Source organism: [Pseudopropionibacterium] massiliense (assembly GCF_900607225.1).
In the GTDB taxonomy this organism is placed as follows: Bacteria; Actinomycetota; Actinomycetes; order Propionibacteriales; family Propionibacteriaceae; genus Arachnia; species Arachnia massiliensis.
The window spans coordinates 3,324,087-3,376,529 of sequence record NZ_LR027842.1 but is presented as its reverse complement, the minus strand read 5'-3'; the positions used below and the strand labels follow the sequence as shown (position 1 = coordinate 3,376,529).

The following is a 52,443-nucleotide window of genomic DNA, read 5'->3' as shown; positions in this document are numbered from 1 at the left end:
TGATTGGCTTCCGAATTTTGAGAACTCAACAGCGTGCTTTAAGTCAATGCCATTTTTTGGGGATGGACCATTTTTTGGTTTGTTTCTTGTTTTTTCCTTTGATTGATGGCCCCTGCAGTGTGTGCGTTTTGTGTGTGTTGTGGGGGTTTGTCGGTGATTGGGTTCTGTGTTGAAATTTTTTTTGGTGTGCCTGTGTCTGCTTGTAGTGGTGGGTGTGGGTGTGTCTGAATTTTTTCGATGGAGAGTTTGATCCTGGCTCAGGACGAACGCTGGCGGCGTGCTTAACACATGCAAGTCGAACGGTAAGGCTCCTTTTTTGGGGTACACGAGTGGCGAACGGGTGAGTAACACGTGAGTAACCTGCCCTCATCTCTGGGATAACAGTCGGAAACGGTTGCTAATACTGGATATGAGCTTTCAAGGCATCTTGTTGGCTGGAAAGATTATTTTTTGGTTGGGGATGGACTCGCGGCCTATCAGCTTGTTGGTGAGGTAGTGGCTCACCAAGGCTTCGACGGGTAGCCGGCCTGAGAGGGCGACCGGCCACATTGGGACTGAGATACGGCCCAAACTCCTACGGGAGGCAGCAGTGGGGAATATTGCACAATGGACGGAAGTCTGATGCAGCAACGCCGCGTGCGGGATGACGGCCTTCGGGTTGTAAACCGCTTTCAATTGTGACGAAGCTTTTTGTGACGGTAGCAGTAGAAGAAGCACCGGCTAACTACGTGCCAGCAGCCGCGGTGATACGTAGGGTGCGAGCGTTGTCCGGATTTATTGGGCGTAAAGAGCTTGTAGGTGGTTTGTCGCGTCGGGAGTGAAAACTCAGGGCTTAACTCTGAGCTTGCTTTCGATACGGGCTGACTTGAGGGAGGTAGGGGAGAATGGAATTCCTGGTGGAGCGGTGGAATGCGCAGATATCAGGAGGAACACCGGTGGCGAAGGCGGTTCTCTGGACCTTTCCTGACGCTGAGAAGCGAAAGCGTGGGGAGCAAACAGGCTTAGATACCCTGGTAGTCCACGCTGTAAACGGTGGGTACTAGGTGTGGGGGACATTCCACGTTCTCCGTGCCGTAGCTAACGCATTAAGTACCCCGCCTGGGGAGTACGGCCGCAAGGCTAAAACTCAAAGGAATTGACGGGGCCCCGCACAAGCGGCGGAGCATGCGGATTAATTCGATGCAACGCGAAGAACCTTACCTGGGTTTGACATATGCCGGGAGCGTTCAGAGATGGGCGTGCCTTTTTGGTCGGTTTACAGGTGGTGCATGGCTGTCGTCAGCTCGTGTCGTGAGATGTTGGGTTAAGTCCCGCAACGAGCGCAACCCTCGTCCAATGTTGCCAGCGGGTTATGCCGGGGACTCATTGGAGACCGCCGGGGTCAACTCGGAGGAAGGTGGGGATGACGTCAAGTCATCATGCCCCTTATGTCCAGGGCTTCACGCATGCTACAATGGCCGGTACAGTGAGCTGCGAGCCTGTGAGGGTGAGCGAATCTCTAAAAGCCGGTCTCAGTTCGGATTGGGGTCTGCAACTCGACCCCATGAAGTCGGAGTCGCTAGTAATCGCAGATCAGCAACGCTGCGGTGAATACGTTCCCGGGGCTTGTACACACCGCCCGTCAAGTCATGAAAGTCGGTAACACCCGAAGCCGGTGGCCTAACCCGTTTGGGAGGGAGCTGTCGAAGGTGGGACTGGTGATTAGGACTAAGTCGTAACAAGGTAGCCGTACCGGAAGGTGCGGCTGGATCACCTCCTTTCTAAGGAGCCGAATGGTATTTGTGGCTGGTTTTTTCAGGGATGTTGTGTTTCTGGGCTGGTCATGTTTTTGGTTTCTGGGTGGAACGTTGGCTTGTACCATGTTTTTGTGGTGGCGCGCTGTTGGGTTTTGAGGGGTCGGTGGTCTTGTGTGGCTGCGGTTTCTCTGTGGTGCCTTTGATTTTCTGGCTGCGTTGTGTGGTTGGGTGTCGGGGGTGTGTGTTTTGAGAACTTTATAGTGGACGCGAGCATCTTTGTAGATTTTGTTGTTGTTTTTTGGCAAGCTACTAAGTGCGATCGGTGGATGCCTTGGCACCAAGAGCCGATGAAGGACGTTGTAACCTGCGATAAGCCCAGGGGAGTTGGTAAACGAGCTTTGATCCTGGGATTTCCGAATGGGGAAACCTTGAATTTCCGGAGTTGTGTCCGGTGACCTCTGCCTGAATGTATAGGGTGGTTGGAGGGAACGCGGGGAAGTGAAACATCTCAGTACCCGTAGGAAGAGAAAACAATAGTGATTCCGTGAGTAGTGGCGAGCGAAAGCGGAGGAGGCCAAACCCGTGCCGTGTGATAGCTGACAGGTGTTGCGGTATGGGGGTTGTGGGATGCGATGTGGTCTGGCTGTTGACGGGCCGGCGAGTTATAAATGATGGATGAAGTTGAACTGGTTGGAAAGCTGGAGCGTAGAGGGTGATACTCCCGTAGGTGTATGTCTGTCACTCGTTTGTTGTTGTTCCCAAGTAGCACGGGACTCGTGGAATTTCGTGTGAATCTGGCAGGACCATCTGCTAAGCCTAAATACTCCTTGGTGACCGATAGTGTAGTAGTACCGTGAGGGAATGGTGAAAAGTACCCCGGGAGGGGAGTGAAATAGTACCTGAAACCGGTCGCATACAATCCGTCGGAGCTTGAAACTTTTTGTTTTGGGTGACGGCGTGCCTTTTGAAGAATGAGCCTGCGAGTTAGTGGTGCGTGGCGAGGTTAACCTGTGTGGGGTAGCCGTAGTGAAAGCGAGTCCTAATAGGGCGGTTTAGTCGCGTGCTCTAGACCCGAAGCGGGGTGATCTATCCATGGCCAGGGTGAAGCGAAGGTAAGACTTCGTGGAGGCCCGAACTCACTTGGGTTGAAAACCGAGGAGATGAGCTGTGGATAGGGGTGAAAGGCCAATCAAACTCCGTGATAGCTGGTTCTCCCCGAAATGCATTTAGGTGCAGCGTTGCGTGTTTCTTGCCGGAGGTAGAGCACTGGATGGTCTAGGGGGCCCACAAGCTTACCGAAATCAGCCAAACTCCGAATGCCGGTAAGTGAGAGCGTGGCAGTGAGACTGTGGGGGATAAGCTTCATAGTCGAGAGGGAAACAGCCCAGATCATCAGCTAAGGCCCCTAAGCGGTAACTAAGTGGAAAAGGATGTGGAGTTGCGTTGACAACCAGGAGGTTGGCTTGGAAGCAGCCATCCTTGAAAGAGTGCGTAATAGCTCACTGGTCAAGTGATTCTGCGCCGACAATGTAGCGGGGCTCAAGTTATCCGCCGAAGCTGTGGCATCCATGCGTGTGGCCGGAAGGTTGTGTGGATGGGTAGGGGAGCGTCGTGTGCGTGTTGAAGTGGTGGGGTGACCTGTCGTGGAGTGCATACGAGTGAGAATGCAGGCATGAGTAGCGAATGACGGGTGAGAAACCCGTCCGCCGATTATCCAAGGGTTCCAGGGTCAAGTTAATCTGCCCTGGGTTAGTCGGGACCTAAGGCGAGGCCGACAGGCGTAGTCGATGGACAACGGGTTGATATTCCCGTACCGGCGGAGCAACGCCCGTGCTGAGGCGCGTGATGCTAAGCATGCGAGACTGTCTGCTGCCTTTCGGGGTGGTGGGTGGTTGAGTCTGTGATCCGAGTGTGTAGTAGGCAAGCTGCGGAGGGACGCAGGAAGGTAGCTCATCCTCAGTGTTGGTTGTCTGAGGCTAAGTGTGTAGGGTGGGGTGTAGGTAAATCCGCATTCCGTGTGCCTGAGACATGATGGGCCTGCACTTTTTGTGGTGTGGGTTGAGTGATCCTATGCTGCCTAGAAAAGCTTCGTGAGCGAGTTGTGAGCCGCCCGTACCCTAAACCGACACAGGTGGATAGGTAGAGTATACCGAGGCGATCGGGATAATCGTGGTGAAGGAACTCGGCAAAATACCCCCGTAACTTCGGGATAAGGGGGACCTGATACGTGTTAAACCTTTGCGTTGAGAGCGTTGAGGGTCGCAGAGACCAGGCCCAAGCGACTGTTTACTAAAAACACAGGTCCGTGCCAACTTGTAAGAGGATGTATACGGACTGACTCCTGCCCGGTGCTGGAAGGTTAAGGGGAACTGTCAGCCATTTTGTGTGGTGAAGCGGTGAACTTAAGCCCCAGTAAACGGCGGTGGTAACTATAACCATCCTAAGGTAGCGAAATTCCTTGTCGGGTAAGTTCCGACCTGCACGAATGGAGTAACGATTTGGGCGCTGTCTCCACCACGAACCCGGTGAAATTGCATTACGAGTAAAGATGCTCGTTACGCGCAGCAGGACGGAAAGACCCCGGGACCTTTACTATAGTTTGGTATTGGTGATCGGTGTGACTTGTGTAGGATAGGTGGGAGACTGTGAAGCCGGGACGCTAGTTTCGGTGGAGTCATCGTTGAAATACCACTCTGGTCACTCTGGTTATCTAACCTAGGACCGTTATCCGGTTCAGGGACAGTGCCTGATGGGTAGTTTGACTGGGGCGGTCGCCTCCTAAAAGGTAACGGAGGCGCCCAAAGGTTCCCTCAGCCTGGTTGGCAATCAGGTTGTGAGTGTAAGTGCACAAGGGAGCTTGACTGCGAGACTGACGGGTCGAGCAGGGACGAAAGTCGGGACTAGTGATCTTCTGGTAGCGGATGGAAGCGCCAGGACTCAACGGATAAAAGGTACCCCGGGGATAACAGGCTGATCTTGCCCGAGCGTCCATAGCGACGGCATGGTTTGGCACCTCGATGTCGGCTCGTCGCATCCTGGGGCTGGAGTCGGTCCCAAGGGTTGGGCTGTTCGCCCATTAAAGCGGCACGCGAGCTGGGTTTAGAACGTCGTGAGACAGTTCGGTCCCTATCCGCTGCGCGCGTAGGAGTCTTGAGAAGGGCTGTCCTTAGTACGAGAGGACCGGGACGGACCAACCTCTGGTGTGCCAGTTGTTCCGCCAGGAGCACGGCTGGTTGGCTACGTTGGGAAGTGATAACCGCTGAAAGCATCTAAGCGGGAAGCACGCTTCAAGATGAGGACTCCCACACCGTCAAGGTGGTAAGGCCCCCTGCAGACCACAGGGTTGATAGGTCGGACGTGGAAGCACAGTAATGTGTGAAGCTGACCGATACTAATAGGCCGAGGGCTTGCCACAACACCAACAACAACAACTACTACTGCTAATCGCGTCCACTATAAGGTATCCCAGAACACACAAACACCACACACAAAATGTTTTATACACAACTCAACAACAGCAACAGTGACTATTGCTGGTTGTGTCACGGACTTGTTCCGGTGGCCATAGCGAGAGGGAAACACCCGGTCCCATCCCGAACCCGGAAGTTAAGCCTCCCAGCGCTGATGGTACTGCACACGCGAGTGTGTGGGAGAGTAAGACGCCGCCGGAACACCACCATCACAGCCCCCCGGGGAAACACACCACCCCCCCGGGGGCACACCCATACCCACACCCGCCAGAGTTCATCCGCTCGCAGGGGCTGGTTTCCTGAAGAATTCCCTGTAAGCTTGAGGTCCGGGTGACCATCCCGGGCGGCACGTAGGCAAGGGAGCCTTGAGTATGGAACGGATGTCTGGCCCTGACGGAGGTGGCGCATCGAATGCGTCAGCTCTTTCGCGAGTGCTCAGTGGGGAGGGACGATGAGTTTCCACAAGAGCGGCAGCCCTGCGGCCATCGCAACGGAGGTCACGAGTCTCTTCTGGCTGGCCGGTGTGCCGGGCGGTGCTGCTGTGGCTGAAGTGGTGAATCGCGGGCAGTCGTGGCTGGAGACCCGGCGTCTCGCCCACGGAACCCCAAGCCCTGAGGATGCCGCTCGATTCGGGAGACGTCTCGCGCGAACCCATGCGGCTGGCGCATCCCACTGGGGTGCACCCCCACCAGGATTGCGCGACACCGATGCGCGGCTGGCGGAGTTGCCGGCTCCCGTCAGTCACACCTCCCGATGGAACAGCTGGGGCGAGTTCTACGCCGAGGCCAGGTTGCGTCCCTACCTGAGATTGGCGGAGGTGCCCAGGGAGGCCAGGCTGGTGCTGCACCGGGCCATCGACCTGGTGGCGGAGGGACGTTTCGATGCCCCGCAGCCCGCGCTGGTCGGGGAGGTCGCGAGAATCCACGGTGATCTCTGGGCCGGGAACGTGATGTGGGCCATCACATCCGGTGGTAAGGGCACGACCGGAACGTTGCTCGATCCGTCGGCTCATGGCGGTCACGCCGAGACGGATCTGGCGGAGCTGGCGCTTTTCAGGGCTCCACATCTGGATTCCATCATCGCCGGTTATCAAGAGGTCAGCCCGCTGGCCGACGGCTGGCGGCATCGGGTGTCCGTGCACCAGTTCCACATGGTGCTGGTGCACGCTGCCCTCTACTCCGGGAACTACATTCCCCAGGCCCTCACCCTGGCTCGGCGTCTCAGGGGGGATGCGGAGCGGAGCAGGCGGCAGCCCGTCAGGATCGGAACGGCCGACCTCGCCAGCTGATCACCGGGCCCGGGGATAGTCCTCGGGCGGGATGCCGACCCCGACGGGGAATTCCTCCTCGGGGGCGTCCATGACCTCGATCGCCTCGTCGACCGGATCTGCGAGGGTGTAGTCCTCCTCAAGGCTGATCGAGAGCTGCTGCCCCTTCGGTTCGAGGGGACTGCGCAGGACACCGTTGTGTTCCTTCGTCATGCTGAACTGTGGGGTGATGATGTGCCCCGCGTTGACGTGCGGCTCCGCAGCCGGTTCCGGATCGGAGAGCCCGGCGGTGACGGGAACCTCGTCGACCTCGGTTTCGTCGATCAGCAGGTCGTTCGTGGCGGGGGCGGGGGCCTCGAAGGGCTGGGTGATCGGCGCGGTGATCCTCGGGATGTCGGGGATGGTCGCGTCGTCGTGGTGCGTCGTGACGGGATAGGCCGGTGTGGTGGGGGCCAGGTATTCCGTTTCGGGAATGTCCAGCGGGGCGGCGAAGGAGGGAACCTCCGGTGCCGGACCGGTGGCGATGAGCCGGGCGAAACTTCCGGTGTCGGTGAGGGCCGACAGATCATCGGATCCGCCGCTGGGCCGGGGTGTCGGTTCCTCGTCCTTGATGACGGGGATCAGCCGGGTCGCCGTGGCCGCTTCCGCGTCATCGGGTTCGGGCCAGGCGGTGGTGCTCTCCGGTTTCTTCTCGGGTTTGGGCACTTCCCGGGCCTTCCAGGCGGCGGTGAACTCCTCGAAGTCGGTGAAGGTGGGTTCCGGGATCAGCGGCATCAGCCGGGTCTCGGTGTTCTCCTCGTCCTCCGCGGGCTCCTCGTCCTCGTTGTCGGGTTCCCCCGGTTTCTCGTCCTCGCTGGGTTCCTCGGCCTTCTCGTCCTGTTCCTCGTGCTTCTCGTGGTCCGGGACCTCCACCTCGTGCTCGACGACAGCGGTGGGGGCGAGCTGTTCGTGGGGGTGAACCTCCTGCTCCTCGGCGGGTTCCTCTGCTGGCGGCTGTTCCTCGATGGCCTCGGTCTCGTCGGTTCCCTCGTCCGCAGGCTCGACATCCGTCGCCTCCGCGGTTGCGTCCTCCTCGGTCACGCCGGCCGGTTCGGGCTCCTCGGTCACGCCGTCACTGGTTTCTGTCGTGTCCTCGACGGGCTCGGGTTCGGTTTCCCCGGCGGTCTCGGCCTGGGGGGTGTCGTCCTCCTGCTCGGGTTCGGTTTCCGCCTCCTCCGTGGTGGGCTGCATGTCGGGGAGGGTGCTGGATGCGAACGCGATCGGGGTTTCCTGCGCCGCCCCGGCGCCGGGGCCGATCGTCTGCCAGGGTTCTTCCTTGATGACCCCGGTCTCCCCGGTTTCCTCGATCTGCGCCTGCGGGGCCGGCTCGGGTTCGGTGTCGTTGTCCTCGGGAGCCGGAGTGGGTGCGATCTGCTCGCGTTCGGCGGTGAGCATGGCCTGGAGTTCCGCGGCCTCACGGCGGGCCTGGGAGAGATCGTCCTCCAAGGACTCGATTCGTTCGATCAGGGTCGGCATCGTCTTGTCCCACGCGGCAGTGGCGCGGTTCTCCAGCCGGGCCATGTCGATTTCCTGCTTGTTGATCCGCTCCTCCAGCTCGACCACCTGGCGACGGGCCTGTTCGGCGGCGCTGATGTGCTGGTCGGCCTCCTGGGCGCGGGTCTCCGCCTCGGCTGCGCGGGCCTCCGCCTCGGAGACTCGCTGGTCGGCCTGCGTGACCTGTTGACCGGCCTCCTCGACCTTTGTCTCCGCTTCCTGGGCCTTGGCCTCGGCGTCACGGGCACGCTGGTTGGCCTCCTCGACCTTTGCCTCCGCCTCCTCGATTCTGGCCTCCGCTTCCTGGGCCTTGGCCTCGGCCTCGGTGGCGCGGGTCTCCGCCTCCAGCAGCCGCGGATCCGGCGCCTCGGATTCGGGTGCGGAGGGGGTGGCCTGGTCGGCGATCCTGGGGATCATGTGGGTGTCGACGGTGGAATCGTCGGAGACGGTGCGGTCGTTGAGGAGATCGGGCTGGGGAGTGCCCGTCTCGGCGGATGCGGTGGCCCCCGCGGCCGACGGGTTCGGGGCGAAGGGCGACGGGTTCGACACCGGCTGTTGCGAATCGGGGGTGGAGGCCATCACGATCGGGGAGGAGGACTGCGCGGCGACGGGGGCTGCCTGTGTGGTCACGGGAACCGTGTGGAGGCTGAGAGGCGTGGGTTCTTTCTTCTCGTCGGTCCCGGAGGCTGTCGTCGTCCTCACCTCGGGGGCCTGCCGCGTCGACTCCGATTCCTGCGCGGCGAGCAGTTTCGCGCGGGCGGAACGCTTTCCGAGAACCCACCCCAGGAACAACGCCAAACCGACGCACACGACAAGAATTGCCGCCAGTTCAATGGCCAGCAGAAGATATCCGTTCATGATCTACCTTTCCCCTCGTTGCACGAACGTCACTCGCCGGTTCGCTTCCTGGCCTTCCGGGGTCGAATTCGATTCCGCGGGTTCCGTGTCGGCTTTTCCGACCGCCACCAGTTGATCGCGATTCGCCCCCGCCTCGACGAGGGCATCGACGACGCGCTGGGCGCGTTTCTCCGACAGTTCCTTCCGGAAAGCCGGGGAGCGGCCGTTGTCCGTGTGCCCGTCGACCTCGACGGTGACATCCGGATTGGCCTGGAGCCAGACCGCCAGTTCGATGATCTTGGTCCGTTCGCCGGACGGGACATCGGCCTCCCCACCCTCGAACTTCACCACCGACCTCGGCATCTCCTTGGGGGTCGGGCTGGGTGAGGGGGGGGTGGGGGAAGCAGGCGGCGTGGAGGCGCTGGGTGTGGAGTGGGGCTCGGGGCGGGTGTCGCTGGTTGTGAGGTCGATGCGGCGGGCAACGAGGAGCGATCGGCCTCGGCGCGGATCACGCCCGGGATGTCCAGCACGAGCTTCATCGCCGTCGGCAGCTGCTCCGGGTCGGTGGCGGAGACGGTGGCGGTCAGCCCGGAGAAGGTGACGCGGGCGTCAACGCCCTGGGCGGCGAGTGAACGGCTGGCCTCCTCGGTGAGTGTCCGTTCCACGAGCAACGCACCACCCGCTGCCCCGACGGCCACGAGTGCGACCAACCCGGCGACCCCGGCCACCACGGTTCCCTTCATGGCACCTCCATACTCTTGTGAACCGACCTTATATCCCGACTTGCCGCATCCGGGTATCCGAGCCAGTTTCGCTGAACGGTTTTTGCGTTCACATCCTAACTTTCGTCTGGAATCATCTAGTATTCCACCTCGGGGGAGGACCTACAAAAAGGGATAACATGTCCGCGAGTGTCCTCGGGAGGTGTCCCGGCTCCGAGGCGCTGTGGCGTGACATATCCAACGAGGGCGGAAGGAAGCGCAATGGACGGACAATTCGGCAGCAGCAAGCACAACGATCTCAAGTTGGTGCTCAGCGCCATCAGGCGGGCCATACCGGAGCTTCACGGCGTCATGATCGCCTCCCAGGACGGCCTGGCCATCGCCCACGACTTCCCGGAGGCGGACGCGGAACGCATCGCCGCGATGGCCGCCACCGCCCTGGGGATCGGGAAACGCATCTCCGAGCGCACCAACATGGGGGACCTGTCGGAGTCCGTCATCCACGGCAGGAACGGCTACCTGGTCGTCTACGGAGCAGGTGAGGACACGGTGCTGGTGATGCAGGGACCGATCGAGTCCAACCTCGGCCTGATGCGGATCGAGGCCCGTGTCGCGGCCGTCGAGATCAAACAGCTGCTCACGAGGGCCTGATCATGGAAACGCTGCACACGATCGCGTGCGAAGCGGCCGATCAGATCCCTCCGCAGCGGGTTCTGCGCGACCAGGACCGCGACGTCATCCGGCGTCACCGGGACTGGCTGCTGACCCTCGGGCCGGACGTGGCGGAGGCTTTCGGGGACGTGCTGTACTCCCGGCTGCCGGAGGGCGCCGGGGCGTCACGGGAGAGCCTGGAGAACTGGTGGGGCAGGACGGTCAACGGGCCATGGGACGACGACTACCTGGCCTGGATGGCCCTCGTCGGGCTGGTGCACGTCACCAGACGGATCACGAATCCGATGATGCTGGCGGCCTCGGACCACGTGGTGCAGCTGGTCGCCGACGCGGCAGTCCTCTCCGGAATCCCCGACGACGATCGCCGCGCGTTGCTGGACGCCGTCGGGAGGGTCGCGGGCATCGTGCGGGTGGTCATCGCGTGGAGCCACGAGCGCGCCGTCAGCGCCGCCCTGTACGAGGCAGCTGGGATGCCGGAGGGGCTGCTCGCCAGGTTGCGCGACCAGGAGGTCGGCGCGTTTCTCGAACGGGCGCGCGCAGAGCTGAACCTGTAGCGTGATGTCATGATGCGACTGCGAAGCGACGTGCGTGCCTGGCTGACCGACATGGACGGGGTCCTGGTGCACGAGGAACAGGCGCTGCCCGGGGCCCAGGAGCTGATCACCCAGTGGACCCGCACGGAAACGCCGTTCCTGGTGCTGACGAACAACTCGATCTTCACCCCCCGCGACCTCTCGGCGCGGCTGCGGGACTCCGGGCTGGAGGTTCCCGAGGACCACATCTGGACCTCGGCCCTGGCCACCGCCACCTTCCTGGAACAGCAGCAGCCGGGGGCGTCGGTGTACGTGATCGGCGAGGCGGGCACCATCACCGCCCTCCACGAGGCCGGTTTCGTGCTCACCGACCGCAATCCGGATTTCGTGGTCATAGGGGAAACCCGGACCTATTCATTCGAATCCATCACTCGCGCGATCCGGTTGATTGACGCGGGGTCGCGTTTCATCGTCACCAATCCGGATGCCACCGGCCCCAGCGCCGACGGGGTATTGCCCGCGACCGGTGCGATTGCCGCTCTCGTGAGCGAGGCGACGCAGGAGAAACCCTACGTGGTGGGGAAACCGAATCCGATGATGTTCCGCTCCGCCCTGAACCGGATAGGCGTGCACAGCGAACACACGGGAATGATCGGCGACCGGATGGACACCGACATCGTCGCCGGAATGGAGGCCGGCCTCCACACCGTCCTCGTGCTGACCGGGATCACCACCCGCGAATCGGTGAGGACGTTCCCCTTCCGTCCGAGCGAGATAGTGGAGGGAGTTCACGAACTCGTCGAACAGGGGTCATCCGGAGACAGCTAAGGGTTTTCAAATCATTGAGGCTTATTCATAGGGTGTAGGCGAAGACGAGCCCGGTGACGGCTTGTATTGTGGTTTCGAAAGTGTTGTAAGGGCGGCGGTAATCGGTGTGCAGAACACGCCAAGTTTTGACGTTCGCGATGACACGCTCAATGAGATAGCGGACGCGGTTGATGGTCGTATTGTTTCTTTTATCGGTGTCTGCGAGTTCACCATGGGCGGGTTTCTTAGTGGGGGTGATCATTCCCAATCCGATGTAGCCTTTGTCTCCAATATGCATCGTGGCATCAAGGGCCTCGAGGAAGCCGGATTCCTTGATTGCCTTCGCATCATGCACATTACCCGGCAGGGGTGGGGAGACCCAGGCGAGGTGCCCGGCCAGGGTGCAGGCCACCTGCAGGTTCACCCCTGTGGTGTGGTGTTTGCCTGAGTACAGCTCGGGACGGTCGTGCCATGACCAGCAGGGCGCCAGAGTACCGTCGATGATGTACTGACGGTCCCGGTCGAGGTCCCCCACACCGGGCACCCAGGCTTGGAGGGCCTCGGCGATCAAGGGGGTGTAGACCGCCACCACTCGTGAGATGGTGGCCTGGGAGACCATGAGGATGTCGGCCAGCAACTCTTGGGTGAGATTGTGTCTGAGCGTCAACAAAGTGACCTGGATACAGCGGAACAACCCCAAGGTGCGGGACCCTGCTGCGGGAAGGTTTCCGGAACGGGAGGTGTGGATCAGTTCGCACAGGTCAAGGATCTGGTCGCGGTCAAGGCTTGTGGTAGTATTCATGGCAGCGGCTTGTCTTTCATCTGAGGTTTTTGTTTCTACACTTTGAATTATCCCAGATCGGGCAAGCCGCCCTCACATCCCCCTCGGGATAAAGCGTTAGCTGAGGGAAACCAAAACACCCCTATGAATAAGCCTCATTGTTCCTGCCCTCGCATCGCTCTGGTTGCCCACTCTCTGTACTCGCGCCCGATGTTGCGCCAGTTTCCAGCCCATGTTTTCTCGTCATGTGCGGGTGAGGTTGGTTCATCTGCGAGGATTTGGATTGTGATCCAGCCGAATCTAGTTTCTGCGTGTTCATGGGCGAGCTGATCCAGCATCTCCCACGCATCTGACTCACCCAGAAGGGTGCCGGACATCAATGTGACATTCCAGCAAGCACGAAGCTCATCAGAGGCGACGGATGAATCCACCGAATCCAATGAACCACCGCGTGTCAGGTCGGCCGGGATCGGGCCGCGGACCTTGGTCATGTGGCAGTCTCGGCACAGGCCCCGCAGGTTGGATGGATCCTCTGATCCTCCTGAAATGTGGTCGATCTCCGTTGCCTCCGCCTCGTTGCAGACCACACAGAGCCCATCGTTGCGTTCAAGGACTGTTTGCCGCAGGCCGCCCCTGATGTGTGGGCGCAGGTAGGCAAGGTCCAAGGAGAGAAAGGGGATGTGGTTGCTCAAGATCGTGAACAGAACATCAGGTCTCAAGCAGCGCCCATCGCGTATGACACTTCTCAGGTATCTGACGAGCATGGCCTGTTGACGGCAGTGGTCGGAACAGAAGGCCAAATGCTTGCGACCGATTTCAGTCGGGTCCAGAGGGATCAAGCAGTGGGAGCAGAGTCCCATTTGCCACTTCCGTTCGAGTGTCATGAGGATGTTTCCTCCTGCCGGAAGCCGTGACGTATTGTTGATCTTGTCGCGAATGATATCGCATGTGTGAAGGCGCAGCTGATCTCGAGTGCCGCCAAGGCTTGTAAGCCAGCTCGATCGACGGCGGGCAGGGGCTAATAACCCGGATTCAACACCGTCACAGCGCGTCGATGAGTTCGCGCATCAGCTGTGATGGTGTCATGTTACGTTCGCGCGCCACCTCGCCCAGCTTTGCCCGGCGTGCAGCGTCGAGACGGAGTGTGAAAGGCCGTGCTTGAGCGCCTACGCTGATGGGACGTCCAGGTATCGATGGACCGAGATGCTTCCCGGTGTAGCCCTGTTCGGATTCGGCCTCGGCGGCCCATCTCTCAATGTCCTGCTCCGTGAACGAAGTGCCGTTCACGTCGGTGTGCGTGCTCATGTGCCTACCTCCTGAGCCCAATCTCGATGAGAACCTTCCTCGTTGCCGGCATTGCGTGGAAAATCAACCAGCCATCAGGCTCATCCTCCACCGCGATGTATTCCAACAGCCGTCCGCCGGCGTCCATTCCCACTCCGACCCACTGCACGGGGTGAGTGTCACGTGCTCGGGATCGCAGGGTGCTTTCGAACGCTTCGATCACATCCGCAGTCGTGACCTCAGGGTGTCGGTCTGCGACCCTTGGATGTACGCGTACTCGCACCGGTGTTCCCATGCCCGTTCTTTTCGTATTGCAACCAGTGTAGTACGAAAATTGTTAGGTGATGGTCAGGAGCAGTAGGGCTGCGGAGGCCAAGGTCAGGAGGGTGTCGCGCCAGGTCCAGCGGAGGTCGTGCAGGCGGGTCGGGTGGCGGGTGATGCCGTAGCCGCGGGAGATCATCGCCGCCGCCAGGTCCTCCGACATGCGGATCCCGCTGGTCAGCAGCGGCACCATGATGGTGGCGTGGGCCAGGACGCGGCGCACCGGGCCGCGCGAGTCGATGGGCGCTCCCCGGACCCGCTGGGCCTCGGTGATCTGGCGGGACCGGCGCCGCAGGGTGGGGATGAAACGCAGCGCCGTCGTGCACACGAACACCAGCGGGTTCGGCAGCCGGAGGGTGCGCATCAGGGTGGTGAAGCGTTCGGCGGGGGTGGTGGCCAGCAGCGCCGCCGTCGAGCACAGCATCGTCACCAGCCGCAGCACCAGGGTGGATGCGTACCCGACCCCGCCCGGAGTGAGGACGGCGAAACCGAAGACCAGGACCAGCACCGGAAGCATCGGGGCCAGGAGACCCCGGAGTCCACGCATCCCGCGCACCCGCGCCAGGACCCCGGCGGTGAGCGCGGCCAGCCCGAGGTGGGCCAGGGGGTTGGAGGTCAGGAAGGTCGCGGCGACGGCGGCGGTCAGCGCCACCAGCTTCGAGCGCACGTCGAAGCCGTCCCCGCGCTTGGTCGCATCCCCGGGACGGTCCGGCCCGGCGGGTTCCGGGGCGGGGGCGGTCAGGATCACGGCGCGGGAGGCGTGGCAGGCCGCCAGGGGAAGGTCGTGGGTGATCATGACGATCGTGGTGCCGTCGCGGTTCAGGTCCGCAAGCAGCCCCATCAGCGCCTCGGTGCCCCGCCAGTCCAGGCCGGTGGTGGGTTCGTCGAGGATCAGGACGTCGGGGCTCAACGCCAGGGCGGAGGCCACCGCCAGTCGTTGGCGGTCCCCGCGTCCGAGCCGCAGCGGATGCGACCCCGCGGAATCCCCCAGCCCCACCCGCTCCAGGGCCCGGCCGGCCCGCGCCGCCACCTCCGGCGCCGGCAGTCCGGCATTACGCGGCCCGAAGGCGACCTCGTCGAGGACGGTGTTCGCGAAGATCTGGTGGTCGGGGTTCTGGAAGACGAACCCCACCTGCTCGGCGTGGATGCGGACCGCCCCGGAGGTCGGCTCCAGCAGACCGGCGAAATGTTTGGCCAGGGTGGTCTTGCCCGCGCCGTTGCCGCCCAGCAGCGCGACGAACTCGCCGCGGCGGATGGTGACGTCGACCCCGTCGAGGGCCAGCACCCCCGACGGGTAGCGGTGGGTCAGGCCGACGGCCTCCAGGACGGGGGGCGTGTCCGGTTCGGGTCGTTCCGGCACCCCGCCGCGGCACAGACCGCGGGGACGGATCCCGGCCGTCGCGACCCGCCGTTCGTCGTCGAGGAACGGGCCGGGCGCGCCGAAATACGCGAGTTTCCCCTCCTCCAGCACCAGGAGCAGGTCCGCCCAGGCGGCCACGGCATCCGGGTCGTGATCCACCACGACCACGGTGCGTCCCTCGCCGCTGAGGTCCGCCACGACGCGCCGCACCGCCGCCGCCCCCTCCGGGTCGAGGGCCGAGACGGGCTCGTCGAGGACCAGGACCCGTGGTTCCATCGCGAGCGCCCCGGCGATCGCGAGCCGCTGGAGCTGCCCGCCGGACAGGGTTGCGGTCTCGCGACCCGCCAGACCCGCCAGCCCGACCGCGTCCAGGGCCCGCCGGGCCCTGGCGAGCGTCTCGTCGCGGCCCAGTCCCAGGTTCGCGGGACCGGCGGCGGCGTCGTCGATCACCAGGCGTTCCATCACCTGGGCCTCTGGGTCCTGTGAAACCAGGCCGACGACGCGCACCAGGCGGGGCGGGGTGGTCTCGTGGGTGGCGATGCCCGCGACCCGCAGCTGCCCGTAGAGGTCGCCGGGATGGTGGTGGGGGACCAGGCCGTTCAGGGTCATCGCGAATGTCGACCTGCCTGCACCGGAGGCGCCCATCACCGCGACGCGGCTCCCCGCGGGAATCGCGCAGGTGATGTCGCTCAGCTGCCTGGTTCCGGTGCCGCGGTGGGAGAAACCGAGCCCCCGGGCCTCGATCACCGGGCCGTCGGTTTCGCTGTCAGTTCCGCCACCGGGTGCCACGGGACGTGTCCGGGAACCGCGTCGTGCAGGTCGGCGACGGAAGCCGGGGCGCAGGCGAGGAGCACGCAGCTGGCGGGGCCGCCCGAGGCTTCGAGGGGGAGGGGATTGGCCAGCCACGCGAGACCGCACCCGGCGGATCCGGCGAGCTGCCCGGCCTCGTAACCGATGCCCCGCGACCCGACCGGCAGGGCGTCGTGGACCGTGCCGGTGGCGACGAGGGCCTGCACGGCGGGCAGCGGCACGATGTCCGGATGGCCGATGAACACGTCGTCGTGCGGGGCGGAACGCGGCCAGCCGACGCAGATCACCACATCGCCGGGGCGGCCCCCGCCGGCCAGCAGGTCGCCCGCCAGGGCGCCGATCACCGTCACCCCGACCCCCGTCGCGGGCGAGGGCACGTTCTCCTCCGTGCTGCCCGTCACCGCCCCGGACGGGATGCCGACCTCCGATGCGACCACCCGGAACGTGTCGATGAACGCGGCGGCCCCGGCCATGTCGTGGCAGAGGGTGTTGATCAACGCGACGGGCCGCGCCCCGGAGCACAGCACCTCCAGCAGCGGCACCCGGGCCGCGAAGTGCGCCACCACGTCGGCGGGCGCCCGCACCACGTCGGCGGGCCGCGGCCCGATGCCACCCACCGAGTCGCAGGCAACCACCAGGAGCGGGGATCCGTCGACGATCAGGAGGTCGCGGACGCGACGAACCGGGTCCGTCACGATTTCCCGGAAGCTGTGAGCCGGACGGGACGCCCGGCGAGCCCGGCCGCCGCCAGGGCGATCCCCGCGATCACGGCCACGGCGACGTTGACGGCGGAACCCACCAGCAGCGGCACCACCTGCGCGGCGTACATCCCGATACCGCCGATGGGAAGCAGGATCGCGGGGGCCAGCAGGCCGTTTAGGAGCACCGCCACCACTCCGGCCACCAGGGCACCCAGGGGCCGGGCCAGCAGACCAAGGACCCAGGCGAACACGAACATCTCGGCCGCGACGACCAGGTGGATCGGCAGGCCCAGCGGAAACCCCGCGGTCGCGGCGGAGATCAGGTGCCCGAGCGCCCCCACCACGCCACCCTCCAGCGGGGAGAAAGCGGCCGCGGCCAGGCATCCGGGGGCGGAGTCGAGGGCGACGGTGCCCGTCGGGCTCGGGATCTTGATGAACGCCCCCACCCCCGACAGCGCCACCAGGATCGCGACCCGCGCCACCCGCCGCGGTGAGAAGAACCCCCTCGGGCCGGAGGTGGAGAGGGTAGGTTGCTCGCTCATGTGACCTTCCTCGTGGTGGGTGTCGTGGACCATCCCGAAACATAGCGGAGCGGGGAACCCGGTTTCGACGCGGACCGTTCTTTGTCCGGTGTGGTGGGATGGATGCATGACGACTCAAGTTGATTTCTGGTTCGACCCGACGTGCCCGTGGGCGTGGATGACCTCCCGCTGGATCCTGGAGGTCGAGAAGGTCCGCGACGTGAAGGTCACCTTCCACACCATGAGCCTCTACATCCTCAACGAGGGACGCGACCTCGACCCCGGATACCGGGAGCGCATCGACGCCACCCTCGTCGCCTCGCGTGCGGCAGCCGCGGTCCAGAAACTCCACGGCCACGACGCCCTGCGCGACTTCTACACCGCACTCGGCACCCGCTTCCACCCGGGTGGCGAACCGGTCGCCGTCGAGACCGTTGCCGCGGCCCTCGCCGACTGCGGCCTGGAGGCCGACATCGCCGAACGCGTCACCACCGACGAGTTCGACACCGACCTGCGCGCCTACCAGAAGGTGGCCCAGGACCTGGTCGGACCGGACGTCGGCACCCCGGTCATCCGCGTCAACGGCATGGCGTTGTTCGGGCCCGTCATCTCGCCCGCCCCGAAGGGCGAGGCCGCGGGTGAGCTGTTCGACGGTTTCGTGAAGGTCACCGCCTACCCGGGATTCTTCGAGCTGAAACGCTCCCGCGACGTCGGTCCGATCTTCGACTGAGAAAGCAGCGACGCCGGTTGCCCACGGGTCGTGACGTGATGTCGCAGCCCATGGGCAACCGGCGTCGTCCGGGAAAGGGTCAGCCGCGGATCTGGCTTGCCATCTGGGAGTCGGTCTCGCGCATGGCGTTCGCCATGGAACGCAGACCGTTGGCGATCCCGTCGAGGGACGAGATGGTGTTGCTGGCCGAGGTCGTGAAATTCTGGTACATCTCGTTGAACGCGCCAGAGGCCTGATCGGTCACGAAACCATTGGACACCAAGTTGTCGATGCGGGTTTTCAGGGCACTCAGCTTCTGGGTGATCTCTTCCTTACCGCTGACCAGCGCAGAGGCCTCGCTCTCCATCGCTTCGTAGGAGACATTGAGATTTGCTGCCATGAGTCGTTCTTCCTTTCTTTCGTGGGGATGTTGCTACAGGGTTGGCGGCGGTTCCCCACCGTGCCACCGCCAAGTCTTGTGTCAGGCGTTCTCGCCGAGCTGAATGAGCTGAGGCAGGAGGTCGCCGACGAGGAACGAGGTCAGCGGCCAGAACGCGGTGGGCAGGTCACCGATATCGGTGCCGGTGAAGTAGAGACACACGTCCCGTTCAACGCCGTTCACCGGACGGGTGCCCGCCAAGGCGCCCCGGAGAAACAACCTGTTCTCCCCGTCCTCGAACGAGGACACCACCCGTGACGCCTGAAAAACCCGGATGCCGAGCGCATCCACCGTCTCGTCGGCACGTTTGATGACATTGTCTCCCGGGGTGTCGTCGACGAGCAGGCTGGGCAGCGTCGCTGCCTCGCCGGCGCCAGGTGAGGCGAACACCGCGACCAGTAGCGGCGTGGTGTCGGGAAGCAGCAGGGCGCAGCACGCCACCGCGGGCTCGGGGATGCCGAATGCCGTCATCTCCAGGAGCGCGGCTGCCGTGGCCTCGGGATCCGTGACGATACCGGTCCGCATGAGATCGGGGAGCACATCGTTCAGCCACGCCGGTGCCTGCTCCTGCGGCATGTTGGGCGGCAGCGGCACCACCACGGGTGTCGGTTCACTCATCGGGCTTCTCCTCCTCGGTGGACTCCTCCGCGTCATCCTCGTCAACCCAGCTCAGGGCGGTCACCCAGGCGTCGAAGAACTCCTCCACCCCGTCGAGGGCCGTGGAGGCCTCCTCGGCCAGCATGCAGCTGACGGATGCCTCGATCGCCATCCAGCGGTCCAGGTCGGAGGGGTCGCCGATGATGTACTGGATACGCCGCGACAGCCGGGTGGTCTCGGCGGCCGCCGCCAGCAGCTCGTCGCGGGTGGTCAACTCGAGGATGTCATCGGGAACCTCGGCGAGCGAATCGAGCAGGGCCTTCCCCGGATCCTCCGGCATCCGGATCTTCAAACCCATCATGTTCCTGGGCTCGATCGTCGAGAACTCCCCGTCCGATTCCGCGGCCAGCGCGACGAGTACCTCCATGGGATCGGAGTCCGTCGCTTTCATGTCGAAGGAGCGGGTCACGATCATGGGCCGTACCGGGGAGAGCCGGGGATCCTCGGCAGGCAGGTAGGCCGCCCAGGCTCCCCGGCTCGCGATCTCCTCGAGCTGGGTCGTCATCCGGCTGGTGACCCAGCCGGAGACGCGGACACGCGTCACCTCGTCATCAATGTCCGCGAACATCCGGTCGGTCAACTGTTTGACCGATGAACGATCCAGCGGATCCAGTCGCACCTGGGCCCAGTCATCCGGGAGCAGGTAGTTGTATGTCACCATGTGATCACCTCAGTTTTCACGACCAGCCGGTCAGGCGTGCTGCGGTTTCTTCGACTTGAACAGACCCACGATCGTGGACTTGCCCCACTCGAACGCCTTGTTCTTGACTTCTCCGAGCGCTTCTTTCGTTTTGTTGTACACCGTCTTGCCGACATATTCAGGGGCTTTCTTGGCAATGGTGGGCAGCTTCTCGGAGAGAGCCTTCATCGCTTTGGGGAAAACTTTCTTTCCCTTCAGGAGCTGATCCGTATAGGCCCCTGCCTTGCCTCCCACTTTACTCGCGACGCTCTCGATCTTCGCGTCGATCTTCGCGTTGACCTTTGTGCTCACGTATTTGCCCAGGGCGGTGCCGCCCACCGCGGTGATGGCTGCTGAGATGTTCTCCCCGGTCGGATTCTGGATGGCCGACACGACGCTCTTGCCGGCGGTGACGTAGGTCTTCACCGTCTGGACGAACTTGGCCGCCTTGGACACTGTGTTGGCGACCCGCGCCAGTGTCGTCAATGCCTTGACGACGCCGGCTGCCAGGTTCAGTCCCGGCACGAAGGCCAATACGAAGCAGACGATGTCCAGCACCATACAGATCTCGTCGATGTGCTCCCAGATCCACTTGCCGATCTCGACGACTATGTTGATGACCTTCGAGACGAAGTCCTTCAACTTGTCGAAGAAGGAATCATCCAGCCCGGCGTTGTCGCTGGCCGTGACGAGTTTCGAGCACGCGTCCTTGTTGGCCTCCTGGACCCGGCGGGCGGCGTCCTGGATGATCTTGACCTCTTTCTGGTAGTCACCATCCGCCGCCTTGTACTGATCCGCCGCCTTGCTTGCGTTGTCCACGGCGGTTTTCTGGGCGTTCTTGTCGAAGGTCCGGGCCGCTTGGCGTGCATTCTCGTAGTTCTGCCTGGCGGCTTCCTTGCGTTGTTTCGCCCCCTGGGCGCGTTGCGCGGCTGCCCGTGCCTTGCGTTGCTCCTCGTCCAGAATCCCTGCGAACTCCTGCAGCGCGCGAGCCATTCCCTGATACCGCATGCCCGCGGCCCGCAACTGCTTGGTGGCGACGAGACCCTTCTCGCCGATTGCCTTGAAGGCATCCGAGGTGATCTCGTCACTGCTGTTGACCAGCTTGTCGACGGCGTGACTCGCGTCGATCAGCTGGTTGCCGGCGGTCGTCATGCGCTTGGCGCCATCCTGGATCTCAGCGGGTTCACCATCCAGGTTGTTGCCGACACCGGCGAATGAAACGTCACAGCCCAGACCCATCTGAGCCCTCCCCTCGGAATTGATCATCATCAAGCAGGACGTTGGCCGCCTCCTGCCGTTCCGTGCGGTGGTCGAATCCTGCCGCCTCCTGTGCCGCTACCGAGACATCGGAGGACGAGGTACTTCCCGAGCTGCCCGACCCCATGCTGCCCATGCCGCCCATCATCATCGGCGCACCCATCATGGCGCTGCGGTTCTCGGGTTTGCTGTCGAGGCTGGGCAGCGTGCCGGGCGTCGCGGAAGACGTGGTTGCCGCCGACTCGGTGGGGGTCAGGCTGGGCAGTTCGGGCGGCGTGCCCGTGCTGCTGCTGGTCGCAGTGCCCGGGTCGCCGGAACCCAGATCGGGGAGAGGGTCCGGGGAAGACATCCCACCGCCGATGTCGTCGCTGCCGGTGAGCGGTGGCAGATCGGGCACGCCGCTACCCGTCGACCCGGAGGAGCCGCTGCTCGGATCCTCCAGACTGCCGAGTGACTGATCGGCCTCGAGGTCGGGGATCTCGGGCGAGGTGCCCGGGTCGCTGCCCGGTGGCGACGCGGGGTCGCCGCCCTGGGGGAGCCCGTCCTGGGCCGGTGTCGGGGATTCGGTGTCCAGCGACGGAAAAGCGGGAACGTTGTCGGTGCCGGAGACGCCCGGGTCCCGGGGTGAACCATCGGGTCCCAGCTCGGGGAAGTCCCCGGTGTTTCCTCGATCATCCGGGGAGGTCCCGGGACCGATTCCGCCGGAGCTCCCGGGCTGTCCGAGCATCGGTCCGGTTCCCTTGGCGCCGCCGGCGGCCACGCCGAGGGACGCCAGGGCGCCTGCGCCGAGCAGACCACCCATGACGCTGAGCACCGTACCCACCGGCTGCCCGGTGAGGTCGGCCCAGCGCTGGGCGAAGTCGTTGATCAGCTGACCCAGCTGGCGGTTTCGTTCAGGATCGGTGCCGATGGACCCCGCAGCACCCGGCGATAGCAGGCCCAGTGCGCCGTCGGACGCTCCGGTTCCCGAATCGGCCCCTTCCAGCGGGGGAATCTCGGGGTTGGCGTCGGCCGGCGAGGAGGCATCTCCGGAACCCTCGGTACCCGGGGCCAGCGGGGAACCCGAACCATCAGCGGTGTCGCCGCCCAGCGGGGGAATGTCCACGCCGCCGCCACCGCCGGTGAAGCCGCCGCCACCGCCGGAATCGCCGCCGATCGGGGGAATGTCCACGCCGCCGCCACCGCCGGTGGAGCCACCACCACCGCCACCGGTGAAGCCGCCACCACCGCCGGAGCCGCCGATCGGGGGAACGTCCACGCCGCCGCCACCGCCGCCGCCGGTGGAGCCACCACCGCCGCCGCCACCGCCGGTGAAGCCGTCCACCTGACCGCCGCCACCACCGCCGGAGCCGGAGCCGCCACTTCCACCGCCGTCCGCCTGACCGCCCCCGGAGCCGCCGCTTCCACCGCCTTGGTTGCCGGAGTTGTTCTCCTGGCCCTGCGCCTTGTCGGCTCCTTCCTTGAAGCCCTCAGCCGCCTTCTTGTCGAGCCGTTCGAATTCCTTGTCGCAGTCCTCCACCAGCTGGGAGAGCTTGCCGAGGCCCTCGGACATCTTCTTGCGGCGGATTCCCCACTCGCTCTCCTGATCCTCGACCTCTTTCGCCAATGGACCAGCAGGTCCTACGGCTGTCGCCAGCTTTCCCGCGAAATTCTCCGAGTTGTCCAAGTAGTTCTTGGCATCCTTCGCGCCCTGACCAGCCTCCTTAACCAGCTGATTCTTGATAACTAGCCGATCCGACATCTACTCCCCTTTCGACTTCTAGGGTGCCCGAAAACTTTCGGGCCAGCAATGGGTTCAACTCACCATCGTGACGACCAGCCGAGCCGGGCTAGTCGAAGGCCGGCACCTGGACCTTGACGACGTTGCCGGCGCTCACCCAGAAACCGCGGCCCGGCGGGAAATCAGCGGCCCGGGATCGGGGCAGGGCGGCTTTCAGGATGTCGCCGTCCGTGGTTTCGGGTTGCAGCAACATACCCTGGCGGGCTCCCTTGAGCTCCGGGATGCTGGAGTTGAAACCCGAGAACGAGGCGGTCTCCCCGGCCCCCGCCATCAGGTGCCCGTTGCGGCGCGCCAGTTTCAGCGCCTCCGCCAACGTCGCGTCCGCGAGGGAACCGGCCAGCTCCGAGAACTGCTCCACGAACACCGCGACCCGCGGCCTTCCCGGCTCGGCCTCGGTGGTGAGGTAGGGCTTCAACTGGTTGTTGATGTAGTCCTGCACCCGGTCGGGTCCCGTGATCGCCGCCGTCCACAGCGGCAGCTTGGCGAGCGGTGAGGGCCGGGCCGTCAACAGAATCCTCGGCACCTGCGGGTGGGCGTTCGCCATCGACTGCGCGAGCCACCGTACCAGCGAGGACACCCCGGACTTCGGCGGCCCGGCCAGCAGGTACACCCCCTGCGGTTCGAAACCGATCGGTCCGAGACTCTGATCCTCCAGACCCAGCGTCGGGAGACCACCCACCGTGACCGGGAGCTCGGCGGCCGACACCTGCGCAGGCAGCCGCTTCACCGGCTCGGGACGGGTGCGCTGGAACTGCGCGATGCTCTGGGCCAGCAGCTCGATCTCCCGGGCCTGGGCCGGCGGCGACGGGTCGCTGCCGAGCACCGCCAGCTGCATCTCGTTGCCGTTGCGGCTGTTCATGCAGCGTCCCGGGGGACTGGCATTGTTCAGCACGTCCTTCGGCACGCTGAGGGTCAGGTACTGATCCGTGTCACTCATCCGCAACACGATCCGTTCCTGGAAGGAACCCTGCATGGCCGAAGGAATCGCGGCCCCACGATCCGCGGTGACCGCCACGTGGATCCCGACGCCGCGCCCCTCCGTCAGCAACCTGTGGAACTGGGAGTAGGTCTTCGCCCGCTGCAACCCCGAGTCGTACTCGGTGCGGAAGCTCTGGAAACCGTCGAGCAGGATCAGGATACGCGGCTCATCCTGTTTGCCCGGCTGCTGCCGGTACTTGCTGAGGACGTCGGCCGCCACTGCGTTGAAAGCCGTTGCCCGCTCGTCCAGTTTCTTGGTCAGCATCTCCATCAGCCGAGCCACCCGTTCGTCGTCGTCGCCCGAGATGATGGCGCCCACGTTCGGCAGCGTCTCGAGCATGTTGAGACCACCACCCGCGAAATCCAGGCCATAGATGTGAACGGGACCGGAGCGCGGTGTGATGGAGGCCGCGATCGCCAGCGACCGCAGAGCCGTGGTCTTGCCCGACCCGCTGGCCCCGTAGTAGACGATGTTCCCGGTCTCGTCCGGGTGGAAGGCGTCCGGGTACTGGCTCTGGTTGTCCGGGTCGTCCACGACACCCAGCATGAGGGTGGAATCGCGCTGCTGTTTCAGCGTCAGAAGATCGTAGGACTCGCTGAGCGTGTCCAGCCAGGGTCTGCGGGGGGTCGGGATTCGTCCCAGCGTCGAGGCCTGTGACACCGTGCGCACCACCCGCTCGATGTCCTTCTCCACCTGGTCGCCGGAGGTCGAGGCGCGGGGAATCTTCCACCGCGTCACCGTCCCGAAGTCCAGCTCGTCGACGTCGATGGGAGGAGCGGGGGGCTCCGCCGGGGTACGGGCACCCGGGAACGCCGACTGGAATGGGATCAGCCGTCCCGGCCCCATCTTCGCGACCCCCCTGCCCGGGTTCGCGGGGTCGATGGAGGCCGCGACGGGGCTGCCCAGCACGTCGGTGGAGTCGTGTTCGTCGTTCATGCGCAGCGCCACGCGGAGGTTCGTGTTCGCCCGCAGATTGTCCTTGATCACACCGGCTGGACGCTGCGTCGCCAATACCAGGTGCAGTCCGAGCGAACGACCACGCTGTGCCACGTCCACCACGCCGTCGATGAACTCCGGCACCTCACCGACCAGGGCCGCGAACTCGTCGACGATGATGATCAGGCTCGGCGGGCACTCCGGGTCACCGCGTTTCTCGAACTCGATGAGGTCCTTGACGCCCTTGGCGTTGAACAGGTGCTCGCGGTAGCGGATCTCCGCCCTCAGGCTCCGCAGCGCACGCCGCACCAGATAGGACGACAGGTCGGTCACGATCCCGACGCAGTGCGGCAGCTCCACGCACTTGGCGAAGGCCGCGCCGCCCTTGTAGTCGACGAACAGGAAGGTCACCCGGTCCGGGCTGTGGGCGTGGGCCATACCCAGCACCCAGGCCTGGAGGAACTCGGACTTGCCGGCTCCCGTGGTGCCACCCACCAAGGCGTGCGGCCCCTGGGTGCGCAGGTCGATGGTGAACGGTTCCAGACCGGCGTGCCCGACGATGGCACGCAGATCCCCGGCGCGTTCCCGGGGCACGGCAGGGGCCGACCGGTTCACGTAGGAGCCGTTGTCCCGCCACCGCGACAGCACCTGCTCGGGATCGTCCACCGACGACCCCAACAGGCCGACCACGGACACCATGCGTGGCAGGTCGGACTCGTCCTCGACCGGCGAGGAGGCGTCCACCAGCGGCGACATGGTCCTGGCCAGTGCATGGGCCGTCTCCAGGTCGACGGCCTCGGTCGAGACGGACGCGAACACCCGCTCGGAACGCACCATGCCGATGAGCGCCTCCCCGTTGGGCTGCAACTCCACGAAGGTCCGGCAAGCGGCCGGGAACTGGTGACGGCCACCGGCCACCCACACCACGTACACCCCGACGTCGGGACCGCGCTCGGCCAAGTGCGCGACCCGGGCGAGGTCGACGGCGGCCTCGTGCACCAGCACGATCACGGCGGGCACCACCGGGGCGGGGGTGCTCTCACCGGATTTCAGCGGGCCCCGCAGCGCTGGTTCGTCACCGTCGGCGCGCAGGTCGATGAGGTCCTCGAGCTGGTCCAGCAAAGCCCTGCCGCTCGGCCCGTCGCCTGCCAGGCACGGCCCTTCGATCGGCCGGTGCGACGACGAGGTGTGCGGCAACCATTCGAGCCAGCTCCAGTGCGGTTTGTTGTCGGTCGAGGTGAGGCACGTCAACACCACCTCGGCGGGGGAGTGCAGCGCAGCCACCTGGAAGATCAGGCCGCGCGCGATCTCGATCAGGTTCGCGCTGCTGCCTGCGATCCCCAGACCACCCACCGACCTCAGGTCGGCGACGATCGGCGCCTCGTGGATCAACCGGTACTTCTCGCGAAGTTGGGTCTGTTGGCGCTGCAACGCCACGAGTCCGCGACGCTGCGAGGCCTTGAACTGGTGCAGGGCCCGGACCGAACCGATACCCAACCGCACCTGCAGGAACTCGGGATGCTCGGGCTGCCTGCACCACAGCGCCCCGTTCCGGTTCATCGCCGCATCCACGCACTCCGCGGTGGAGGGATACAGCCGGCGCAGCTGCCGGAGCTCCAGCTCCTGGGCCTCGGCCATGTCATGTTCCGCCAGTTTCATGCCCTCATGGAAATTGGCCAGGTCCGTTTTCTGTTTGCGCTTGTTCTCGACCCGGGTGGCGAAGTAGGTGCCCATCATCAGGATGGGGCTCATGGCGACGAACAACAGGGTCATGGGGGATCTCGTGAAGAAGTACATCGACACCCCCATCACGAGCGGGGCGACGAGCGCCAGCAACGGGAATCGTGTGCGGGCGGGCGGTTCGGGAACGTCCGGTAGTTCCAGTTCCGTGGCCACGGGCCGGGCCAGCACCCGAGGGGGACGCATGTAGGCCACCTCGACGCTGGCACCGCCGCGCGCACCCGCCATGGCGTCGATGCGCAGCTGGGTCTCGCCGAGCACCGCGATGTCACCGGCCCCCAGCGTGGCCCGGTTGATCCGTTGGTTGCCGACCAGCACCCCGTTGGCGGAGTTGTCGTCGATGATGTCGACGGTGGTGCCCACCAGAACCCGGGCGTGTAGTTTCGAAACCTTCGGGTCGCTCAGCCGGACATCGGCGCTGGGGGAACGCCCAATCCTCGAGGCCCCGATGCGCAGCGGCACCTCGAGCCCCGTGTCCGGGCCGCTCAACACCCGCAGCACTGCGCCGACCGTTTCGCTACCCGCGTGGTTCTCGGGTTCGGGGACCACCCGGATCATGCTTCCGGAATGCACCCCGGACTCGGCCACCGCGGCATCGGGGGACAGCACCGCGACGTGCCCCAGGGGGTCCTGGACCTGCAGGGTCGGGCGCGGCCCCGAGGTTTCGAGGGGCTCGGACAATCCCTCGCTGAGAATGGCGGTGGCCACATCGGTCGCGGTCGCGGTGGCGTCGGCGGTGATGAGCACGTTGTGGAAGGAATCCCCCCGGCTGAGAGTGACCCGGAGCTGCATCAGTCCTCCATCATCTTGCGGTTCTGCGCTGCCTCGATGTCCAGTACGGGCAGGTGTTCGGCGGTCACGAGGCGGGATGACACCGCCCAGTCCACGAGGTTGGCGCGACGACTGCTGGCCAAGGAACCCACCCCGCCGTGCAGCCCCTTCACCCCGGCCTTGTCGAGCTTGTCGCACACGTTGTCGAGTTTCCGGTTGAAGCGGGTCTGGGTCCACCCCAGGCGCGCCGCCGCCTCACCGGCCGACGGGATCTGCCAGCTTCCCACCCCGGCCCGGCTCAGTACGGGCTCCGCGAGAGCCAGGATCGCCAGCAGCTGCGAATGGGTGAAGCGGGTTTCCCCCATGGTGGTGTCCCCCAGGTTCTCCTCCGGCAGCACCACCATCTGGAACACCGAGGAGGTCAGCGACACCTCGATCTCGTAGCCGACCTGCCCGGCATTGAAGGTCAGCAGCATCGACTCGAACACCAGCGGCAGGCCTGCACCGGGTGGAAGCGTGCTGGTGGTGAAGCAGTTGATGTCCGACAGACGGGCCGGGATACGGCTGCCCACGTTGTGCACCCACCACAACTGTCCGTCGTGGCGGATGGACAGGAACTGGCGGTGCAGGTACGGGTTGTCCTCGATGGCCAGATCACCGGTGCGCCCGATGACGAACTCCTGCCCCGGCTCCACCTGGTACACCTCGCCGGCGAAGTCGATCTGCAGAGTGTTCATGCAGCACACCCTTTGACCGGTTCGGAGCTTCGACCGTTCCTGCGGGTCAACGCCACCTCCAGGCACGTGTCACCCGGAAGTTTCGACACGGTGACGGTGGTTTCGCTGGTTGCCTCGTAGGCGGTTCCGTTGCGGGGATCCAGCAGCGTGTAGCGGAACTGATCCCCCGGTTCGGGAGCGGGGTTGGTCCACGTGAACGTCGCCTTGTCGCCGTCGATGCGTCCCGTCAGGTCCGTGACCTTGGGAACCACGACGAGGGGATCCACCGGGCGGCCGCTGCGGCTCGTGGTGGCGGTGACATCCGGGGTGGTGGCTCCCTGCCCCTGATTGAGCATGAACACCAGGACCGCCCCGACGAGCACGACCAACGCGACAGCCACGGACGTGATCAGTTTCCAGGGGGGACGTCGACCGACGGGGGTTCCGGGAGCCGGGGATGTGGGACCGGGCACATCGACGGGTTCCTGCGGCAGCTGCTCCGGAGGTTTGCCCGTGAAGGTGAAGTCCCGAAGACCGGGAGTGGCCACACCGCGGCCGTGTTGCAGCACGGCCGCCGGGATGGCAGGTGTCGAACCGTACCCGCCACCGGTGGAGTCCCGTCCCTCCAGCGTCGTCGAATTGGAGGTGGGGCCGGTGGCGCTGCTGGTCCGATCCACCTGGTCGGGGTCGATCAACTGGAACCCCGAGATCCGGGTCCCCTCGTCGAGCAGCTCCTCCTCGTCGTACTGGGCCTGCCCGGGTTCGGTGAACACGTCAATGGATGTGACGGGCTGGTTGATCACACCCTGGACGCTCTGCAGCGCCCGTGCGAATTCGATGGCGGTCTGGAAGCGTGCGTGCGCATCCTTGGCCATGCCCACCGCAAGCACCCGTTCCAGTTCCTCGGGCACATCGGGACGCAGGGTCCGGGGCGCCTGCATGGTCCTGATCCGCGCCTCCAGGTGCAGCCGGTCGTTCGACTCACCCGGGAGGTACATGGGGCTGTGACCCACCAGCAGCGCCCAGACCGTCGCCGACAGGGAGTAGACGTCGCTCCACGGGCCAATACTTCCCGCCGAGCTTCCGAACTGCTCCGGCGGCGCCCACAGGGGGCTCATCGCCAGCTGTACCGACGCCCCCTGATCCAAGGAGATCGAGATGCCGAAGTCGGTCAGGGCGGGCCGGGCGAAGGCCGTGAACATGATGTTGGAGGGCTTGATGTCGCGGTGGAGGATTCCCAGCCGGTGGGCGGTCTCGACCGCGCCTGCGATCTGGATTCCCAGCTCCATCGCCTTCGCGGGGCCGTAGGGTCTGCGGGAACTGGTGTCTCCCAGGTGCTGAGGCGCGCACATCTCCATCACCAGGAAGGGACGGCCGTCGTCGGCCACACCCATCTGGAAGACGCTGACGATGTTGGGGTGGCTGCTGAGTTTGGCCATGAGGCTGGCCTCGGTGCGGAAGGCCTGACGTGCCCTGTCGGTGCTTCCGCCGCGATGCAGGACCTTGATGGCCACCTCGCGATCGAGGCTGTGATCGTGGTACCGGAAGACGTCAGCGAAACCGCCGCCGCCCAGCCAGTCGATCAGCGTGAATCCGGGAATTTCCGGGGCGGTTTTGCGTGGTGGCATGTCAGGGAATCCGATCCAGGTTGATGAACACCCCGTGTCCCAGGTCTATTACGTCTCCGGGGACCAGGAGGGTGTCGTTCTCCGGTAGGCGGACGGGCGGGTTGCCGTGGCGTCGCAGATAGGAGCCGTTGCTGGACCCCAGGTCACGAACCAGCACCGACCAGCCCTCCAGGATGAAGGCGATGTGGTTGCTGGAGATGTGCCGGTGGGGTAGGGCTATCAAACGTGGTGGCTCCGGCGACGAGAAAGCCGTGCTCCTGGGGTTGCGTCCCGCAACCACGGGGCCGCGCAGCGGCACCGTCTCGCCCCCGGTGATGCGAAGCCACCCCAATTGCGGTCGTTCCACCAACTGGGGTTGGCCGCTGACGGGAGCCCCGCACTCGTAGCACTGGACCCGCTGCGGGGGATTGGGGTGTCCGGCGGCGCAGAAGGAGGCCAGTACCTGCGGGCCGCGGGTCTCAGGAAACGAGGCGATCGGGATCTCGTCGTTTGCGGCAACGGTCAATCCGTCGCGCAACTCGCCGGCCGTGGTGCTGTTGCCGGGCCGCGCATCCGGCTCGTCCGGTTTCGCCGCGATGTTCTCCCCGCCGCTCGTTCCGGGATCCGACACCTCCGCCGAGTCGTCCCACAGGTGGGCATAGGGACCGTCGGGGACGATCGACTCCGGATCGACGGACACAACCAGGGTGGTCTGTCCCCTGGAATCCCGAGGGTTTCCCGGATCGGACAGCTTCCTCTTCGGAACCGTGATCATTACGCCCGCATCCCCGGCGTCCTGGTGGGGCTCGGGTTCCTGCGCGGGCTCGGGCTCGGGTTCCTGCGCGGGCTCGGGTTCGGGTTCCTGTACGGGTTCGGGCTCGGGTTCCTGCACGGGTTCGGGTTCCTGCGCGGGCTCGGGCTCGGGCTCCTTGGGTCGGTCATCCTGGTGGCCCTGGTCGTCCTTCGGGATCGTGGCCGGGACGTGATCGACCAGGGTCTCTGCTTTCTGCTCATCTTTCTGCTCATCCGGGGACCTCACCTCGGCCGCCACCTCCACCGGGGCCGTCAGTGTCGGCGGGAACGGTGAGTCGTCCCCCCAGGACCACAGCACGCGGCCGGCGTCGACGATTCCACCCGTGAGCGGCAGGTTCCTGTCGTGGCTGCCGGATGCCTGGAGTTCCACCGCGACGGCTCCCGCCACCAGTTTCTCCTCCCACGTGGTGATGTTCTCGCCGTTGAGCCTGACATCCTGATCGCCGGTACGCACCGAAACGAACCATGCCCCACGAACGGCCACGTGAATTCCGTGTTCGGCCAGGATTGCCACGGCGAAGGGTGGAATGTTCAACAATCCCGCGCCCGTGGCCTCCATCAGGGCCTGCAGGAAGGTTGCGAGCCTCGCCTCGTGCCGCACGGTCGTCCAGAGTTTCTCGGCCTGTTCGTCACTGATCCCGCTGTCCAACAGCGCCACGCCCTGTTCCCAGGCCAGCAGTTTGCAGGCTCCGGGGGCCCATCGTTTGGTCATGGGACCAGTTCCTCCTCCTGAGCGGTCTCGGTCTCGTCATCGCGCACCGTGGCCTCGTTGATTCTCATGGCCGCCCCGGACACCGGGGCGACGTCGTCGGCGACCACGACCACCGCTGTTGCATTGTCCTGTCCCCCGGCTGCGTTGGCGGCATCGACCAGGGCCTCGGCCTTTCTCTGGGGGTTGCCCTCCCCCAGCAGGATCGCCGTCATCAACTGCTGTGTCAGGCCGATGTAGAGCCCGTCGGAACAGATCAGCAGCTGGTCCTGCGGCAGGGCGGGAATCAGCCACTGGTCGGGTTGCAGCGGCTGCGTCAATCCGCCCCCCAACGCGCGGGTGATGACGTTGCGGCTGATGTTACCGGGTCCTTCGTGACGCACGGAATGGTCGGCGGTGATCTGGCTCAGCAGCCCGCGGCGCAGCAGATACACCCGGGAATCACCGATGTTGAACACCAGCCAGCAGGGATGACCGGACTGGATACTGAGCCCGACCCCCGCGATGGTGCTGCCCGGGGGGCGCCCTTTGCCGGGGAGCCTCCGGATCGCCGCAGCCGCCCTGCTGATTCTGCCGATGACCCCCTCGGAGGTGGCCCACATCAGGTCATTCCGGGGCCGGAACGTCTCCACGGCCGTTTGGGAAGCGTCCTGACCGTTGGAATGTCCACCCATGCCGTCCGCGACGATGAAATATGGGGCGGCCGCCAGGAACGAATCCTCGTTGCGCGCTCGCACCTGCCCCCGGTCGGAGCAGCCCCCGTGACGTACCGTGAACCTCGGCTGATCCATGCCGGTTCTCGCTTTGTCGGTCATCATGACACCACCTGGAAGGATCGACCGCCGAAATGCACCGTCGCCTGGTCGGGAATATCGATCACCTGCTGCGGGGGGATCCGCACTTTCGTCCCGTTCAGTTCAAGGACGATCCCGTTGCGGGCGCCGACGTCCATGACCTTCACCCTTCCCTCCTCGGGAATGACCACGACGTGCGTCTTCGACATCTGCATCGACGGATCCGGTAGGTCGACCAACCGGGCGGTCGGGAAACCGTCGGGTGTGATGGGGTTGCGTCCGAGAACCACGGCGGTCTCCAGCAGCAGGGGTGTTCCGTCGTCGAGACGGATCGTGGTTCCGGTCGGGGCGGCGAGGTTCGCATCCAGTTCGGTCTCATCCACGGGTGGAACCGGTGGCGCCGTGTTTGGCGCCTGTGGGGAAGGGATGGGCGACGGTGTCGCAGGGGCCGCCTGGGGGGTGGGGAAATCCGGCAGGCTCCTGAGGACGCCGGGCTGCCCGGCAGGGCCGCCTGGGGTGGGGCGAAGGGCGCAGCGGCGAACGCCGCGGGGCGGACCGGGTTGCTGAGGGCCCGGCGGGGCAGCGGGCGGGGAGTACAGCGGGGTGGAGGTCATCCCGGGCATGGTCACCTGCTGAACACGTGCCGGAGGAGCCGGGGGGACCAGCGCAGCCGGGTCGAAGACGTCGCGGATTCGTTTCGGATGTATCGCCACCAGCCCGAGCCAGCGATCCACCAGCGACTGCCCGTTCCGATAGGTGGCCGCCAACAGGATCCCCATGACCCCGAGGGTCACGTAGAACAGCAGGGCCGTGAGCAGCCGCCCCAGGAAGGCCTTGCCGCCGGCACGCTGACCGGTTGCCACCGATCGGTACTCGAATCCCAGCATCAGCGCGGGAATGGTGCGCGACTGGAACAGCAGGACCACCCCGTTGACCAGCAGCCACACGCCGAAGGCAACGGAGCAGAGCACCACCCACACGGCGTCGATCTTCACGTGGAACCTGCTGGCCCACAGCTGGAGTCCGATCGCGCCCCCCGCCAGGAGGACTTCCGGCAGGGCCAGGAGCAAACGAGCCGAAGCGCGTCGGATGGTGGTCACCGTGGCCCCCGTGAATTTCTCGGGGATCTGCTGCTTACTGGCCATCAGGTTTCTCCTCGGGTGTGATGCTGGACTCCACCTTCGTCCGGCGCAGCGAACGCAGCGACAGCGCCACCAGCACCCGGCGATACCACGGAAGGTCCTTGACCAGCTGGTGCGTGATGCCGTCGGCCACCCGCCAGGCCGCCTCGGCCACCGGGGCCTCGGGCGGGACGGGTCCGTACACGGCCGTGCTGATCCGCTCCGCCGTCTCGGCGAGGGCGATCGTGGGATGGAGGCGCTGCAACTCGGCGGCAGTCTCGCGACGGGTCCTGCTCTGCGCGGGCTGGAATCCGAGATCCCGCGCCCGGTCCACGATCTCGTCCCAGGCCCCCACCAGGCGATCCTGGGCCGCGGCGGCGTTGCGACGACGCCCGGTCCTGCGGATCTTCAACCCCAGCACCACCAGGAACGGGGACGAAATCACCCCGACTCCCCCCACCACACCGAGTGCCGCGAAAACCAGCCCCCAGTCGATGTTCCAGTTGTCGTCGCCATCCCGGTCGTCGGCCTCCCGGTCCGGGATCACCGGTTCCTCCGGGACCTTCTCCGGCGGGTTCGGTGGCGGATCGATCTGCGGTTTGGGTTTGGGCTTGGGTCTGGGAACCTCGGTGTTGGGTTGCTTGTCCCGGTCGGGGGTGGGGTTGAAACTCACCCACCCGACATCGGCGAAGTTGGCCTCCACCCAGACGTGCGCCTGGGTGCCCTTGACCTCCCACACGTCTCCCGGGTTCTCCTCGGGGTAGAAACCGAGCACCACCCGCGTGGGAATTCCCAGCTGATTCGCCATGATGGCCATCGCGGTGGCGTACTGCTCGTCATCACCCACCAGGATCGGGCTCTGGAACATCGTGGACAGGCGTTCCGTCGTGTGTCCGGGACGGGAGCGGTTGCTGTCCTTGGAGCCGTCCGAGTAGTAGCCGTCGGTCCTGAGCCTGGTCTCGATGGCCACCATCTGTTCGAAGGCGGTGGATTTGCCGGCGGCGTAGTCGACCGCCAGCGACGACATGATCTCGGGGACCCGTTCCAGTTTCGCCAGTGGGGCATTCCCCGGGACGGTGGCGCCCAGCTCCGCCCGTTGCTCCTCGGTGGGTTCCGTGGTCGTGGAGGACTCCAACCGGTAGGTGTCCCCCGATTCCGTTCCGGCCGTCGCGAGAACCTGCTGCGCGCTCTGGTTGAAGTAGGTGCCGTCGGCCATCAGATCGGCCCGATTCCCGGAGAACTCCAGCCAGCGCGGTGAGCCGGCCAGCGGCACCCAGATCCCGTTGTACTCGCCGACCGAGACCTGCAGGGTCGTGTTGGCCTCGATGTCCTGGGTGATGCTGCGACCCGTGCGCAGGTAGTGGTTGGCGTCCTGGGACACGTTGAACACGTTGCCGTCGTAGGTGTCCATGACCGCCAGCCGCAACCGGCTCCCAGCGGGCATGCCGGTGACCGTGAACAGGGTCGTGTCCTTCTGCTCCACCTCGTAGCGGCGGTAGCTCATCAGGGGAGAGGGATAGTTGCGCAGGTTCAACGGGGGAGCGATGTGGTCGCGCAGCACATCGCGGTGAGCGTTGCCCCCGGTGATTCCCGTGGCCATGACCGTCGCCGAGACCCCGACCCCGAGCAGTGCCGCCGCCGCCACCGCCCGCCGGAGGGTCTGGGACGACTCGGCCTGGTTGTTCACCAGGATGTCGGCGTTGTCGGCGCGCTGGGTCATCGTCTGATGAACCCACACCCACACCAGCATGCCCGCGCCGAGAGCGGCCCCGAGCCACGTCGCGGTCGGTGCGGTGCGCACCCCCATGGCAATGCTCACGATCAACAGCACCAGGGATGGCAGCAGCGGCCAGAACACGGCGCGGGTGCGGGCCGCCAGCGTCGCGGCGACCACACCTCCCAGCAGCCCCAGCAGCCACGGCACCACGGCGGGGCCGGTGAAGTCGTCGGCCGGGGTGGCCACCGTCAACAGGTCACGCCAGCTCTGGACGCTGAGCAGCACCAGACGACGAACGGTCTCCAGGGTCGGGACGAACCCGGCGATGGTGGTGCGTGGCAGGGCGAACGCGCCGCCGAACAACAGATAGGTGACCAGCGTCGCCAGGACGGTCAACAGCAGCGACAGCCTGAACCGGGCTGCCAGGAGGCCGACCAGCACACCGAGGGTGATCCCGGCCATTCCGGGCAGGAAACCGGGCCAGCCTCCGAAAGCCGGTTGGAGCGCCACCACCGACGGGATCAGCAGCAGCCAGACGCCGGCGCACCGCAGTCCGGAGCCCTTCACGACAGGCCTCGCATCACCAGGGGCAGCTGGTCGAGCAGCGGCAGGTCCAGAACCGTCAGGTCACCGAGCTGCCGGCGTGCCATCTCCAGGTCCGAGCTGACGCGCAGCGCGAACGTCATGACCTGGGGTGGCAGCACCAGCTGTGCGGCACGCAGCTGCGCGGGGTCGGTGCCACCGGTGACGAAAGCCGCCACCGACGCCCCCGGGGTGTCGTGTCCCGCCCGGAGCGCCACCTGGCTGAGGTCGGGACCCTTGTCGATCTGCGTCACCCGGCACAGTTCGTCGAGCGCACCCATCGCGTTCGGGAAGGCCACCGGCCCCTCGAAGGTGTACAGGCTGACCTGTCGTTCCTCCCGCAACGCCGCGACGGCCAGTGACGCGGTCACGCTGACCGCGGTCTCGAAGTCGTCCTCGCTCGCGTAATCGCTGCGCAGGGTGGACAGCATCAGCAGGAGATGGGCGCGCATCGTCTCCTCGAACTGACGCACCATGAGACGTCCCGTGCGGGCCGTGGTGCGCCAGTGCACGGCCCTCCGGTCGTCGCCGGGGACGTAGTCGCGCAGGGCGTGGAAGCTGACATCGGAGCTTGACAGGTTCGCGGTCGTGATGCCCTCCACATCCTTGAGAAAACCGACGGCCGCCAGTTCCAGCGGCACCATCCGGGGATGGACGAACAGTTCCATCGGGTCGCTGAACACCTTCGTGCGGCGGATCAGACCCACCGGATCGGCCTGCACCGCACGTACCGGGCCGACGGGGATGACGCCCCGGCGTCGGGTCGGGATGCTGAACAGCTCCTCGTGTTCGTCGTTCTCACCCAACGACGCCACCCGGAATCGCGCCACCGCCCTGCCCACCGGTAGTTCGATGGTGGCGGCGGGCGTGCCGCCGGGACGTCCGCGCAGCAGCACCCGGCCCAGGCCGGGGTCCCCGGCGGGGACCCGCGGCTGGTGCAGCTCCAGCAGCACGTCGTGGGAGGGGCGGCGCAGCGTCAGCAGCACCGCGACGACGAACAGCACCAGCGCCAGGAAAGCGAGCCCGCGGAACTCCAACCAGCCGTGCGACCACCCGATGATCGCGGAAACCCCGCCGATGACCAGCGTCGCCCAGCCCAGTGGCGTGACCATGGCGACGAACCCGATGCCGCGGACACGCTGCCGCAGCGTCAGGACCTGCTCGCCCAACGCCTCGAGGAATCTCACGATCCGCTCTGTGCCCGGTTCGCGGGGGCGGCCACGGAGTTCAGCACCCGGGCGATCACCCGGGATGCGGTGGAACCGGCGAACTCGGCGGTGGGTGCCATGATGATCCGGTGCGTCCACACCGGGGCGGCGAGATCCTTCACGTCGTCGGGCATGACGAAATTGCGGCCGTGGGCCGCCGCCCAGACGCGGACGGCACGCACCATGGCGATCGCGCCCCGGGTGGACACGCCGATCGCGGTGTCCTTGTCCTGACGGGTGGCCTCGGCCAGGTCCTGGACGTAGTCGACGATGGTGGGGTCGATGTAGTTCTCCTTGACCAGGTCGCTCATCTCGCTGACGGCCTGCTGGGAGATCACCGCCGTCAATGACTTCGACCGGTCCGGCTGGGACGCGCCCAGCAGGATCTGCGACGCGGCGGCACGGTCGGGGTAGCCGACGCTGGTCTTCATCAGGAAACGGTCCAGCTGGGCCTCCGGCAGTTTGTAGGTGCCGGCCTGTTCGATGGGGTTCTGGGTGGCGATCACCATGAAGGGACGACCGGCAGGGTGACGTACCCCGTCGACGGTGACCATGGCCTCCTCCATCACCTCGAGCAGCGCGGACTGGGTTTTCGGTGAGGCGCGGTTGATCTCGTCGGCCAGGACGATGCTGGCGAAGACGGGTCCCTTGTGGAACTCCCACTGACGCGTCGACTGGTCGTACATGGTGACGCCGGTGATGTCGGAGGGCAGCAGGTCGGGGGTGAACTGGATGCGGTTGTGGCTGCCCTGGACAGTGGCGGCGATGGCGCGCGCGAGGGCGGTCTTGCCCGTCCCGGGGGAGTCCTCCAGCAGGAGGTGCCCCTCGGCCAGCAAGCAGGTCAGGGCCAGCCTGATCACGGATGCCTTGCCCAGCAGCGCCTGCCCCACGTTGTCGGTGAGTTTGGCGAAGGTGTCCGCGAACCAGGCGGCGTGCTCGGGGGTTACTGTCATGACTGCTCCTTCTCGCCGCTCACTGTTGTGTGCAGTACTCGGTGACGTTACCGACGATTTCCTGCTGGCCGATCCGCCAGGTGTTCTTGTACTGGGCCCAGCCCCAGGAGCCGTTGGCATCCACCTGGATGTCAATGTTGCCGTCCTCACCCGTGGTGCTGGGCACGTTGCAGTGCACCGTGCTGTTGGGCTTCCAACGCTGGAGTTGGACCTCGTAGACGTGGCAGCTGCCCCAGCCGGCGGGGCACCCGGTGGCCTCCGCTCCCCTGCGGTCGTTGGCCTCGGGGGGTGCCCAGGTGGTGCCGCACGCCTCGTTGCTGGCCTGCTGGCCCTCCGAGTTCGTGACGGTGATCTTCGCGCACCAGTAGTCCTTGAAACCCAGGCCGTCGCGGGTGGCGCTGCCGCTGGCGGCGACCTGCTGGTTGTCGATGGTGACCGTGGAGCTGCGACCCCCGCTGTTGACGTCGGCGTTCCAGCTGTAGCTCACCGACCGGTACCCGCCGGATGCGGAGATGCTGGGAACCGACGGCGGACCGTAGGCGTTCACGGAGGCCGCCGCAGATTCTCCCTCGGTGGTTTCCCCCTTGACGTTGGCCACCGGGGTGAGGGTGACCTGGATGTCGCGGCCGTTGGTGAAGGCCCCGTTGGTGACCGTCTGGCCGTTGGAGACGGTGCCGCTCGCGCCGTTGGCGTTCCAGCGGTAGCTGATCTCGTCGGCCCTGACCCCGTTCCCGGAGCTGGCGTTGAAGGAGAAGGTCACCTGGTTGGGCACCCCGGTGGGTTTCAGTGAGAAACCGGTGGGGGCGGAGGGTGGCTGGTAGAACCGCACCGCGTTCGAGGCCGGGGACGGATCGCTCCACTTCTTGGACTTGTTGGTGGAACGTACGGTGAAGGTCCTGTCGGAGGAGTCGGTGTTCATGCTGACCGTGGTCTGGGTGTTCTGCCCCGTGTAGACGACCTGACCCGAGCTGTTCTCGGTGACCTCGTAGGTGAGGTTGTCGTCGCCGTTGATGTTGGCGGGTTTGCCCCAGGACAGCGACGCCCGCGGCGTCACCCCGGCGGCCGCCCTGCTCATGCTCACCGTCGGCGCACCCTGCCCCGACGGCGCACCGGCGGGAATTTCGGCGGTGGACCAGTCGCTCCACAGGTAATCGGCCTCGCGGGCCACGTTGTTGTCCGCGTAGCGGTTGACGGCCTGGACGCGGAACCGGTAGGCGGTGCCGTTGGTCAGCCCCGTGAAGGTGTAGGAGGTGTCGCTGGTGGAGAACGTCGTCTGTCCACCGATCCCGGGGGAGACCTGGATGTTGTACTTCTCCACCGGTGATCCCCCGTCGGGCACCTGGGTGGCGGGCCAGCTGACCGCGATCTCCCGGTCGCCGGCGACGGCGGTGGGAACGGCGGGCTGGTTCGGGCGCACGTCGGGATGCGCCTGGGCGGGGTTCGACGGTTCGGAGGTTCCGACCTCGGTGACCTGGGCGACCGTGAAGGTGTAGTCGGTGTTGTTGTTGAGCCCGGTGATGCGGCAGTTGGTGACGGTGCCGCAGTTCTGGCTTCCGCCGTTCCACGAGACCTGGAAGTGGTCCAGGGTGCCGCCCTGCAGGTCACCCTGGGTCCAGGCCAGTTCCACGGTGCGGGAGACGTCCGACCGGGCGGTCAGGCCCGTGGGGGCCTGCGGGGTGCCCTTGACCATCAACATGACCTGGCCCGTGACCTGCCGGGAGGCGTCCCCCGTGGCGTCGGTCGCGGTGTAGTTGACCACGACGGTGCCGACCTCGCTGGGTGTCACGGACAGGTCGGTGCCGCTGACCGAGACCTCGGCCTTTCCCTGCCGCGCGGTGGCGCCGCTGATCGTGATGGCCCCGCCCTGGTCGGCGAACGGGTTCGTGATGGCGGTGGTGAGGTCGAAGACCTTCGCCTGGCCGACGCGACCGTCGGAATCGGTGAGTTCCGTCGTGGTCATGAGGGGGCGCGTGGTTTCCACCACGGTGACGGGAACCTTCATGTCGAGGGGGTCGGTCTTCCCGTCGTGCACCCGGATCACGACCGTTCCCGCATCGCCGAGCGGGGCATCGGCGGTGGCGGAGATCCGCATCTCCTGCCCGGAGACCTCCACGTTCAGCGTTTCCGGGGCTGAGACCCGCGAATAGGTCATCGCCTCGTCGTCACCGGGGTCGGGGTCCTTGACCATGTCGCTCAGCCGGACGGTGGCGGCCTGCTCCCCCTTGGCCACCGTAACGGGTGAGGGACGCAGTTCCGGGGGAACCATGCCGGAGGCCTCCACCTCGATGGGCAGGGAGAGAGTGGATTGCAGACCGTTCGGGTCGTCGAGGTTCTCGCCGTCGTGCACCCCGAATCTGAGGGTCGTCGGACCGTAGAAGGAGGAGTCGGGGGTGAACTCGATCGCCGTGTCGCTGACCATCTTGAAGCCCTGGTCTGCCGATGCCCCCGTACCGACCACCACCGATTCCTCCGATGTGAGCTTCGGCGAGTGGCCGCGGCGGGTCAGCACGTAGTCGGACAGCTCGACACGCAGGGTCTGGCCGGCCTTCACCCTGGCGGGGATCGCCTCGGGGTTGAGGGTGGGGGGAACGTTCGCGACCCCCGGCACGAAGATGGCGGCCCGGGCGGTGCCGCCGTCCTTGTCGGTGATGGTGTAGAGCAGCACCTGGGGGTCGTCGCTCACCGGCACCCTGACCTGTCCCGACTCGACGCGACCCGGGGATTCGACCTCGATCCGCAGATCATCCTGGCTGCCGTCGGGGTCGCTGTCGTTCTTGAGCACCGGAACATCGACCTCGGTCCTGCCCAGGACCGAGGAGACCGGGAGCCTGTCGTCCACCGCCACCGGCGGCATGAGCTGGGCCTTCTCGTCGACGATGAGGGTGCCGTAGCCGGTCACGGAAGCCCCGCCGCGGTCGGTGATGTCGTAGCTGAACTTGTAGCTGCCCGGTTCGTCGGGGGCCACCACCTTGACGTCCTGCCCGACGATCTCGAGGTCGGTCTGCCAGGGGGCCTGGGCCTTTGCGCTGTTCGCGACGATGCTGATCTCGTCGCCGTCGGGATCCACGTCGTTCTGCGTGACGGGGATCTGCACGGTTCGTCCGGGACGCACCGTCACCTGGTCGGGTACCGCGATGGGCAGCTGGTTGGTGGCCGGCGGCGGCACGACACCTATCTGGATGCTCGCCTCGCCGACGGCGCCGAACCGGTCCCGTACCTGGTAGGTGAACGAATCCGTGCCGCTGGAGCCGTGCGCGGCGCTGTAGGTCAGGTAGCCGCCCTCGACCTTGACGCTGCCCAGTCTGGGTCCCTGCGAGGACCCCTCCATGAGTTCCACGGAGTCACCGTCGGGATCCACCCCGCTCATGAACACCGCCACCGTCGTCTTCGCGCCGGCGAAGACACGTCCCGTCACCGGGTGAGGGGTGGGTTTCTGGTTCGCGCTGTCCTGTCCGCGCACGGCGATGTCGATCTTGGCGCTGGCCCGGTTGCCCGCGGAATCGCGCGCGGTGTAGACCAGCGTGGTGTTGCCCGGTTTGCTCCCGGCGCGGAAACGCACCAGGTCGCCGGAGACGAAGGCGTCTCCCAGGGCCGGGTCGCCGCGCACCTCCACGTCGGAGGCGACCCCCAGTTCCAGGCCGGTGGGCGAGTAGTCGTTCGACAGCACGGGAACCGCCACGATGTCGCCGGTGCGCACCACGGCGGTGTCGTCGAGGACCACGGGGGGTTGGTTGTTCAGGAGGGGCTGTTGCGGCAGCACCACCACCCGGGCGGTCGCCGACTCGCGGCCGTTGGAGACGGTGTAGGAGAAGGTGCGGGGGCCGCTCAGCTCGTTGGGTGCCGAGATGCGCAGCGTCGAGTGGTCCTTCACCTCGACGGTGATGCCGAGTCCGGCGTCGACGGAGATCGACTGGACCGCCAGCACCCCACCGAGGGGATCGGTGTCGTTGTCCAGGACGTTGACCAGCACCGGTGCGTCGGAGGGCAGCAGGGCGAGGTCGTCCTGGGCGCTGGGCTTCGGGTTGGTGGTCGCCGGGTCCTGCACGTCGACGCGGATCTTGCCCCCGGACGCGTTCGGGCCGTCGGAGACGACGTAGGTGAGTTCGTGGGAACCGACCCGGGTAGAGGAGAACAGCGCGTTGGCCTTCTCGTAGTCCGTCTCGAGGGTTTCATCCTCGGCGGGTTCGCTCATCTCCGAGAGAGCGAGGGTCTCGCCGTTGGGGTCGGAGTCGTTGCTGAGGGGACGCAGCAGCACCCGTTCCCCCACGTTGACCACGTAGTGGTCGGCGTTGGCCACCGGTGGCAGGTTCGTGGATCCGGAGGAGACCTGGACGGGGATCGTCTCGGTGGTCTCGTCGGTGCCGTCGGAGACGGTGAGGCTCAGCTCCCGGGCGCCGGGCCCGACGGTGCCCAGATCGTGCACCGAGATGAACCCGTCCTGACGGAAGGTCACGGTCATGCCCTCGTCGCCCGTGGCGTTGACCAGGTAGAGCGGGTCGCCGTCGGGGTCGGTCCAGTCGGGTAGGGCCGAGTACTCCACCGTCGCCTGCTCGGTCATGGCGACGGTGTTCTTGCGTGCCAGCTGGGGTGCCTTGTTCTCCGATGCGGGGGTCACCGTCACGGTGGCGGTGTTGGACAGCTCCTCACCGTCGAAGGCCTGATAGGTGAACGTTACGGGGTCGGTGGTCTCGGGGGGAAGGAGGATCTGGGCCACGCGACCGTTCTGGCCGAGCGAGACCTGCACGTTGGCGGGGACGTCGCCGAGCTTGACCGTCATCACGTCGCCGTCGGGGTCGATGTCGTTGAGCAGGACCGGCAGCGTGGTGGTGATTCCCGGCCGGGCCCCGAAGGTGTCGTCGGTCGCGACGGGCGGTTCCTGCTCGGCGTTGTTGTCGTTGGTTCGTTCGCGCTGGTTCTCGTCGGTCTGCTGCTCGTCGGTCTGGTTCTGGTCCTCGATCTGGGACTTCACGTTGTCCCAGTCGTTGACGATGGCCATGTTCTCGTTCGGCAGGTAGATGTTGCCGGCCGCGTCGTTGATGACGACGATGTCGCGGCTGACCCGGAACATCGGGGCGCTGCTGGTGGCGAGGGTGTCGTTGGTGCTGTTGACGTCGTCGGACTCGCCGGGGCAGTCGCGCACGTGGGCGCCGGAACCCGACCAGGCACCGTAGACGCATCCCGCCACGTCGACCGGAGCCGCCGGTTGCCCGGATGGCACCTCGGTGCGCTGCGGATCGCCGCCGCCCAGCGGGATGGTGAGCAGGGAGTCGGCGGCGGCGACGCTGACGTGACCGCGTTCCAGGCTCGGCTGCTGGGCCAGGGCCGTCGCGGTGATACCGGGAACCTCAGTGCTGGAACCGGCCGTCCGGACCCGCCCCTCGTCGACGGCCACGAGCTGGTCCCCGGCGATCGTCAGCTGGGTGCTGCTCGTGATGCCGTCGGGCAGCGTGCCGGCGGATTCGGTCCGGAAGTGGTCGTCGGAGCCGGTGACCCTCGTGATGGCCCCGGACGCGTCGACCACGAAACCGGTGCCGTCACGTCCCACCACCACGTGGGGGGAGTCGACGTCCTCCAGCAGCGGGACGGCGCTGGAGGAGAAGTCGGCGAACCGCTCCAGGCTGGTGGCCCAGACCTTGTTCTCGCCCGCGTCCGCGATCAGCACGGTGTTCGCGCCGTGGCTGTACTCCAGGTTCCCGGTGGTGACCCGGGTCCCCATCGTCAGGGTCGCGGTGTCGATGGGCCTGGCGGCCTTGTCCGCCTTGTCCTGCAGCAGGACCCGGTTGCCCTCCTGGGAGATGTCGAAATCACGCGTCGGCGCGTTCAGTCCGCCGTCGATGATGCGCGACTGGTAATTGAGGTGACCGGTCATTCCCTGGGTGGTGTTGGTCACCCACACGCCGCCGTCATTGAGATCCACTTCCTCGGCCGGTACGCCTCGGTGTGCGAATGCAAACCCACCCAAGGTGAGGATGAGTAGTGCAGTGACTCCACTTTCCACCTTGCGGCGAATAGTTGGTTGCACAACTACCCCCCTGAGACAAATTCAGACGAACCCTTTCAGCATAGCCGGGAGAGGAGTTCAGGCTCCATAGTCACGGTGGGTCAATGTTGTGCTCAGTCCCCGAGACCCGTCCCCACGTCGCGGGCGGTCCGGATCCACGGGTGGTCCGGTGGGACCTGCGCCAGATTGCCCGCGACCTTCTTCAGGTCGACGGGTTCGGTGCCGTCACCCCTGCTGGCGACCATCACGCCGCTGACCCCGTCGGCGATCAGCTCGGCGGCGGCGGTGCCGATCCGCGACCCCAGCAGCCGGTCCTCCGCGCACGGCGTCCCGCCGCGCTGCACGTAGCCGAGGATGGTGACGCGGGTCTCCAGGCCCGTCGCTTCCTCCAGGGAGCGGGCCAGTCGGAAGGTGTGCTCGCGGTGTTCGTCGAGGACCCGCGCCAGGTGCGATTTCGCGGCTGCCTTCTCCTGCGGGGTCCCGGCGGCCCTGCGCAGCGACTCGGCGGCGGCGATGGCCTGCGCGGCCGCGACGTCGTTGGCCCCCTCGGCCACCGCGATCACGCTGAAGTTGGTGCCGCGGGCCTGCCGGGCCCGGATGGTCTCGGCGACGGCGTCGACGGAGTACGGGATCTCGGGGATCAGGATGACGTCGGCGCCGCCCGCGATGCCCGCCCCCAGGGCCAGCCAACCCGCCCTGTGGCCCATGATCTCCGCCAGCAGCACCCGGTGGTGGCTGTGGGCGGTGGAGTGGAGCCGATCGATGGCGTCGGTGGCGATCTCCAGGGCCGTGGAGAAACCGAAGGTGTTGTCGGTGTGGGCGACGTCGCGGTCGATGGTCTTGGGCAGGTGCATCACCGGGATGCCGGCCTCCGCCAGGCGCAGCGCGTTCTTCGCGGTGCCGCCGCCGCCGAGCATCACCAGGCAGTCCAGGTCGGCCTGTTCCACGACGTCCTTGATGGTGGGGATGGCGTCGACGGTCTCACCGCCCAGGCGCATGCGGTGCACCTTGTCGCGGCTGGTCCCGAGGATGGTGCCGCCGATGGTGAGGATCCCTGACAGCGCCTCCGGGCCGAGCTGGAAGCACCGGTTCTCGGCCAGGCCGCGCACCCCGTCGCGGAAACCGATCAACTCCATTCCGTGTCTGCCGATGGCCGCCTTGCCCAGCCCGCGGATGGCCGCGTTCAGGCCGGGGGAGTCGCCGCCCGCCGTCAGAACACCGATGCGTTTCGCATTGCCCATGAGAACCTCCTCGTCCACGTCGAGCCTACCTCGAAGCGGGATGCGGCGCTGGGTACTAGCTTTGATCCATGCAGCGAGTACTGGTGGGATATGCGACCCGCGCGGGTTCCACGGCCGATGCGGCCGGGATCATCGCCGACGAACTGCGTGCCCGGGGTTTCGACGTCGTGGTGGCGGATCTGCGCGACGACCCCGACCCGGCCGGTTTCGACGGGTTCGTGCTGGGCAGCGCCACCCAGGCGCTGACGTGGCTGCCGGAGTCGCTGACGTGGCTGCGCAACCACGGGGAGCGGATCGGGCGGGTCGCGCTGTTCAACCTCTCCATCACCGCCGTCGATCCCGCCAAGCAGGACGTCGCGCTCGGCCACAACAAGGCCGCCGCGGAGCTGGTCGAGGCGATCTCACAGGCGGCCTTCGCGGGTCGCTACGCACCCGAGAGGGTCGGTTTCCTCAAGAAGCTGCTGTTCCGGGTCCTCGCGAAGAAACCCGCCGACCACGTCGACCCGCCGACGATCCGCGCCTGGGCCCGGGGGCTCGATTTCACGAGGACGAGCGAAGCGCAGTGAGGAAACGGGATGCCGCCTCCTGGCGTTCCTCGTGCCCGGCCTTGGCCTTCTCGTATGTGTCGGCAGTGGTTTTGATGGCGTCCTCGACGCGCCTGGCCAAGGAGTCCTTGCTGGCCTCCAGTGCGTTGAGCCGTTCCATGGCGGTCTCGTTCGTCTTGTAGCCGAGTATCGCCGCGACGATTCCTGCGAGGCCGAGCAGCAGGAACCAGTTCGAGCGTGTCGCCAGGAGCAGCGCGACGGAGGCAGCCGTCAAGGCGGCCCCCGCCCACATGATCTCCCTACCACGAAGGAGGGGGCCCGTGGGCTGCTGGGAGTCGTAGCGTCGCATCAGGGTTCGCATCGCTGTCTGGTCGTGGATGCCCTGAGGGCCGACGGTGAGGCTGTCGTAACCGGAGACCTTCTCCTCCGGGAGTCGCGGTTCCGGTTCCGTCTGCCATTCCCGCGCGGCCGGCGCGAAGGCCTCGGCGATCAGCAACCACAGGCTGCGGCGGTCCTTCCTGCTGGCGTGGTCGTCGAGGGCGGTCTGTCGCAGGGCGTCGATGACGATGTGACGTTTTTCGGGCACCTCTTCGGGGAGTTTGCTGGCGCCGAGGGGGTTGGTGAACTGTTCCTCCAGGAGTTCCGCGCGGACCAGCAGCGCGTGTTCGCTCTCGCTGCCGCCGCTGATGTGGGCCTGCATCGCCCGGACGAGCATGGCCCGGGTGGATTCCCAGGCATTCTCCTCAGGCGAGGCCTCCTCCACGACCACGGGGGTTTCCTCGGGTTCCGGTTCTGGTTCTGGCCTGCTCGAGGTGTCCCGGAAGCGTCCGGAATCCCGGATCACGAAATCGGGGCGGTCCGTTCTGGTGGCGGTCCGGTCGATCTTCTGCTCGGGGGTGGGTCGTGGGGTGAATTCCTCGAGCTGTGACGTCACCCAGCCCAGTGCCGTGGCGTCGTTGGTGCCGGCCTGGGATCTCGCCCACTCCAGCCAGTCGTCAGCGCTGGTGATCAGCGGGTGGAAGGTTGCGGTGAGCGTCGTCAGGGCCGCCGGACCGAAGGCCCCGCGCAGCGTGGCACCCCACAGCAGCAGCTGCCACTCGGCCCAGGTGCCCTGGTCGTCGGGGGTCAGGAGCATCGGCAGCTCTGCGACCACGTCCTCGCCCGCACCGAGAGCGGCCCGTGCGACCGCGAGGAAGACCTGTGTCGTGTGGGGGTCGCGTTGCCGGGCGAGTGCGGCCTGCTCCGGGTCGACGGAACCGTCGGGTCGCAGCGCGGACACTGCAGGGGGCAGCCAGTAGCCGTCGACGTCCGGTCGCTGTGGGGGAATGCCGCCGTCCAGCAGCACCTGGAGGTCCTGGAAGGCGTAGCGTCGCGCCTCGGTGTGCTGCGGGAAGGCCGCCAGCTGTTTGCGGATCCCGTCGAGCTCCACGAAGGCGACGAAGGCGTTGGTGAGCGCGTCGAGCCGGGTCTCCAGCGAGCCCTGCATGGTGCGCAGCTCGGAACGCAGTTTCGAGGCGTCGCGCTGCTGGCGTTTCCTGCTGGCGGCCAGGGCCTCTGCCTGGGCTTCCAGCTCCTTGCGCAACAATTGGTCGCGCCCATACTCACTGGACCAGGACCACTCTTTGTCGTTCACCATCCCACCATGATGCCTGCGGGTGGGGGGCAGCCCTCCGCTTGCGGATGGTGTCCTGGCCGGGACGCGAGACGCCTAGACTTTGAAACAGCTTTGATGAATCGGATTGGAGCGGTCGTGACTCATGAACTTGGGGACATCTTCGTGTATGCGCCTTGGAGTCGTCTCAATGAGACGCCGGAGGAGATCGCGCGGCGAGCCTCCCGTTTCATGGAGGAGTTCTCCTTCCGGGTCTCGGTCGGGCGGTGGAAGCCAACACAACAGGAAGAGGATGAGTGGGACGGAACCGAGGCGGGACTGGCCGGTTTCATCGGAAACAGAATCATGAGGAAGAGTGATGGGGAGAACGCTCCCGAAGGGGGGTATCATTTCCTGCTGGAGACCGAGAACGATCTCCTGGAAACCTATTTCTCCGTGACGGCGGGTCAGTCGAAAATTCTGGAACCTGTTTATGGCCCCTCTTTTCATCAAAGGTTTTCCCAGTCGATGGATGCGTTTGTTGAAGAGATGGCGCAGCATTTCGGCTGGTTACCATTCCCGGATCCTGATCAGCCGCCGTGTGTGTCGGCGGATTTTTTGTGGGAAGCGTCTCTTCGCGCAGTGATTCCCGCTTTCGATCCCATCTTCGCCGTGGGGCAGGAACTTGATGTCATCATGGAGCAGGAACCTGAGGGCTGGTTGCTTCCCATCGGTTACCGGGTGTGGATCAATGAGCGGGTCGGGGGTGTCCGCGCCTGTGCGGAGGGTTTGACCGTCGAACGCTTGGGAAACGGCACTCTCGTCAGGGTGCCGGATTCCTGGCCGGCGGAACGCGTCATCGAGACCCTGACTGAAACCTTCCGGTCCAACGACCTCGACGGCCTGCTCTGAGAATCGCGCCTCACTCCGCTTCCTCGCGTCCTTTCACCTCGGCCTCGAATGCGGTGAGCCAGTCGTAGGTGCGGCGTGTCGATGACAGTCCGTAGTGGAGGGCGGCCTGGTTGAAACGGCCGACGTCCCGGTACTCATCGGGTACCGCTTGTTCGGAGATCTGCCGTTCCACGGATTCCAGTCGTTCGAGTTCCGCGGTGATGCGTTCCCGGAGTCGCGCGATGATCGGTGGGCGATCGGCCGCAGGGATGAGACCCAGGAAATAGATCCGGGCAACCCCCGTGACGTCGAAGTTCCCCCGGATCTCGGCTTGCATCCACGTCGCGAATTTCTGCCTGCCCAGGGACGTGGGCCCGTATTCCCGGCGTCCGCGGGCCCCGGGTTCCTGATGGGTGACCTCCACCGCGCCCTCCTCCAGGAGCTTGTCGAGGGAGCGTTTGATGCTTCCGGCGCTGGATCCGTAGAAGAGGGACACCCCGGCCTCGAAGGCCTTCATCAGGTCGTACAGGCTCATGCGGGCGATGTGCAGCAGCCCGAGGATCACGTAGCTCACGGGTGTCACGGTAGCGGAGGTGTGGATTCCGGGAGGTCGAGTCATGGCCCTGGTTGAGATCGATCACGTCTCCAAGACGTACAGGACCCGGGGCGGTGGGGTGGTGGCGAACGACGACGTCACCCTGCACGTCGAGGAAGGGTCGGTGTTCGGGCTGTTCGGGCACAACGGGGCCGGCAAGACGACGCTGGTGAACCAGCTGCTGGGGTTGCTCCGCCCGGATGCGGGCTCGATCACGGTGGCCGGTGAGAACATCGTCCGGAACCGGAGGCGGGGACGCTATCTGTGCTCGGTGCAACCGCAGGCCTCCGTTCCCCTGGGGGAGCTCACGCCGCGCGCCATCACGTGCCTGATGGCCAGGATGCGTGGAGCCGGCGACGAGGAGATCATGCGCCGGGTCGGTGAGCTGTTCGAACAGCTGGACATTGCCGAGTGGGCCGATCAGCCCGGCAACACGTTGTCCGGGGGAGTGCTGCGGTTGACCTGTTTCTGCATGGCGGCGATCCGGCCGGGACGCGTGGTGGTGCTCGACGAGCCCACGAACGACGTCGATCCGGTGCGGCGCAGATACCTGTGGGGTGCGATCCGTGCCCTGACCGGGGACGGCACGGCGGTGCTGCTGGTGACCCACAACATCGGCGAGGCCGAGACGGCCGTGGACGAGATGGCGATCCTGGATCACGGCAGGGTGCTGGCCCGGGGGAACGCGGCGCACGTCAAGGCGGCAACCGTCGGGGACGACATGAGGCTGCAGGCATTCACCACGGCCCCGCGTGAGGTTTTCGGGCATCCGGACTGGGCCGGGAGCGTCGAGGTCAGGAACGGCCAGGTGGTCGTCTCGTTCCCGAGGGAGCGGGCTGTCGATGCCCTGACGTGGGCCGCGGAGCTGCGGGGCCGCCGGTTGGTGGGCGACTACTCGCTGCGCGAGACGTCCCTGGAGGACACCTACGTTCAGCTGGTAGGGAACAAGGAGGTGGGCGCGGATGCGCACTGAGGGAGAGCTGGGAAACGTCTTCAGGCTCCAGGCCCAGAAGTTGGGCGGCCACCTGGTGGCCTACGGCATATTCTTCACGGTCATAGCGCTCGGCGTGATCATCGGGTTCTCGTTCCTGGTGTCCTCCTCCCCGAGTGGAAACGAGATGCTGTACCTGGCAACGGGGGCGCCGACGATCGTTCTCATCATGACCGCGCTCGTCGTCGTTCCCATGCAGAACGCGACCGCGCGGATAGCCGGGTACATCGACTTCATCAAGTCGCTGCCAGTGAACCGCAAGAACTTCCTGTTCGCCGACTGCACGGTCTGGCTGCTCATCACGGTGCCGGCGATCGTCATCTCCATCGTGACCGCGCATTTCATGTTCCATCCCGGTTTCTCGGTCTCGTGGACGATCATTCCCACCTACGTGCTGGTGGTGACGGCGTGTTTCGGCATCGGCTACGGCTATTCGTTCGCGATACCCGCCGAGCTGGCGATGGGGGTGTCGCAGATCATCGCGTTCGGCGCCCTGATGTTCACGCCGATCAGCTTCCCGATGGACCGCCTGCCCGAGTGGCTGCAGGTGGTGCACCTGGCTTTGCCGCTGCACCACATGGCGCAGGTGATGAGGGCCTGCCTGGCCCATGAGACCTTCCAGGCGGGAATCATCAGTTACGTTGTGCTCGCCGTCTGGTCGGTGCTCGGCTTCCTCGCGGCGATCCGCGTCCTCGAGCGGGCCTGACCCGGTTGGTGCGTGACGGTCTGGCAGGATGAGGCCATGTACCCCACCTACACACCCGACCCCGGCCGTTACGACGGTCGCATGCCCTACCGTCGCTGCGGACGTTCCGGGCTGCTGCTTCCGGCCATGTCGCTGGGGCTGTGGCAGAACTTCGGTGACGACAAACCCCTCGGCGTGCAACGCGAGATCATCCGCCGCGCCTTCGACGCCGGCATCACCCATTTCGACCTGGCCAACAACTACGGCCCGCCCTACGGTCAGGCGGAGATCAACTTCGGAACCATCTTCCGGCAGGATCTCGCGCCGTTCCGCGACGAGCTGATCATCTCCACCAAGGCCGGCTGGGACATGTGGCCGGGCCCCTACGGGCAGGGTGGCGGGTCGCGCAAGTACGTGCTGGCCTCCCTCGACCAGTCGCTGGAACGCATGGGGCTCGACTACGTCGACATCTTCTACTCGCACCGTTTCGACCCCGACACGCCCATCGAGGAAACCATGATGGCCCTCGACCATGCGGTGCGTTCCGGCCGGGCGCTGTACGCCGGCATCTCGTCGTACTCGGCGGCCAGGACCCGCGAGGCGGCACGCATCGCCCGGGAGCTCGGCACCCCGCTGCTGATCCACCAGCCCAGCTACAACATGTTCAACCGGTGGATCGAGACCCGCGGGCTCGTCGACGCCTGCGAGAGCGAGGGCATGGGTGTCATCACCTTCACGGCCCTGGCGCAGGGGCTCCTCACCGACCGCTACCTCAACGGTGTTCCCGACGACTCCCGGGCCGCGCGCGACGGGTCGCTGAGCCGCGACCAGCTCACCGACGACATCCTCGGTCGCATCCGTGCCCTCAACGAGATCGCCCACGACCGCGGGCAGTCGCTGGCGCAGCTGGCCCTCGCCTGGGTGCTGCGCGACCCGCGGATCACGTCGACGCTGATCGGCGTGTCGTCGCTGCGGCAGCTCGAGATCAACCTGGGAGCCCTGGAGAACATGGTCTTCACCGACGACGAGCTGGCCGCCATCGACGAGCACGCCGTCGAGTCCGGGGTCAACCTCTGGGCCGCGCAGACCGAGGACTGAGAGGCGCACAGCATGCACACTTTGCACACCTGAAGCCTTCAAAGTGTGCATGCTGTGCTATCGTTGGTCCCATGGCACTTCGAAGTATCACCATCAACCCTGAAACCGTGCGTGCTCCTGCAAACAGCGGTGAATGGCCGGAGTGGATGGTCGAGGTCTCGAAATACGTGAAACGAGCAGCTTCGTTGGGAGAATCGGTGACGCTCACGGCCAAGCGAAGGATGCTTACACCTGCGCAGGTTGCTGATTTGACCGGAGTGTCACGATCAACGATTTCCCGAAAAATCGCTGCCGGGGAACTGCGTGCGGTGAAAATCGGAAACCGGAATCAGATTCCATATGAGGAGTTCGAGCGATTCTGGCAGGCGACCATGGGCGACGTCGTTGAGATCACCCGGGACGAGATAAGAACAGATCTGTTCGGTGACTGACGATCCGATCCGCGTCTTCCTCGACGCGAACGTCTTGGCCAAGCCTGTCACCCGCACCCTTTTGATGGTGGGCGGACCGCTCAGCGGTTTCGCTGTCGTGTGGAGCGAGACCGCTGAGCGGGAGGCCAGCCGCCATATGAAACCAGGTGCGCTTTCACCGACTCTCATTCGACAGCGATTTGGGGGAGAGCTTGGACCTGTCGGTGAAGGTGCAAGTAGGTTTCTCGGAACGACGGAGGAGGATAGACAAATTCTTGCCGATGCCGTCGCGGCCAAGGTGAGCTTCCTGATTACGGCAGATGTGGATGATTTTGCAGAGGTTGATCTGGTTTCTGTTGGTATTTCTGCGGTGAACCCGGATCTCTTTCTTGCTGCGAAACTGACTCGAAGAGCCTACTCGACAGTGATTGATCTGTTTGTCGAACGGCAGGCCGCTCCCCCAACGACGGCGGCTGAATTTCACAGCGCCGTTGCTCGGCAGCACCCGTTGTTGTTCGCTGCGCATGCTGACCTCTATGACATCGCCCCCATGCCAAGCGTCCATTCCGCACCGACGGTGTTGTTCCGCGGTGAACGCCCCCTGCGGTCCGAGGACTGAGAGCCGGGTTCACACCCGCAGGTCGCGTCTGGTGAACAGCGGGAAGGACGCGGCCAGCAGCACCGCCGACCCCACCAGCAGGATCGCGACGTGTCCCCAGTCGGCGCCGTTCTCCAAGGGGCTGGTGGCCCCGTACCAGTGGAACGGGGAGATGCGGGCCCAGTCCGCGAGGTCGGGGTTCATGGGCAGGGTGGTGTTGACGACGTAGCCGACCACTCCCACTCCGGTCGCGGTCCAGGTCGCGGCCGCCGGGG

40 protein-coding genes and 3 rRNA genes (1 of these 43 cut by a window edge) are annotated in these 52,443 nt (G+C 65.7%); 15 read left to right on the top strand and 28 right to left on the bottom strand.

The genetic code is table 11. From position 1 onward, the window contains the following. Positions 1-234 precede the first annotated feature (234 nt). The 4 genes from E0E39_RS15075 to E0E39_RS15060 all read left to right on the top strand — a co-directional run bounded on the left by E0E39_RS15075 (position 235) and on the right by E0E39_RS15060 (position 6,494). Positions 235-1,760: ribosomal RNA gene (locus E0E39_RS15075) — 16S ribosomal RNA — on the top strand. A 275-nt stretch (positions 1,761-2,035) separates the two neighbouring features. Beyond that, a 23S ribosomal RNA gene (locus tag E0E39_RS15070) occupies positions 2,036-5,151 on the top strand. Positions 5,152-5,290: 139 nt separating this feature from the next. Next, positions 5,291-5,407: ribosomal RNA gene (gene rrf, locus E0E39_RS15065) — 5S ribosomal RNA — on the top strand. The 16S, 23S and 5S rRNA genes sit together here, the layout of an rRNA operon. A gap of 250 nt (positions 5,408-5,657) precedes the next feature. Next, the gene (locus E0E39_RS15060; RefSeq protein WP_130875488.1) at positions 5,658-6,494 is read left to right on the top strand and encodes a fructosamine kinase family protein; all 837 of its coding nucleotides are present in this window, start codon (positions 5,658-5,660) and stop codon (positions 6,492-6,494) included. Here E0E39_RS15060 and E0E39_RS15055 read toward each other — a convergent pair whose 3' ends face one another. The 3 genes from E0E39_RS15055 to E0E39_RS15045 are packed head-to-tail and all read right to left on the bottom strand — an operon-like array spanning position 6,495 to position 9,586. Continuing rightward, entirely contained in the window at positions 6,495-8,864 is a 2,370-nt protein-coding gene (locus tag E0E39_RS15055; protein WP_130875487.1) for a hypothetical protein, read from the bottom strand. A 3-nt stretch (positions 8,865-8,867) separates the two neighbouring features. After that, positions 8,868-9,194 carry an OmpA family protein gene (locus E0E39_RS15050; protein ID WP_165444833.1) on the bottom strand — a complete coding sequence of 109 codons (327 nt, stop codon included), beginning with the start codon at positions 9,192-9,194 and terminating at the stop codon, positions 8,868-8,870. After that, positions 9,188-9,586 (bottom strand): hypothetical protein, encoded by a 399-nt coding sequence (locus E0E39_RS15045; protein ID WP_130875485.1) that lies wholly within the window; start codon positions 9,584-9,586, stop codon positions 9,188-9,190. Before E0E39_RS15045 ends, E0E39_RS15050 begins: the two co-directional genes overlap by 7 nt. Before the next feature lie 240 nt (positions 9,587-9,826). Here E0E39_RS15045 and E0E39_RS15040 point away from each other — a divergent pair, with 240 nt between their 5' ends. The 3 genes from E0E39_RS15040 to E0E39_RS15030 are packed head-to-tail and all read left to right on the top strand — an operon-like array spanning position 9,827 to position 11,598. Then, positions 9,827-10,216, top strand: a complete 390-nt coding sequence (locus E0E39_RS15040) for a roadblock/LC7 domain-containing protein (RefSeq protein WP_130875484.1) — start codon at positions 9,827-9,829, stop codon at positions 10,214-10,216. A 2-nt stretch (positions 10,217-10,218) separates the two neighbouring features. Then, on the top strand, positions 10,219-10,791 hold the full coding sequence (locus tag E0E39_RS15035; protein WP_130875483.1) for a protoglobin domain-containing protein: 573 nt from the start codon (positions 10,219-10,221) through the stop codon (positions 10,789-10,791). A 12-nt stretch (positions 10,792-10,803) separates the two neighbouring features. Then, entirely contained in the window at positions 10,804-11,598 is a 795-nt protein-coding gene (locus E0E39_RS15030) for an HAD-IIA family hydrolase (protein ID WP_130875754.1), read from the top strand. A gap of 25 nt (positions 11,599-11,623) precedes the next feature. Here E0E39_RS15030 and E0E39_RS15025 read toward each other — a convergent pair whose 3' ends face one another. The 6 genes from E0E39_RS15025 to E0E39_RS14995 all read right to left on the bottom strand — a co-directional run bounded on the left by E0E39_RS15025 (position 11,624) and on the right by E0E39_RS14995 (position 17,376). Next, positions 11,624-12,379 (bottom strand): transposase family protein, encoded by a 756-nt coding sequence (locus tag E0E39_RS15025; protein WP_130873074.1) that lies wholly within the window; start codon positions 12,377-12,379, stop codon positions 11,624-11,626. Between the two features lie 134 nt (positions 12,380-12,513). Further along, positions 12,514-13,050, bottom strand: coding sequence for an HNH endonuclease (locus E0E39_RS15020; protein WP_207302521.1), 537 nt, complete (start codon positions 13,048-13,050; stop codon positions 12,514-12,516). A 349-nt stretch (positions 13,051-13,399) separates the two neighbouring features. Then, a complete protein-coding gene (locus E0E39_RS15015; RefSeq protein ID WP_130875482.1) occupies positions 13,400-13,663 on the bottom strand; it encodes a ribbon-helix-helix domain-containing protein in 264 nt (87 codons plus the stop codon). 316 nt (positions 13,664-13,979) lie between these two features. Next, the gene (locus E0E39_RS15005; RefSeq protein ID WP_165444832.1) at positions 13,980-16,112 is read right to left on the bottom strand and encodes an ATP-binding cassette domain-containing protein; all 2,133 of its coding nucleotides are present in this window, start codon (positions 16,110-16,112) and stop codon (positions 13,980-13,982) included. Next, positions 16,067-16,828 carry an AIR synthase family protein gene (locus E0E39_RS15000; RefSeq protein WP_245988374.1) on the bottom strand — a complete coding sequence of 254 codons (762 nt, stop codon included), beginning with the start codon at positions 16,826-16,828 and terminating at the stop codon, positions 16,067-16,069. Before E0E39_RS15000 ends, E0E39_RS15005 begins: the two co-directional genes overlap by 46 nt. Continuing rightward, complete coding sequence (locus tag E0E39_RS14995; protein ID WP_130875480.1) at positions 16,825-17,376, bottom strand: ECF transporter S component; 552 nt, start codon at positions 17,374-17,376, stop codon at positions 16,825-16,827. Before E0E39_RS14995 ends, E0E39_RS15000 begins: the two co-directional genes overlap by 4 nt. A 106-nt stretch (positions 17,377-17,482) precedes the next feature. Between E0E39_RS14995 and E0E39_RS14990 the strand changes: the two genes are divergently transcribed. After that, a complete protein-coding gene (locus E0E39_RS14990) occupies positions 17,483-18,085 on the top strand; it encodes a DsbA family protein (RefSeq protein WP_130875479.1) in 603 nt (200 codons plus the stop codon). Positions 18,086-18,164: 79 nt separating this feature from the next. Here E0E39_RS14990 and E0E39_RS14985 read toward each other — a convergent pair whose 3' ends face one another. From E0E39_RS14985 to E0E39_RS14900, 16 genes are all read right to left on the bottom strand, one after another. Further along, positions 18,165-18,464, bottom strand: coding sequence for a WXG100 family type VII secretion target (locus E0E39_RS14985; protein WP_130875478.1), 300 nt, complete (start codon positions 18,462-18,464; stop codon positions 18,165-18,167). Positions 18,465-18,545: 81 nt separating this feature from the next. Continuing rightward, positions 18,546-19,121, bottom strand: a complete 576-nt coding sequence (locus E0E39_RS14980; protein WP_130875477.1) for a hypothetical protein — start codon at positions 19,119-19,121, stop codon at positions 18,546-18,548. Next, positions 19,114-19,821 (bottom strand): hypothetical protein, encoded by a 708-nt coding sequence (locus tag E0E39_RS14975; protein ID WP_130875476.1) that lies wholly within the window; start codon positions 19,819-19,821, stop codon positions 19,114-19,116. Before E0E39_RS14975 ends, E0E39_RS14980 begins: the two co-directional genes overlap by 8 nt. Positions 19,822-19,851: 30 nt before the next feature. Beyond that, positions 19,852-21,078: a hypothetical protein gene (locus tag E0E39_RS14970; RefSeq protein ID WP_130875475.1), complete on the bottom strand. Its 1,227-nt coding sequence runs from the start codon at positions 21,076-21,078 to the stop codon at positions 19,852-19,854. Continuing rightward, on the bottom strand, positions 21,062-22,837 hold the full coding sequence (locus tag E0E39_RS14965) for a hypothetical protein (protein WP_207302520.1): 1,776 nt from the start codon (positions 22,835-22,837) through the stop codon (positions 21,062-21,064). Before E0E39_RS14965 ends, E0E39_RS14970 begins: the two co-directional genes overlap by 17 nt. An 88-nt stretch (positions 22,838-22,925) precedes the next feature. Further along, a complete protein-coding gene (locus E0E39_RS14955; protein ID WP_130875473.1) occupies positions 22,926-27,323 on the bottom strand; it encodes a type VII secretion EssC family protein in 4,398 nt (1,465 codons plus the stop codon). Further along, positions 27,323-28,039, bottom strand: a complete 717-nt coding sequence (locus tag E0E39_RS14950) for an FHA domain-containing protein (RefSeq protein ID WP_130875472.1) — start codon at positions 28,037-28,039, stop codon at positions 27,323-27,325. The genes E0E39_RS14955 and E0E39_RS14950 overlap by 1 nt, the downstream gene beginning before the upstream one ends. Next, positions 28,036-29,646, bottom strand: a complete 1,611-nt coding sequence (locus E0E39_RS14945) for a serine/threonine-protein kinase (protein ID WP_130875471.1) — start codon at positions 29,644-29,646, stop codon at positions 28,036-28,038. Before E0E39_RS14945 ends, E0E39_RS14950 begins: the two co-directional genes overlap by 4 nt. Before the next feature lies 1 nt (position 29,647). Further along, a complete protein-coding gene (locus tag E0E39_RS15915) occupies positions 29,648-31,150 on the bottom strand; it encodes an FHA domain-containing protein (protein ID WP_165444831.1) in 1,503 nt (500 codons plus the stop codon). Then, on the bottom strand, positions 31,147-31,965 hold the full coding sequence (locus E0E39_RS14930) for a PP2C family protein-serine/threonine phosphatase (RefSeq protein WP_130875469.1): 819 nt from the start codon (positions 31,963-31,965) through the stop codon (positions 31,147-31,149). The genes E0E39_RS15915 and E0E39_RS14930 overlap by 4 nt, the downstream gene beginning before the upstream one ends. Continuing rightward, entirely contained in the window at positions 31,962-33,086 is a 1,125-nt protein-coding gene (locus E0E39_RS14925; protein WP_130875468.1) for an FHA domain-containing protein, read from the bottom strand. Before E0E39_RS14925 ends, E0E39_RS14930 begins: the two co-directional genes overlap by 4 nt. Continuing rightward, positions 33,076-35,346 carry a transglutaminase TgpA family protein gene (locus E0E39_RS14920; protein ID WP_130875467.1) on the bottom strand — a complete coding sequence of 757 codons (2,271 nt, stop codon included), beginning with the start codon at positions 35,344-35,346 and terminating at the stop codon, positions 33,076-33,078. Before E0E39_RS14920 ends, E0E39_RS14925 begins: the two co-directional genes overlap by 11 nt. Next, the gene (locus E0E39_RS14915; RefSeq protein ID WP_130875466.1) at positions 35,343-36,548 is read right to left on the bottom strand and encodes a DUF58 domain-containing protein; all 1,206 of its coding nucleotides are present in this window, start codon (positions 36,546-36,548) and stop codon (positions 35,343-35,345) included. Before E0E39_RS14915 ends, E0E39_RS14920 begins: the two co-directional genes overlap by 4 nt. After that, positions 36,545-37,522: an AAA family ATPase gene (locus E0E39_RS14910; RefSeq protein ID WP_130875465.1), complete on the bottom strand. Its 978-nt coding sequence runs from the start codon at positions 37,520-37,522 to the stop codon at positions 36,545-36,547. The genes E0E39_RS14915 and E0E39_RS14910 overlap by 4 nt, the downstream gene beginning before the upstream one ends. 19 nt (positions 37,523-37,541) lie before the next feature. Then, positions 37,542-43,439: an Ig-like domain-containing protein gene (locus tag E0E39_RS14905; RefSeq protein WP_130875464.1), complete on the bottom strand. Its 5,898-nt coding sequence runs from the start codon at positions 43,437-43,439 to the stop codon at positions 37,542-37,544. Positions 43,440-43,636: 197 nt separating this feature from the next. Beyond that, on the bottom strand, positions 43,637-44,764 hold the full coding sequence (locus tag E0E39_RS14900) for a 6-phosphofructokinase (RefSeq protein WP_130875463.1): 1,128 nt from the start codon (positions 44,762-44,764) through the stop codon (positions 43,637-43,639). A 68-nt stretch (positions 44,765-44,832) separates the two neighbouring features. Here E0E39_RS14900 and E0E39_RS14895 point away from each other — a divergent pair, with 68 nt between their 5' ends. Next, positions 44,833-45,330 carry a flavodoxin domain-containing protein gene (locus E0E39_RS14895; protein ID WP_130875462.1) on the top strand — a complete coding sequence of 166 codons (498 nt, stop codon included), beginning with the start codon at positions 44,833-44,835 and terminating at the stop codon, positions 45,328-45,330. Here the strand turns inward: E0E39_RS14895 and E0E39_RS14890 are convergent. Continuing rightward, positions 45,305-46,945 (bottom strand): hypothetical protein, encoded by a 1,641-nt coding sequence (locus E0E39_RS14890; RefSeq protein WP_130875461.1) that lies wholly within the window; start codon positions 46,943-46,945, stop codon positions 45,305-45,307. The two genes, E0E39_RS14895 and E0E39_RS14890, sit on opposite strands and share 26 nt — an antisense overlap. A 207-nt stretch (positions 46,946-47,152) precedes the next feature. Here E0E39_RS14890 and E0E39_RS14885 point away from each other — a divergent pair, with 207 nt between their 5' ends. Beyond that, complete coding sequence (locus E0E39_RS14885; RefSeq protein WP_130875460.1) at positions 47,153-47,812, top strand: hypothetical protein; 660 nt, start codon at positions 47,153-47,155, stop codon at positions 47,810-47,812. Between the two features lie 10 nt (positions 47,813-47,822). Here E0E39_RS14885 and E0E39_RS14880 read toward each other — a convergent pair whose 3' ends face one another. Continuing rightward, positions 47,823-48,365, bottom strand: a complete 543-nt coding sequence (locus E0E39_RS14880; protein ID WP_130875459.1) for a PadR family transcriptional regulator — start codon at positions 48,363-48,365, stop codon at positions 47,823-47,825. Positions 48,366-48,408: 43 nt separating this feature from the next. Between E0E39_RS14880 and E0E39_RS14875 the strand changes: the two genes are divergently transcribed. The 5 genes from E0E39_RS14875 to E0E39_RS14855 all read left to right on the top strand — a co-directional run bounded on the left by E0E39_RS14875 (position 48,409) and on the right by E0E39_RS14855 (position 52,189). Beyond that, complete coding sequence (locus E0E39_RS14875; RefSeq protein ID WP_130875458.1) at positions 48,409-49,359, top strand: ABC transporter ATP-binding protein; 951 nt, start codon at positions 48,409-48,411, stop codon at positions 49,357-49,359. Further along, positions 49,349-50,083 (top strand): ABC transporter permease, encoded by a 735-nt coding sequence (locus E0E39_RS14870; protein ID WP_130875457.1) that lies wholly within the window; start codon positions 49,349-49,351, stop codon positions 50,081-50,083. The genes E0E39_RS14875 and E0E39_RS14870 overlap by 11 nt, the downstream gene beginning before the upstream one ends. Positions 50,084-50,119: 36 nt before the next feature. After that, complete coding sequence (mgrA, locus tag E0E39_RS14865) at positions 50,120-51,160, top strand: L-glyceraldehyde 3-phosphate reductase (protein WP_130875456.1); 1,041 nt, start codon at positions 50,120-50,122, stop codon at positions 51,158-51,160. Positions 51,161-51,231: 71 nt separating this feature from the next. Further along, positions 51,232-51,591, top strand: a complete 360-nt coding sequence (locus tag E0E39_RS14860) for a helix-turn-helix domain-containing protein (protein WP_245988372.1) — start codon at positions 51,232-51,234, stop codon at positions 51,589-51,591. After that, positions 51,584-52,189, top strand: coding sequence for a hypothetical protein (locus E0E39_RS14855; protein WP_130875455.1), 606 nt, complete (start codon positions 51,584-51,586; stop codon positions 52,187-52,189). Before E0E39_RS14860 ends, E0E39_RS14855 begins: the two co-directional genes overlap by 8 nt. Positions 52,190-52,198: 9 nt before the next feature. On the opposite strand, the gene E0E39_RS14850 is transcribed toward E0E39_RS14855, so the two are convergent. Further along, positions 52,199-52,443: the final stretch of an ABC transporter permease subunit gene (locus E0E39_RS14850; protein WP_130875454.1), read on the bottom strand. The gene runs 1,387 nt beyond the window's last position; 245 of the gene's 1,632 nt are visible here — the last part of the coding sequence; the start codon falls outside the window, past its right edge; the stop codon is at positions 52,199-52,201.

Coding starts and splice junctions, on each gene's coding strand:
- E0E39_RS15060 (WP_130875488.1), top strand. CDS start 5,658: ATGAGTTTCCACAAGAGCGGCAGCCCTGCGGCCATCGCAACGGAGGTC.
- E0E39_RS14990 (WP_130875479.1), top strand. CDS start 17,483: ATGACGACTCAAGTTGATTTCTGGTTCGACCCGACGTGCCCGTGGGCG.
- E0E39_RS14995 (WP_130875480.1), bottom strand. CDS start 17,376: ATGAGCGAGCAACCTACCCTCTCCACCTCCGGCCCGAGGGGGTTCTTC.
- E0E39_RS14885 (WP_130875460.1), top strand. CDS start 47,153: ATGGAGGAGTTCTCCTTCCGGGTCTCGGTCGGGCGGTGGAAGCCAACA.
- E0E39_RS14925 (WP_130875468.1), bottom strand. CDS start 33,086: ATGGCCAGTAAGCAGCAGATCCCCGAGAAATTCACGGGGGCCACGGTG.
- E0E39_RS14970 (WP_130875475.1), bottom strand. CDS start 21,078: ATGGGTCTGGGCTGTGACGTTTCATTCGCCGGTGTCGGCAACAACCTG.
- E0E39_RS14890 (WP_130875461.1), bottom strand. CDS start 46,945: ATGGTGAACGACAAAGAGTGGTCCTGGTCCAGTGAGTATGGGCGCGAC.
- E0E39_RS14965 (WP_207302520.1), bottom strand. CDS start 22,837: ATGTCGGATCGGCTAGTTATCAAGAATCAGCTGGTTAAGGAGGCTGGT.
- E0E39_RS15040 (WP_130875484.1), top strand. CDS start 9,827: ATGGACGGACAATTCGGCAGCAGCAAGCACAACGATCTCAAGTTGGTG.
- E0E39_RS14930 (WP_130875469.1), bottom strand. CDS start 31,965: ATGATGACCGACAAAGCGAGAACCGGCATGGATCAGCCGAGGTTCACG.
- E0E39_RS14870 (WP_130875457.1), top strand. CDS start 49,349: ATGCGCACTGAGGGAGAGCTGGGAAACGTCTTCAGGCTCCAGGCCCAG.
- E0E39_RS14980 (WP_130875477.1), bottom strand. CDS start 19,121: ATGAGTGAACCGACACCCGTGGTGGTGCCGCTGCCGCCCAACATGCCG.
- E0E39_RS14950 (WP_130875472.1), bottom strand. CDS start 28,039: ATGAACACTCTGCAGATCGACTTCGCCGGCGAGGTGTACCAGGTGGAG.
- E0E39_RS14860 (WP_245988372.1), top strand. CDS start 51,232: ATGGCACTTCGAAGTATCACCATCAACCCTGAAACCGTGCGTGCTCCT.
- E0E39_RS14955 (WP_130875473.1), bottom strand. CDS start 27,323: ATGCAGCTCCGGGTCACTCTCAGCCGGGGGGATTCCTTCCACAACGTG.
- E0E39_RS14910 (WP_130875465.1), bottom strand. CDS start 37,522: ATGACAGTAACCCCCGAGCACGCCGCCTGGTTCGCGGACACCTTCGCC.
- E0E39_RS14945 (WP_130875471.1), bottom strand. CDS start 29,646: ATGCCACCACGCAAAACCGCCCCGGAAATTCCCGGATTCACGCTGATC.
- E0E39_RS15915 (WP_165444831.1), bottom strand. CDS start 31,150: ATGACCAAACGATGGGCCCCCGGAGCCTGCAAACTGCTGGCCTGGGAA.
- E0E39_RS15055 (WP_130875487.1), bottom strand. CDS start 8,864: ATGAACGGATATCTTCTGCTGGCCATTGAACTGGCGGCAATTCTTGTC.
- E0E39_RS14975 (WP_130875476.1), bottom strand. CDS start 19,821: ATGGTGACATACAACTACCTGCTCCCGGATGACTGGGCCCAGGTGCGA.
- E0E39_RS15045 (WP_130875485.1), bottom strand. CDS start 9,586: ATGAAGGGAACCGTGGTGGCCGGGGTCGCCGGGTTGGTCGCACTCGTG.
- E0E39_RS15030 (WP_130875754.1), top strand. CDS start 10,804: ATGCGACTGCGAAGCGACGTGCGTGCCTGGCTGACCGACATGGACGGG.
- E0E39_RS14900 (WP_130875463.1), bottom strand. CDS start 44,764: ATGGGCAATGCGAAACGCATCGGTGTTCTGACGGCGGGCGGCGACTCC.
- E0E39_RS15025 (WP_130873074.1), bottom strand. CDS start 12,379: ATGAATACTACCACAAGCCTTGACCGCGACCAGATCCTTGACCTGTGC.
- E0E39_RS15035 (WP_130875483.1), top strand. CDS start 10,219: ATGGAAACGCTGCACACGATCGCGTGCGAAGCGGCCGATCAGATCCCT.
- mgrA (WP_130875456.1), top strand. CDS start 50,120: ATGTACCCCACCTACACACCCGACCCCGGCCGTTACGACGGTCGCATG.
- E0E39_RS14895 (WP_130875462.1), top strand. CDS start 44,833: ATGCAGCGAGTACTGGTGGGATATGCGACCCGCGCGGGTTCCACGGCC.
- E0E39_RS14875 (WP_130875458.1), top strand. CDS start 48,409: ATGGCCCTGGTTGAGATCGATCACGTCTCCAAGACGTACAGGACCCGG.
- E0E39_RS15015 (WP_130875482.1), bottom strand. CDS start 13,663: ATGAGCACGCACACCGACGTGAACGGCACTTCGTTCACGGAGCAGGAC.
- E0E39_RS14985 (WP_130875478.1), bottom strand. CDS start 18,464: ATGGCAGCAAATCTCAATGTCTCCTACGAAGCGATGGAGAGCGAGGCC.